Origin of the sequence: Nostoc sp. (genome assembly GCF_036917195.1) — a bacterium.
Taxonomy (GTDB): domain Bacteria; phylum Cyanobacteriota; class Cyanobacteriia; order Cyanobacteriales; family Nostocaceae; genus Nostoc.
In genome coordinates this window covers 1-51299 of record NZ_JBALDG010000096.1, presented here as the reverse complement: position 1 = coordinate 51299, position 51299 = coordinate 1, and the positions used below count along the sequence as shown (strand labels likewise).

Genomic DNA, 51299 nt, shown 5'->3' with positions numbered 1-51299 from the left:
CCGTTACTAGGGTGCTTGTTATTACAGGCATCCCTTTATTTTTTGCACAACAACTACAAGCATGATCGCTCTCTTTTAGTCTAAAGTCCAGTTAAGAAAGGGATCGTCGCAATAGTCCGCACACGCGCTGGTAGCGACTGCAACAACGCCTTTGATAATTCCTGCGCCTGTCCGCGTAATTCTGGTACAGCGATAGTTTCCCACAAGTCGCCCTTGCGGGGAGTTCCCAAGGTATAAAGCAGCGTCGAAACGTTACCGTCTGCTGCATATAAAGCACCGTGGGTATCTGTATCTAATCCTAAACCGATGGCATTGGGACGAATTAATTTCTGCAATCGCAAATTAGTAATCAAAGGATGAGGCGATCGCCGATAATCTGCTGCTACCCCTGTACAATTCACCACCCGGCTGACGTGCAAGATATGATTAGTTTGGGTTTTGCGCCGGTGTATGGTCACTGCTACACCGTCCGGCAAAGCTTGATATTCCCGAATCCGCCCGGCAGAAATGGTGAGTTGACTAGAATCTAGCATTTCAGTGACAACATTTGCTACTTGTGGGGCAATGCGGTGACGATGCACATCCCAATAAGGTGTCAGATGACGCAAAAAACGTTGCTGCTCCTCCGTCGGTAGTTTTTGCCAGATTTTCTGAATCATGGGACGCAGAGAATCAATCACTGATCGCCAGTCGTAGCCTTGAGCAGCAGCAATTTCCACCTCGGCACGCACCCGACGTAACCAGGAGCGCACACTTTTTGGTGAATTTTCTAAGGTCAAGAAGCAGGGATAAGGTTGAGCTGCTTGATGTTTGACGGGAAATAATCCTCGTCGGGACACAGCATAAATTTTGCCGCGATGTTGGCGATCGCTCAGAGATAAAACCATATCCACCATCGTCAGTCCCGTACCAATTAGCAACACAACCGTAGTAACAGCCAAGGATAATAGACTGTTTGTGGAAGGTGTATACCGCTACCGAGTGGGTATTCCGTGGCGGGACTTACCGGAAAGATTTGGGGATTTTCCAGTAGTTCATACCCGGTTCAGTAGGTGGACAAGGCGTGGTGTGTGGCAAAAAATATTTCAGGTGCTCAGCTCGGATGCAGACAATGAATATGCAATGATTGACTCGACAATTATACGTGCCCACCAACACAGCGCTGGAGCAAAAGGGGGGATGGGTTTGATGAAGCCATCGGTCGTAGTAAAGGGGGGCTGAGTAGAAAAATTCATGCCTTGGTAGATGCCTTGGGTAATCCTATTGGCTTTCATTTAACTCAAGGACTCTTGATGTGACTTGGATGGTTCCGATGTGCTGCTCGAAAAACTCCAAGCCGACATACTGATTGCAGATAAAGGATATGATGCTGATCAGCGGGTAATTGAACCGCTTGAAAAACAGGGTAAAACCGTGGTAATTCCCCCCAAACGCAACCGCATTCTCCACCGGGAATATCACAAGCATCTGTATAAAGAAAGACATTTAATTGAGAATTTTTTTGCCCGGCTCAAACAGTATCGAGCGTAGGCGCAGCCCGTCGTCGACATCGCCACACGTTATGATAAGCGAGCAGTCAACTTTCTTTGCGCAATTTATCTTGCTGCAACTATTATCTGTCTTAATTGATGACATCCCCTAGCAAGAACGTCTTCATTCTTAATCACAACCAAGATTAAAAACCAACGAAGAAATCAGGATTTATCGTTTGATTCACATCCTAAGTCTTAATGCGATCGCTAAAATATTTGCAATAAGCAGGGATTAATGAGATTGTTTTTCAATCTATTGAGAATAGACTTGCCTTCTTGACATGATGCGGACGCCCTGAGCTAGTGAGGCATCTGCGAATTTCACATTTTCACACAAAAAAGATTCTCTTTCTTGAATAGCTTGAAGTAGGATTCGGCTCACTTGTTCGACTAATATCAGAGTAATTTTGGCGTTGCTGAACCAAAATATGAATCAAGCGATCGCCTCAAGCTTGCGGGTGCTATGCGCCCGCAGCGCCATTGAGCCATACTTGAGATAATGTATTACTAAATGAATTGAATGTTTAAGCATTTCCTCGGATTTAGAGTCACAAAAAGTTTTCCGATGTAGTCGAGCCAGATAATGCGGAGCCGGAGACGCTCCGCCTTTGGTCTTAAGCGACTATTCTCTCCCTCAACTCAAGTCATATATGTTTGACTAACGATGTGATCTTCATTGCTGATAAAACAAGGATAAACAGGATAACCATCAGTAACGTAAAAATCAGACTGCCAACATCTTATTATCAACCACAAATGTTTAAAAGTTTCCGAACTCCTGTCGCCTAAAACCCAAGCTATAATTCCTGGAATACTGTGATTTACAGCTGTCCACAGCCAATGAGTGTTTTTTTTGAGCCAACAAAAGTTTCTAGTTCATCGATTTGTGTTACTTCCAGTATTTCACTTCTGTAAGGTGTATTTGCTAAAGTGCTAGCCGCTTGCCTCACCCAATTTATAACAGTAGTATGATGTACTTTTTTAACTCTTTCTATCGCCCGGAACCCAGAACCATTGACATACATTTCTAGGCATTCACTTTTAATATCTTCCGTGTATCCTTTGGGATCATAAGATTTGCTCAACTGACGTTTACAGTTGACACATATGTGATGCGTGTTTACCACGTTGACGCCCATTCCTACGAATGTGAGTTGATTCACACCTTGGACATTTCATAGCGATCGCCTTAATTCATATTTCTATTCTGCAACGCCGAAAAAAGAATTCCTAAAGAACTGACTCACCTTGGGTAGAGTTTATCAAACAAACTACAGGGCATTACATTGAGATAGTTTTCAGTCTCATTACTCAGAAGTTCCCTAAATCAATCCATGCAGTGACTATGAAAGGTTTTTTACTGAAGCTAAGAGCTTTTATCTTTGCCTTTACATTAGAGCAGGCATTTTTGTAACTAGCAACTTAGGTTAATTAGCTCGTGAAGTGGAGCATTGCTCCACTTCATATCTCAGTAATTGATTATTATTATCACTCAGCTTCATATATTAAGCGATGGCTCACTTACCAACTACTTTTGACCACACCCGTCACACACAGGTATCTCTGATAAATTTCTCAACGCTAATAAATGACAAATCCCTCTCAAGTTATAGATGTATTCTGTGCTATGATAGAGGATTTTTTGTTTCTACTTCAATATTCTATTTAAATAAAGGAATTATTAGAGAGCATAATTTTTTTGTTCACTATATAATTGTAGTACCTTTTACTTAAAAATTAACAATTTTTAAGGTCATGTTAGTAGCAGAGGAAGATTCTTAAAATCACAATGGTAAACATGGATAACACAAACAAAGAAGTTGATAGTAGTAGTAATAAATTGAGTCAGCAGAAAATAGAAATTGAAACTGATATGGATTCATCATCTAACGAACTGATACAGAAAAATAAAACAATTAATATAGATGGTCAACGTCCAGTCGATCCAAGTAATATTGAAATTAAAGAAACAATTAATATAGATGGTCAGCGCCCGATTGGGAAGAATGAAAACGATTATGATAAAACAATTAATATAGATGGTCAACGTCCGATTGGGAAGAGCGCATTTCAAGAACATGAGATGCTAACTGTAGACGGTAAGCGTCCAATTGATCCTAGTGATTTAGAGATTGAAGCTGTTCAAGACGTAGACGGTCAACGTCCAATCGCTAAAAGTAATTTTCAAGTTCAAGATACTCTAGAGATAGATGGTAGCCGTCCAATAGGTTCAAATAACACTGTTGAAGAGCCAATACTAACAGATTATGTGGATTAAAAGGACGACTTTCCATGACACTGTAAAGTGGTGAAGATAAAGCAAGGGTAGGCAGTAATTTACATTGTCATACTTTCTTGTACTATGCCTTTGCTAGCCGATTTAGTCTATGAAAGCGGATTAATTTGGTCTGGGTCGCAGTGGTTGGGTGCCAGGTCAAATAGTGTCACTTAAACGGGGTGATTTGTTCTCTTTCAGCTTCTGCTGATAGTCCAAAATTTGCGCTTTCCACTTCAGCAACGCCTCAAGGCTCATCACCAGTGCCTCTGCTCTACGTACTGGCGTGGGCGTTACAGATGCAAATAGGTTTAACTGATTTAGTTCCACAGGTAAGTAGCTGGTTGCAATTAAATAGACCTCTTGCAGAATTATTTTATAGTAAGATAGAGGGTTTTTAGCTTGATTAAACTCACTTATGCGATAGGAGCAAACAAAAAAAACTATCAAATCGAGAGTTCAAACGTCTGGTGGGAGTGCAAAGGCTGACATTTGATCAGATGGTGAAAGTCATGGGAGATACTACCGAAACCAAACAAACGCGTGGTTGTCCTCCCAAGCTAGATTTAGAAGACCAAGTTTTAATCTGCTTGACATTTTGGCGAGAATATCGCACTTACTTCCATATTGCTCAAGATTGGCAGGTGTTAGAATCGACTGTTTGCCGTATCGTACACCGAATTGAAAGCACACTGGTCAGCTGCGGTAAGTTTGGTTTAGATGGAAAAAAGTCCTTGTTGATTCCATCACAGAAACCTTTAACAGCAGTGATGGATGTCACACAGAGTCCGATTGAACGTCCTAAATATGGTCAAAAACGCTTCTATAGTGGCAAACAAAAAGAACATACCCTCAAATCTCAATTGGTGATTGACCTTGCAAGCCTTGAAATTTGTTGTGTTGTCAACGGTTCGGGTCGAAGACATGACTACAAGTTGTTCGTTGAAAGAGGAAGAACAGCGCGATCGCTTTCACCTAGAACGCAGTGTGGAAAAAGCGTTTTTTGAAGCAGGTAGAGCGTTGGCAGAATTGCGTGATCGTAGACTGTACCTTTCAACCCATCGCACATTTGAGGAATATTGTCGTGTTCGCCCTTGGCGTTGGCGCAGCTATCGCTTTAGACATAGTCGCCAGAAGTCAAATTATCTGATTCAGCAGCTGATGTTTACGAAAATTTGTGATCCATTTGTTGTCAAAATTTGCCGCCTGAAGATTTGACAACAAATGGATCACAAATTTTGCCTACTACTGAAGGACAAGTCCGACCCATTACAAAGCTAGAACCTCAAGACCTGTATTTAACAGATGTGGAGGAGAAGCTGTTGAGTTTGATAGAGCGAGAATATGGGATTGATAATGCTGCTAGCAGTGTTTAGCGCGGGTAGCAGCGACATGGACTAAAGAACACTCTGAATTAATTAATGAATTATATGCTGCTTTATCAAAAGTATTAGCAGGGCGGCCGCATCATGTCAATAAGACAAGTATATTCTCAATAGACTGAAAAGCAATCTCATTAATCCCTGCTTATTGACAAATATTTAAGCGAGCCCATTGAGTCTTAGGATGTAAATTAAACGATAAATCCTGATTTCTTCGTTGGTTCTTAATCTTGGTTGTGATCAGGAGTAATTTAGATGCGTTCGTCCTGAATGGAACATAAGGCTTCTTGAGAGAAATACGATTCATTCTAACTCTTCAGGGTTCATAGTAATTGCACTTGCCTGAGTATTGTCGGTGTAACTATCTTCCCTCAATTACACCTATATTTGCAAAAGTGAGATGCTCCCTTATTAATCGGCTGCGGCTCCCGCAAATCATAAGGGAGGAAATCCGCGAATTCGGCAAATTTCGGGTTCATGTCTAGAAGCATAACCCGACGCCCTCGTCGAAACCATTCGGCTGCAAGCCGAAGTGTATAAAGGCAACAGGGATTCGCGTATACATCGCGCACACGAGCGTGAGGGAAATCTCTTTTTGGTAAATAGTCTTACTTTGAGCAAGTAAGCAAGATACTGACAGACTTCATCAATAAATAGAATGTCATTGTTAGTTAGATTTAAAAGTTGGGAAAAATGTATTTGGTGAAACTACGCAAGTATAGCCCCTGCCATCCTGGTTAGGACAAGTCTGCTATGGATAGCTGTTAGAGCTGCTCTCTTCGATTTGCTAATTTTCTAAGCTGTCTGACCACTGCTAGAACAGTAATTTACAATATGAGGCTTTAATCCGTATGAGTTCTGATTTTCAACCACCACCTAAGAGTTTGTCCATACTAGCTTCTGTAGGAGGAGTTGTTACCGCTGTAATAGCGATCGCAATTTTAAATTTTTGGTCTAAGCAACTATCTCAGACTGCTCCCATAGCAAAATCTAAAATATCAACTGCCAGTCTTGATGCAAAATCTTTAGTTTTGCAAGGGACACCTATTAGCAAAAGCCAACTAACAGTAGCTAAGACTCCCTATGTTGCTCCTGGAGTCGGATCATTAACCCCAGAGGAAACTGCAACTGGCCGTCAGGCTTGGTTGTACTTTCAGCGTAACTGGAACAATGAAACTGGCTTAGTTAATTCTGTCGATGGTTTTAAGGGTGTGACAATGTGGGATCAAGCAGCAGCGATCGCAGCCTTAGTCAGTGCTAAAGAACTCAATATCGTGCCTGCGGCTGAATTTGAAGCGAAAATGAGTAAAATGTTGAAAACACTGGCATCTATGCCTTTATACAAAGGTGAACTGCCCAACAAGGTCTACAATGCAAAAACCCTTATACCTGTTAATTATGGTCAACTAGAAAAACGCGAAGAAATTGGTTGGTCAGCCATCGATTTAGGAAGGATGGCAATCTGGCTAAAAATTGTCGAAGCAAAGTATCCACAGTTGCGATCGCTTTCCACAGACGTTTGGAAACATTGGCAAGTCAACCGTCTTACCAAAAATGGACAAATGTACGGTACTGCCGTTATTAAAGGCAAAGAACAATATAACCAAGAAGGTCGCTTAGGGTATGAAAATTATGCTGCCTATGGTTTAAAGCTTTGGGGCTTGGATGTTAAGCAAGCCATGGATTATCAGTCCCATACTGCCTTTGTTGATCTTTACGGACAGGGAATTCCTTACGACCAACGGGACTATAAAAGCTCTGGAGCGAATAATTACGTTCTTAGCGAACCCTATATTTTAGATGGTATCGAAACTGGGTTTCAATCTTTGCCTAAAGCTTATGCTGATCGGATTTTGGCCGCTCAAGCAGCACGTTATGAAGCGACAAAACAATTAACTGCCGTTACCGAAGACAACTTGGATCGTCCTCCATACTTTGTTTACAGCAGCTTGTTTGTCAATGGAGAAGCTTGGGCAACCATCACAGATACCCGACAACAGCACAATGATTTGCGATTCCTCAGTGCCAAAGCTGCGATCGGTTGGCATGTGCTTTACAATACTACTTACACCAAACAGTTATTTGATTTTGTCCAAGTTAACCTTAACTCTAAGGACGGCTGGTACAACGGCTTTTATGAATCCCTACGTCAGCCGAATAAGACTCTCACCGCCAACAATAATGGCGTGATTTTAGAAAGCTTGCTGTATAAGCAAGTTGGACAACCACTTACTGTGTGGGCAGGAGTCAGGAGCCAGAAGTCAACCGAAAGGGCTATCACAACACCATAACTTACAGCTAAGATTCTAAAGCAATAAAAAACTGGCGTTGCATAGAAGTATGAATTCGAGCGACGCCAAATAGCCTGTTGTAGACATCGCGGGAGCAATGTCCAAGGTGTGCATCAAATCATAACCACAAAAATAGCAGAAAATATGGTATATAACAAAATCACATATGTGTTAATGTTCCCGTTCACCCGCCGCAAATTACCTTTCGATCCCAACAAGCAACCTTGATACGGTCGGGTGCATAGGCGTTGTTATACAGCTTTTTTAGCGACTATCCTCCGGCAAGTCTAGCTCATCACGCATTAGATGATCAGTGGTCACATCGAAAGTATCCGCCACTTTCAAAATCATCTCAGCGTTGGGAACTTTCCTGCCCTTTTCTAGTTGCGATACGAATGTATTATGAACACCTAACCGATTGCCTAGATATATTAGTGTCCACCTATACCGAGTTCTCAGTTGATATAGTTTCTCTCCAAACCGCTTCATAAAACTTAGTTGACCTAGCAGAATGAATAACGCTAAACTTTCATAGCTACTGCTATGAATCGGCAAAAGAAATCCGTAACGTTAAGAACTATGCCCTTTTCGGTGATGAAACACAAGGCTCTATCCAGTGTGGGTGATACCGAAACCTCTCACAAACTTCTCACCTGTGCAGAGTATTTTGCCGGAATTGGTTTAGTAAGATTGGGGTTAGAGCAAGTAGGCTGGAAAGTTGTCTTCGCAAATGATTGGGCGCATGACAAATTTGAGATGTACTCTGCTCACTTTAAAGATGCAAGTAACCATTATAGGGTTCAAGATATTTTTTCTGTTTGCCTTGCTGACATTCCCAATACATTACTTGCGACAGCTTCATTTCCCTGTATCGATTTATCCTTGGCAGGCAACTTGAAAGGTATTAATGGTCAACACTCTAACGCTTTTTGGGGCTTTACTCAAATTCTAGAGAATCAGGCGAATAAACCTCGCCTTGTGATGCTTGAAAATGTGATGGGTTGGCTTACTTCAAATGGTGGGCAAGACTTCCGAATCACAATTCAGGAGTTGAATCGGTTGGGTTATGCCTGTGATGTCTATAGCATCGATGCAGCCCATTTTGTGCCTCAAAGTAGACCACGAATTTTTGTGATTGGGGTGCATACATCCCATCTAAACCAGAAGATGTTAATTTTTGCAAGACGTTCTTCCTCACTTAAAACTCAGGCACTTGAAAAAGCAATTGCGGCTAATCATGATCTGCGTTGGAATTTTGTAGAAGTTCCACCACTACCTGAAAAAGTGAAAACTGATTTGAGTTGTGTTGTAGAGAATATATCGGATGGTGATGATCGTTGGTGGCTTGATGATCAAGTGCAACGTCATTTAAATATGATGTCGCCTGTCAATCTAGCCTATCTAAAAGAATGTCACGATTTACCATATTACTCCTACTGCACGATGTACAGGCGGGTTCGTGAAGGAAAGCAACGGGCAGAACTTAGAAAAGATGGTATTGCAGGTTGCCTAAGAACTGCTAGAGGTGGCAGTAGTCGGCAAATGTTGGTCAGAGTTGGACAAGGAATTATCAGAATGCGCCTGATGACACCTCGTGAATACGCAAGGCTACAAGGCGTTCCAGATAATTACCCCATTCCATCACAAATCAATCAAGCTTTGACTGGATTCGGTGATGCTGTTTGTGTACCTGTCATTGCTTGGATTGCCGAAAATATCTTGAATTCTCTAGTTAAGGCGCTTCAAGAAAATACGTTAGCTCTCCATCGCTAATTTCTAGAAGCTGAATGCCTTGACTTCTGACAAACCCATAAGTTACTGAGCGCCGGAACCTTTGTCTTTCTGCGGTTTCATAGTTTTGAAGAAGTTCGGGTAGCCATCTGTCAAACGTAGGAACCATCTTGGTGCGCTCGACCAGCCAAACCTCAACATTCGTGTAAGTTTCACTTCTAGCAACAAAAATGTGATCTACATCCCTGTCGTCGGTTAGTTTATTCAGCCCACGATTCCTATGATACTGGTACTCAAAACTGCCTCCAATAACAGCAGATTTAACTTCGTAGTTCACCAAATCTGCTCCATCACCCCTTCTCGCTCTATCGTTCAGTAGAATTGCAGCAAATACCTCCCAATCTTTTGAGCCTACGCTTCCTTGCAAAGAGAAACCATACCGCCCATAAATTTCGGCTTTATCCCGGCTGTATTCAAGGATATATGTTCTGTAAAAATAGTAAGCTTCTTGGATTTGAAGCGTTGGCACACAAATCACCCTCACAAGTGTTGCACATCGAGGATGAGTATACGAAAGAATGCGTCATTCCGCACAATATTGAGTTGTATAACTAGTTATTATACTGACGATTTATGCATATGTAATTGCTTACTATTGCGCTAACTGGAATGTATAGCTCATACTTCATAATATCAGAATCTTTCTATAGCACTACAATATACTAAAAATTCTACGTTTATTTACCCAATTTGTCATAAATATATAGAAACTTTCTCGATAACATCTGTTTTTGGGCAATATACAAACTTTTTCCGTATACAGACCCCGTTTAAGTAAACAATATAGAAAATTTCCGTATAATTCACCCTGATATTCAGAATTTTTACGACTATCATCCTGTAGTCAGATACTATACAGATTTTTTCTGGATATCAAACTATGGAAAAACACCCGAAGAATTTGATGGAACAGGTTCAGGATGTAATTCGCTTTAAACATTATTTATACAATACTGAGAAAACCTATATTCCAAAGCGTGGTGGTCAAGGTGTTCGTAGTCCGCTTGACTCATAAAAAATCGTAAAAGTACTAGAGTTAACTGGAATTTTAGATGGTATTAGAGGTAATGAATTGCGTCGTGAAGTTAGCGGAATTGTTGCAAACGGAACTGACATTTTGTTGCTTGACATGAAAGAAGTAAAGTTTATCGATAGCTCTGGTTTAGGTGCTTTAGTATCAGCAATGCAAATAGTGTGAAATGCTAATGGTAAACTTTTTGTTTGTTCTATTAGCGATCAGGTCAGGATGTTGTTTGAACTGACTAAAATGGATAGGATTTTTCAAACCTTTACTGATCAAGATGAATTCAATCGCCAAGTATTGGCAACACAATAGGCTGCTAAACAATACAAAATTTGAATAGACCTGTCCAGAAATTTATAACCTAGTCTGTACAAGGGTTTTCAAGCCTGCATACATCTCTTCAATCAATATAGGAATAAGGGTTTGGCATAGTTGATAATAGTTTAAAGACAAAAAATAGGATTTTCAAACTTTGAACTTTAACAAGATTTATTATGCTGTATAATACCCAAAATCTATATGAGGCAAGTTTTAGGGTTTATAAAGATAAATTTTATACCCTATTTTTAGGCTTATTTGATTTTCGGACGGGTCTATTGTGCTTATTTGACTATACTAGCTAAAATTAACTTTTACTAAAGATAAGTCATCATCAAGATTATCTTGAGCATTTAAGGTAAGAATTTTCGCTAAAAGTTGATTTAGGTTACACGTATCTTTTAGGCTATATTCGGTTAGTAAGTCAATAAAAGCATCAATACCCCAAATTTTACCATCTGGCTGATTAATTTCATAAGCTCCATCACTAAAGATGTATAATGTGCTGTTTTCTTCGATTTCAAGAATAGCATCCTCAAATTTGACATTAGTTAAAAAGCCAACAGGTAAATCCAAAGAACTTAGCTGTTTAACTTGGATGCTGTTTGTAGAGGTATTAGATAACAGTAAAGCTGGTGGATGTCCGGCGTTGGCATAAATGAGTTGACGTTTAAGGCGGTGATAAACTCCATACCAGATTGTGAAGTATTTATCACTATGCTTTGTCATTTGGAAGGCGTGATTGAGTGCTTTCAATACTTCACTAGGTTGACAAAAGTTAGTGTTTGGTAAAGATTGCGATCGCAATACATTCAGCACAGATACTGATAGGAGGGCTGAACCCACCCCGTGACCTGATACATCCAACAAATAAATTGCCAAATTATCCTCATCAATCCAATGATGGTCGAAGCAATCACCCCCTAACTGCGCTGAAGGAATAAACAGATTTTCTGTAGTTACTGATCCTACAAGCGGTGATGGTAAAAGCGATCGCACATAAGCAACTGCTTCAGACAATTCTGCTTCCAAAATTTGCTTTTGGGTTTGCAAATCATGATTGAGTGTCTCTAAAGCTTGCTTTTGACTTTGTAAATCCTGATTTAACTGGTGTAATCTTAGTCCTGCTCTTACCCGTGCTTTCAATTCATTCATCTCTATTGGTTTAGAGATAAACTCATCTGCTCCAGCGTCAAGTCCCCTAACTCTATCTTCCTCCTCTCCTCGAGCTGCTCCCTTAGCCGTTAATAGAATAAAAAAAGTAGTTGCTAACTCTGGATCTGTTTTAATTCTACGACACACTTCTAGCCCATCTAGCTGGGACATCATCCAGTCACAGATAATTAAAGCAGGATGTAGCAGTTGTGCTTGTGTAATTCCTTCTTCGCCATTGCTGGCTACAGTAGTCTCATAACCCTGGTTTTGGAGTGTTCTTTTTAATACTGTTCGCACTATAGGGTCATCATCAATAACCAGAATTTTAAACATAAATTACAATTTTCTAAGTAAATCGTTGCTTTAATTTAACTTATATGCAATTTAGTTTTTAATGTATAGTAAAAATACTCAAATTAAATAAACTAATTAACGAATATGATGATTTTAAAATATTTTATTGGTTAAAAAGTGAAAAATAAAATTTCTCTAAAAGTAAACACAGACCTGACAGAGTCGCCTCAAGTGCTGTTTTGGTTCGAGCAGATGAATCTACCACCTATTCCTGATAAACAAATTTGGTGGCAATGTCAAACACTGATGATAGAAGGCTTTACTAACATTGTTGAACATGCTCACAAAAATTTACCTATTGAAACTCCTATTGAGATGGAAGCTATACGATTAGATGAATACATAGAAATTCGCATCTGGTCTCAAGGTGAACCCTTTGACTTAGAGCAGCAATTGGGGCAAATATGTGAATTTGAGGAGAATAAGCAAGAGCGTGGCCGTGGTTTAAAAATCATGTCCGCCATTGCTGACAAATTGAGTTATGAGCCGACAATAGATAATCGTTACTGTTTATTTATTAGTAAATATTACCAAAGTTGCAACGGCAGTCAGGAGTTAGAAGTTAAAAGCTAGAAGTCCTGATTAAAAATTCTTGGAGTTTATTTTATCTGGATCCTAAGGTTTTTTGTCACCCCGTCAATTACGCATTACGAATTGGGGTTAAAGCTTCCCTTTCACTATGCACATAACCAAAACGTTTCAATTGAGTCCATACCTTTGTCACACTTTCTGTCATTGTTTCACAATCAGTTTGACATTCTACTTCTGGATTTAGTGGTGGTTCGTAGAAATCGTCAATACCTGTAAAGCCCTTAATTTCTCCTACTCATGCTTTCTTGTATAATCCTTTAACATCCCGTTTCTCACAAACAGACAAAGGGGCGTTAACATAGACTTCCACGAAATCTCTAATTTGCTGTCGTACTTCGTCTCGAATCTCTCGGTATGGTGATATAGCAGAAACAATAACAATCACATCATTACGAGTTAGTAGATTTGCCACAAAACCAATGCGACGGATATTTTCATCACGATTTTCTTTGCTAAAACCCAAATCTTTGCTTAAATTCTGGCGCACTATGTCACCGTCGAGCAGTTCTATTTTATATTTTTGCTTTCGCAGATCCTTCTCTAAGAATTGGGCAATAGTGGTCTTACCTGCACCGCTCAAGCCAGTGAACCAAATTGTCACACCACGCTGTTTTAAAACCATTTAAGCGCCTATGTATATATTAGAACTAATTACTTAGAGGATTTTGACAAATTTCTCAGTTTTGAAAAATTGAGATGTCTCTTGGTGAATTTTATTTTTCTGCACTACTAAGGGGAAAAACTCTTGAAGAATTTTCCCGAATTCCTTTTCACATCCAAAGTATGGATTAATGCTGGTATTTCTCACAAATTTGCGGATGTGAACGTTGTTATAAAGACATTTGGGCTTAACCGTTTCATCCAAATCAAAATCTGCATCATCATAAATGACAATCATCAGCTGAAACGTTACTTTTCTCCTTTCTAGTAATTGGGTAAATCGGTCAACAGAGTTCCAAAAAAAGTTGCTTCCTTCTTTAGTCTCGCGTGTCGATTTTGAAATACATTTATAAAAAATACATTTTTACTTGAGATTAGATTAATAAATCGTTTAGTCCGTCTTTCAAAGGCTAGAATTTGATTCGCTTCGTTACTCTCCAAGCGATCGTGGTAATTACCACTATTCTTGAGAAGGTCGTGATGCGGAAACTTCACATCTGGAAAGTATCTAGAAACCACTATGCCCTTGTGATTATACTCTAGATTAGAGAGAAAATACTTAAAATTAGTATCGATTAATTCCACAGCATAATCGATAGATAGGTATGATGGAGACAGGAGCCAGTCAAACGGTAGAGATTGCGTTCTCAACCCGAACAGCCCTAAATGATAAGCGGGTATACAACTGTGACCTAAAGAAATTGGATAGTAGCTTGTTATATTGTCTTCCATATTTCCAACTCTAGTTAACACTGTTAGCTGGCACAATTAGCGATTCCGTAATCATCTTAGGGCAGTACGTTTCTACATAGCTATTAATATAGTTGGGCAAACTAGCTCTAGCCTGCATAATATTTAAATGCAATTTTTCTAGAATATCAAACGAATAACCAGAATCAGCCCATTTTTCATAAGAAATGCCAAATCCAAGATATTCCCACAAAAGCCCATTGTTATTTTCATAGTCACCATAAGGGGCAAGCCACACCAGTGGAGTTGCCGCAGAAAGGGAGTCAACAAGAGTCCCACCACCGGGTTTGCTAATAATTGCTCGACTTTGCCAAATCAAGTTGTAAACTTCAGGATACGGCTGATTGTTTTGAAACGCAATGTTGCTATTATCTTTAACTTCACCAAATGGTGGAAACTGGTGATGCCTTTGTGCATCTTTTTCCCACGGTTTCCATGTTGGATCGATCAGAAAGTATCGGCTATGCTCTGTTTTATTTTCTATATCTTGCTGTTCGTAAGCAATCACGTCCAGCTTGATTCCTTTATGCATTAATTCTGGAACCTTACTTTTATATGTCCCGACTCCCCACCCTCCACCGTGAATCAGAAAGCGGTCAGATCGCTGATTGTAGGGTATGGGTTCATCGTCTGAAACACAGAAATTGTACGATAAGCACTTGTCCTCCCAGTTAAAGAACCAAATATGGCGAAACGCCGAATGCGTCGCATCGTACATTTTCCACGAAGTAGAAGCAGATGCATCCATGTGACAGAGATCGATGGCGATGTCTAGATAATCAGTTTCCTGAAGATATCGGTTGGCAATAGGCAGCCAAAATCCCGAAAAAATCATAAATCGTTTGCGTCTTTGGTGCTTCCAGGTTGCTAACAGATTAGACGTTAGCTCGAAATCGAGGCTGGGTGTAATGTCCTTGGCTAGTTTCTGAGCCATCAAGGCAAGTGAAAAATTTCGATGAAAGGCGAACTTCGTTTCAGGAACGTTATTTCTCTTGTTCTCAAGCAGGATATTTTCTAGCACAACGACATCAGAAGCAATCTCTCTTTTGCTTAGTTGACGACTAGCAATCAATGCAGGAATGTATGCACCCAATGAAGCACCTGAGCATAGTATTGTTATGGTTTCTTGTCTCATTTCTTTCAACATTGGCTGATATTGCAATGTCATTAATTAAGTTTTTGAATATCAAGGTCAGCAAAAATATTGTCCATTCTGTTGAGAATTTGTTCTCTCTCCTGATCATTATCAGATACTATAGACCCATAAAGTCTACCCTTATAGGTTCTTCTCTGATTAGCACTAGCTTTGTGTAGCTGCCAATTCACATTCAAGGTGTTCGATGCAAGCGGTAGAATACCGCTTGGTCTATCTTTGAGAAATAGAATTTCGGCTTGGTGCATTCCTTGAAGAATCTCGGAAAACGCTACATGACGTGAAAAACCGAGCGAAAAGAACATTAGACTACTCTGGGTGGAAAATTGGGCAAGGAAACGATCAATATAGTGGTTGATAAATCCCATTGACTTCCTGGCGTTAATTTCCACTAAGGGTACGATTTTTCTTGATTGCAAAAGCATTGAATCAAGGCAGACAGGGCCCAAATATCCAACTCGATACAACTGGGCAGCGATCGCCTCAACTTGTTCAAAATATCCCGATCTGTCCAGAAACTCTTGAAATGACGACTCAGCCGTTTGGATACCAGAAAAGGCAAAGCCAGAATTTTTCATTTTTTGAATAGATAAAATTTTGGTTTCGCCTGTGGTATCTATCTCAAGTTGACAAGAAAAATCGGTCTGCTTATTCAGCAACGGTTCTAGCAAAAATCTTGTGTGTTTCCCCTCATGCTCCTGTTTTGAGATATACGTCACAATTCTCTGCAAGATTTGCTTTGAAGAAATTAGCAGATTTCCCTTCCCAGAGACCCCAAATTCATCCTTAATTAGGAATGGAGAGGACTCAAGAAAACGCTGGCCGACTGCATCTAAATCACTAGCACAATAGACAATCTCTCCTACAGTATCTGGAAACAGGTGTTTCGCTAGTTGATGGGAGAATAATTTGGAATTGACCTTCTTGACAATTTCAATATCTAAGCCTAGACATTGAAGACCATAGTGCTGACACAGTTTTTTAGTAAAGGGTTCTATTGAGTAAGGCGAAAGCGTTGATAGAGGAGTTAGTAAGTCTTGGTAGTAACCATCGTTTCCAGCGTCAAGAAGCAGTTCGCAAATACCTTTATGGGATCGCTTCTCTTCACCTGACGTTTTTTCGATTAAAGCAAACTGATTGTGAGAAAAACAAAAGCCTAGTTCCCACAAATAATCTTTATAGGAACCATCCATAGGTAGGCGTGTAATCAGTACATCATCAGTCGAATCACAGAACACAAATTGTAGCTCGTCCATAACACTGACGATTTCATCAGCTTGCGGATCTGCGATCGCCGGTAACGAAGAAATGTTTGCCTCTCTCCAGAATTGCTCTGCATTAAAGCTTCCTAAATATAAACAAGGGCTACCAATTCGCATTTAAGCCTCTTTGCTCAAGCTATTTTTGCTTTGAGAGAAAATCACACAAGCTACCAACGGACATTAGATTAGAAAAGTCCAGGTTATCAAAATCAATCTGAATATCTAACTCTTCTTCAAGCTTTAACATAAACGTGACCATTTGCAGAGAGTCCAGACCAATATCATTGATGATATCCGTATCATCAGATAAGGTCATCACTGCTACGGGAGTGTCCTTAACTTCACTGAGAATTTTCTTAATTGTTTCTTGCATGAATTCGTTTCTTTTTGTTAATTTTTTGTTCAAATCTGCTTGGCTTGCTTTAGCATTTCACTGTCAGATGCTTACGGTCTATAGTAATAAGTATTACGCATTTTAGTATTTACTATGGATTGATATTGTTTAATAGTCAATATTCAATTAAGTAAATTGGCAAGCGAATTCATTCTAGTACACCTTAAACAGGTGTACGGATGAGATGCACATAATGGGTTTTCTTTTGTGACTGCGTTTGCGATCGCAAACTCTTCTAAAACCGTCACCCATGAATCAGAGATAGAACGGTGTTTAGCAATTGCCAGGATAATAGAATATTTAATTAAGTGTTCCCTTTTCAAAACTCTAGCGATTTCTTGATCGGTAACATCATTCTCAAAACATGGGGGCAAACCGAGTTCTAAGACTCGAAAAGTTAGAATGGCTTGGACGCATTTTTCGCAGTGTCCACAGTTACGATCTTTTTGTTCTCCTTCCCAACAGACTCTGAGAGTTTGTAAAGCTTCTGGCCAGTCAATAATTTGCATGAGTTTAGCCGGACGGGAAAACGCTCCACCATCATGGATAATTGAGAAAGTCCTGCTGGACAGTAAGGGATCTGTTAAGGGATTTGAACCCCATCCCCAAGATAAATCGATCGCATGGTAAGGGCTAGAGCTAGGTATTAGCCCCATTGAATAGCTACCTTGCAATAGCATCAAACAGGATGCTACAACTGCTCCATGAGCATCCTCCCAATTTTGATTGAAAATATTACGAAAGTTACTTGCCATAGGGATAAGTTCTAAACCCAGACTGGTGAGAGCCAACTTGGATTTTTGCATTGCTCTATCAAAGAATTCTGGCATAGAAAGGGGAATGTCCAATCCATGAATCATCAACCCTGCTTGTAGAGGACGTTGACTTCTGCCACACTTTCCTTGGCTATGACGAAATGCAGTAAAGCAGCTATCCAACCCACCTGAAAAAGCCGAAATTGCCCGCTCCGGTCTGTTAGCTACGGAGTATTCTTGCTCAATTTCTGCGGTAATTTCAACCTGCTGGTAATGCTTTGGCCGCCAGCATGACCATACTGCCTGAAACTCTTGCAGATTTTGCAATAAACAGGGAGAAACCTCACCATGAACCAGTATGTCAGTGCCTTGGCTCATAGCGGGAAAAATAGTAGCTATAACAAATGGGTCGCAGCTTTTAGTAAGCAGAGAACTATATTCCGCTTGTACCTGATACCACAAAAGATTTCTTTGTCGATCTGGAGTTTCAATTGTGACACCAACTGTGGCTATGCCATTGTTTTCAACGACCTGTTCTTGCCAAAAATGAGTGCGAACCATAACTTAATTGACCTATTTTTTTGATTCGAGAGTGAATTTTATAAACTAAGCGTACAGACAATAAGGGCATTTAATTTGTTCTGCATGTTTTTTATTCAGGAAGGATATGGTGTGAAATAGCCTAAGTTTTAACTTTGGCAATAATTTTCCATTAATTCATAGGTCACAGGCAAGATTGCTGAGGAGCTTTTAACAAATTTACAAAAGGGAACTTGATGAGTCCAGCTTTCATAAAATGACTCATTTTTATGATAAGAATTAGCTAATAAAATATGAGGAATACCCAAAAGTACACATATAATATGACCATGCAAGCGATTGGTAAAAATTATTCTATGTTGCTTAAATTGATATATTCCACAGTGCATCATGCCCAAAGCAATGCGATGCATCTTAGGATTATATAAGCTATTCAGTTTTACTGAGTGTGTATCGAATGTTTGTTGTAGCTGCTCCAATATCCATTGCATGAAATTGGCTGAACTTATTTGCACATCACTAGGTGCAAGTTGTAAATTATTAAGCGTTGATTCGCAGAACTCCCAATAATTAAATTGCAGGGTAATCCAATCATCCGTAATTACTTTGGGTAAAGTAAATATGGGAGCAGATGAAAAATCTTTATTTAGTTCTGCATCACACCGACAGTGATATAAAATAGAAGATTTTCTTTCTATCTCATAACTTTTTAAATATACAGTATTAGCTAAATGAAAAGCTATATCAGTTGTTTTTAATACTTGACAGTTGCTAAAGTATTTTATGGCTATTTCATAACTATTTTGTTCACGAATAAATAAAGTTAAATTAGGATGAGAGTTAAAAATATTAGCAGCACGTTCTAAACTATCTGCGTTAGTAAAATAAACGCTTTGTGGCATAATTATGATAGGTCGATCATGATATTGAGAAATGATATACTCTCGGAATTTTTGATGATCGGTCCACAAATTCCCTAAACTCCATAAATCTCCTAAATTGCCTCCACCATGAAGAAAGATAGGAGCGTTACCAACCTGTTTTTCCATTTCCTCAGCAGAAAAATCTGATATACCACTAGCATACTTAATTTTTGTTTTGCAGATATCAGTCAAGTAAAAGACCTCACCTAACCAAATTAAGTGATCGCCAATGTTGCGTTCTGCTGGATAATCTAGTAAGGCACACTCGTCAAATTGGCCTATTTTGGCTAAATCTTGATGTAAAGTTTGTTTGATATTTTCGGCAACTGAAGTATTTTTCATTTTTTTAACATAGACGCGTTAGCAAAGCGGGGCGCTCTTAGCGCACAGCGGTAGCAACGTACTCCTGCGGAGAAGCAAGCTACGCGTAGCGTCTCCTCTTGGGAGAAGGAGCGTCAGAGACGCAGAGGACATACAGACAGGACTTATATCGTATTTGGTTTCGTTTCTCAACCTCATCTACCCTTATAAAGATAATTGTGTTGCATGAAACAACATCTTTGCCATATATAATTTGTTTGTTAAATTAGCCTCCAGAAACGCTTTCTCTTTTTCTATCAGTGCAAATTTGCTTAGATAAGCTGTATGTAGTTGGCTCAATAATACCTCACAACGATGCATTTCATCTGCTGTTGACAAAATTGCCGTTCTTGCGATTTTAAACATGATATGAGCATCTGTCAAAGAAATAGATTTACTCAAAAGTTCAGACATGGCATCACGAATAATTTGCTTACACGTTTGATTTTGTGCATCTGCAAACTTTTGTGAAACACCTTCTGGATTTCTATACAAATATCCTCTTATATTTGGCAGTATGGCTAATTGTGTAACTCGACTTAATCGATACCACAAATCATAATCTTCGGCATGAATTCTATCGAGTCGATAACCACCCACCTGCAATAATAAATCACGGCGAGCGACAATTGTGTCATGCGAAAAATATGGATAAAAGAGTAATTCCCAAGGAATTAATGTTGATGGCAAAACAAAACAAGGGTATATATTGTTGCTGATTGTTTGCTTATGGTCGTCAATCACAAAAACACGCGTGCCAACTAAACCAATATGGGGGTGCTGCTCCAGATAGCTAACTTGTTCGGCCAGTCGAGTCGGGGTACTATAATTATCCGCATCTTGACGTGCAACCAAGGTTCCCTGGGCAATCTCTAACCCTTTGTTGAGTGTGCGAATCAATCCTATATTTTTCGGGTTATGTACAACAACAATCCGTTGGTCTTGCTGTGCATATGCGGCTAGGATATCAGCAGTTTGATCGGTAGACCCATCGTTAAGAACAATTAACTCAAAGTCTTCAAGTGTTTGAGACAAAATGCTGTCTATTGCTCGGCTGATATACATACCCATATTGAACGTAGGCAGTATGACAGATACTAACGTCTTCAATTTTTAATTTTTATTTGCTGTGTTGATTAACTGTAAAAATCCGATTTGATTTTTGAAAGTTCTTTTTAGAATAAATCGCACTAGACGCAGAGTAGCTTACCGTAGGAGAAACAACAAGCTAGTCAGGGAAAGAGATACACAGAGAGAGAATTTCACAAATTAAATAGGATAGCTATTACAAAACATTAGTAAAAACACAATTCACTTGTCAAGCTTTTTTAATAATTATATTTTCTCAAAAATAAAAATCTAATATTAAGTTTTATTAAAAAAGTAGGAAAAGTAGGAGCAATCTTGAAATTTTACCAAACAATCGAAAGATTTATCTATGCTACACATTAACATTTGGATTACTACGTGTTAAAAAATCTTCCCAACGGTTCGACTATGATTGCTTTGGGTAAGAAAATGTAATCATTTTGTAGTCAATATCTTATACCCTATTTTGTGACCGCACCTGCAGAATGTATGACTTCCTATCGGTGTCACCATACTACGCGCCGATGCTACTGCAAAAGCAGGCACAGAAAAAGCCTAGAGATCGGATTTGCAACTACGATGAGTTGAAAGAGTATTTCCAATACACACTATTTTCAGAATTCTTTAAGTAACCTACAGTTTATCAGTCTATATTACTAAATTCCTCATCTCCCTATGAGCAAGGAGTTTTAATCTTTTATAACTTTCACTCCAATGTGTAATTTGTTGTCTCTGAACGCCTGAAAACACTTATTTGAGCGTAGCTAAAATAGGGATGTTTACGACGAGCTACGGTAATGCTTATTCAATCTGAATCCGTTAAACCTTTTTACAGTCAGCATTTACGTTTTTCAGATAAGTCTGTTGGCTTAGAAAAAACTCATAGTCATATATGTGTTCAATTTGACTTAATTATGAGTAATTTGCTTTTTATTTTTCACCAATAAAAACTTTTGTTAATAAAGCAAGAAACATGAAAGTGTCAAGTCAAAATTAATGTATTCTAAGTTGAAGCGTGGAACTTATAAGTGAAAAAAAATCTGCTCTCAACTCCGCTTAATTTATTGGAGTCTGAGATGTTTTTTCCGTACTAATTCCAACCATAAAATATCCCCTATAACTTACATACAATAATAAAGCAGCTACCAAAATGCATCCTAAGACTGCGGTTAAGTTCGATCGAGAGACATTCAACAGAATGAAGCGAGATATCGAGCTTCTATCTAAGACAAATCGAGGCAGACAGAATTCTCCAAGCTTTGCCACTGAAATTCCAGAAGAGATTGGTATTCAGCTTACCTATCGATGCAATTTAAGATGCGAAACGTGTTTTCAATGGAACGACCAAGGCTTTTTCCATCATCTGAATAAGGCTCAGTTGAAGGGTGAATTGGACGCTTCTATTTTTGAGAAGATCCTCTATGAAACTGAGTCTGCCAAGTCAAACTTATATTTATGGGGTGGTGAGCCACTGGTTCACCATGACTGGTCTGAACTTTGTCGAATGCTAGAGAAAGATCCCCGTTGGACTGTTATTTGTACCAACGGTCTTCTGATTGAGAAAGAGCTAGATTCGCTACTACCAATTTCTTCAAATCTCGTCCTCCTGGTTAGCGTTGATGGATTTCAGGAGGACAACGACGCAATCCGGGGTAAGGGAACTTTTAACCGTGTCTTGCATAACATTGACATTGTTCGCTCCCTACAAAAAAAGGGTGAGTTTAAGGGCAAAATCTCAATTAGCGCTGTGTTGAATGGTGAACTTGCACCGCGACTTTATGATTTCGTTGAATACTGCGAGAGCCTTGAAATTGACAGTCTGTACCTTGTCTACCCCTGGTATATTCCAGAAACTGTTGCCAACAAAATGGACGAGTATTTTAAGACCAACTTTGGTTGGCTAAACACATTACCAGAGCAACCTAAAGCCAGTTGGCACTCTTACACATATCACGTTGATACCGAGAAAGTGGAACTACTACGTCAGCAAATTGAGAAAGTCAATACTCGCACCTGGAATATACGCATTAGGTATCAGCCAGCTCTAGAAGCTGATGAGTTCTCTGCTTTTGTGGGTGGTAGTGATGAACCAGGACAGAGACGTAGCCGATGTCTGTCGATTTCAAACAGAATGGATGTTCTCGCTGATGGCAGCGTTAGCTCGTGTAAACTGTTCCCCGAATTTAATATTGGCAACCTTTATGAGAAAGGTGTTTTAGAAATTTGGCAAAGTGATGCCTTTAAAAGAGTGCGGGAAACTATCCACGGCAGGTTAACTCCGATTTGTTCTAAGTGTGTGCTTCTGTATCGGCACGGACTCTGAGACAATATTTAGCCGCTAAGTTGCGATCGTTGGAGTATATCAATGAAAATTTTAGGATTCATTGGGCGTTCAGATGTTCCCCTAGCCCATGACGGTGCTGCCAGCTTAATCATAAATAATAAAATTAAGTTCGCTCTCGAACAAGAACGCTTGACCCGCACGCGATATGCCGAAGGTCAAGGCTGTTTTGATGCCACGAAAGCGTGTTTAGATAGTGCTAACCTTCGTCTCTCAGATATAGACTATATTGCCTATGGCTGGCTTGAAGACCTCAAGTCAGGTACTCAAGTTTCAGACTACGTGGTTGCATCCAACGAACTTACACCAATACTTTTGCCACCGGAACTGTTTAGGTATACCGAGCCGCCTGATATTCATTTTGTTAAACACCACTATGCCCATGCTGCCGTCACATTTTTTACTAGTGGTTTTGACAGCGCCGCCGTCCTGGTAATGGATGGACAAGGGGAGGGGGTTTCGGTTTCTCTGTTTCACGCCAAGGGCAACACTATTGAGCTAATTGAAACTTATCCTGTGGATACCTCACTGGGAATGTTCTACGGGGCAGCAGGGGCCCGCGCTGGTCTGGGTTGGCACTCTGGCCCAGGTAAGCTGATGGGGTTAGCGCCCTTTGGTCAAGTTAGGGAGTCAATTGATTTTCACTTCGACCCAGACACCGGACGTTTCACGCTACCTACATTCATCCAAAAAGCCATTGATGACTCCCCGACACGCATAACAGCGAATGACATCGGCACGTTTTGGCTTGACTATTTCAAGAACTATCATTATCCCTATCAGGATACGTGGACATCGGATTGGGAATTGGTTAAGGCTTACCATATCGCTCATTATGCTGACTTTGCTGCATCTGTTCAGCACACCCTAGAAACCATTGGTCATAATCTGGTACTTCGGATTAAGAAGTTAACAGGAGAGAAGAATCTAGTTCTCAGCGGTGGTTGTGCATTGAACTGCACTATGAATGAGGCATTGAGTCAGCAGAAGATTTTTGATAATATTTACGTCTTTCCTGCTGCCAATGATGCCGGGTGCAGCATTGGTGCGGCGTTAGCGGTATCTCATCTATTCAATCCACCAACTTCACCGTCAGAGAGATTACCCAGTCCCGCTTTTGGAAGTACGTTTACCAGCGACGCAATCATCGCGGCGATTAAAGACTACGGCTTTATCCCGGAAAAACTGTCTTTAGAAGAACTGATTGAGCGTGTAGCCGAGGATCTAGCCGCAGACAAAATTGTGGCTTGGTTTAGAGGTCAAGACGAATTTGGCCCTCGTGCTTTGGGGCGACGTAGCTTTCTAGCTAATCCCTCACATAGAGAAACTCTAGGGCGGCTTAATAAAATTAAAGGCAGAGAAATGTGGCGACCTTTAGCTCCCAGCGTTCTGAGCGAAAAAGCAGAAATCGTGCTGGAAGGTTCGCTAGATCCGGGGCTACATCGCTATATGCTAGGGACGGCTACCATCCGACCGGAATGGCGAACTAAGATTCCGGCTGTTGTCCACGTTGATTTTACCACCCGCTCTCATCTGGTGGAAAAAGAGCAAGATGGCATTTATTGGTCTTTAATCGATCGCTTCTATCAAAAGACAGGTATTCCTTTAGTCTGCAATACTTCCCTAAACGTGGCGGGTCAACCTCTTGTCCATAAGCCAGAGGAGGTATTAGATATTTACACCACTAAAGATGATGTCCAAACTCTGGTAATTGAAGACTTTTACTTAACGAAGCCTGATATTGGTACAGAATTAGGCGGCGATCGCGTCTAGATTCATTAGTTCCCGTTTGTCTGTCTAAGGTATGTCATGCGGTTCTCTTTAATTGTGCCTACCGTCAACCGAGTCAACGAGTTAGGGCGGCTGTTTCAGTCCTTGGCTACCCAGGATTGCGATGATTTTGAGGTCATTCTTGTTGACCAGAATTTGGACAATCGATTAGAAGAGTTGGTGACTTCCTACAGTCAACAATTTTCCATCTTGCACCTGAAGCAGACAAAACGGGGTTTATCCCGTGCTAGAAACTTAGGAAAGTTATATCTGAAAGGAGATATCATCGCTTTTCCTGACGATGATAGTGTGTACCCTTCAACAGTGTTATCCCAAGTAGCTGATTTTTTTGAGAATGAAGCTGCTTGGGATGGGGTAATTGCCAGAATCTTTGACTTGAATAACGATCAAAATGCCTTTGAGTTTTGCGGGGGCGACGATGAATCAGGATGTGTTGATTACTGGAAAGGATATACGGTCGGCATATCTCATGCCATGTTCTTTCGCGCTTCTGTTGTGAAAAATCTGGATTTTGATGAAGCGATGGGTGTAGGTTCAGGGACACCCTGGGGCGCTGGGGAAGATGTTGATTATCTATTTCAATGTCTTAATGCAGGCTATCAGTTTTACTATGATTCTAAGTTATATGTTAGACATCCAACCCCACTTAAAAAAAATAACTTTCGCCAACAAATTCAACGAGAATATTTCTATGGATTGGGTAATGGCTATTTGCTAGGTAAGCATAATTTACCTGAGCCATTAATCCATTCTGCTACAAATTCATCGTACCAACATGTAATTTTGGAAGTTATTCAAGGGAACTTAAAACGTGCCGCCTATTTCTTTGCCTATGGTCTGGGAACCTCAATTGGATATTTCCAGAGTATTAAGAAATACCAAATGGTTCATCTACCGACCAACCAGCTAATTTAGGATAAATAAGATATTATGCGATTTTCTCTAATTTTAGCAACTAAAAACAGAGTTACAGAAGTTGAGCGTTTTTTGCGATCGCTCATAACTCAAAGCTATACAGATTTTGAAGTGATTGTTGTCGATCAAAATCGAGACGATCGCCTAGTTGAATTAATAGAATTCTATAGTCAAAAGTTTTCTATCTTACACCTTAAACAACTAGAACCTGGATTGTCGCGTGCCAGAAATCTGGGGCGATCGCATATCAAAGGTGATTTGGTTGCTTTTCCAGATGATGACTGCTTATATCCACCTGATTTGTTAGCTCAAGTTGTACGTTATTTTGAAAATAGCCAGACAGAGGTTGTCATTGCCAGAGCTTTTGATATAGATGAAGATAAAAACGCATTTTTATATTGTGGTGACGATAACTCAGGTGTAGTGGATCTAGAAAAAGCATTTCGGATTGGAATCACATTTTTGATGTTCTTTCATGCCCATATCGTCAAAGAGATTGCCTTTGATGAAACCCTCGGCCCAGGTTCAGGTACGCCCTGGGGATGCGGAGAAGATATGGATTATTTGTTCAAATGTGTTAAGGCAGGATACAAGATTTACTACAATGCCAAACTAATTGTTCGCCATCCAAATCCATTCAAAATTTATAACTTCCGTCAACTTTTGTGGCGTGAATATAGCTATGGTCGGGGAAATGGATACTTAATGGGTAATAATTTTCCTGCTTCCTTTGTTAAGGCTGAGATTTTGCCTAATTTTCCCTATGTAATTACATATATGTTTCAAGGTCGGTTCGACTATTCTGCATATGTTGCTGCGGCAATTATTGGGATGTCGCTAGGGTATTGGGATAGTGTAAAACAACCTAAAAGTATTCAGACCATGCAAAAATCAACAGTGGGTTCGATATCATGAAATTCTCACTAATCGTAGCCACTAAAAATAGAGTGAATCAGGTCGATCGCTTTTTGCGATCGCTAACAACTCAAGGGGACGAAAACTTTGAGGTTATTATTGTTGACCAAAACTTAGACAACCGATTGAGTGATGTGGTGAGTCGCTACACTCAACAATTTCCGATTACACACATTAAGCTGGAAACGCCTGGTACGTCACGCGCTCGCAACCGGGGACTTGTGTTAGCTAAGGGTGATATCATTGCGTTCCCCGATGATGATTGTGTATATCCTCCTGGTTTTTTAACAAAAGTCTCTCATTTTTTTGCAGATTCAACCTGGGATGGTTTGACCGTCAGGGTGATGGAATTAGAAGGCGATCGCGATGCCTTCGACTACTGCTTGCAAGAGTCTGGTAAAGTTGACTATGTAACAGGTGTAAGCGTCGGCATCGGGCCGTCGATGTTCTTCCGATCCCACTCGGCTAAGAAAGTTGCTTTTGATGAAGACATGGGGCCAGGGATGACATGGGTGGGCGGAGAAGATACAGATTACCTCCTGCGCTGTCTTGATTGTGATGCGGCTATTTACTATAACTTTGACTTATTTGTCAGACATCCAAGACCGAATGATATTTATAGTATTCGTCAACTCATCCGCAGAGAGTTTACCTATGGGCGCGGATATGGGTATTTGATGAGAAAGCGTAACGCGCCGTGGACTTACGTAACTTGGGAGTTACTAATCCCATTTTGGCTAGCGGTGAAATATGTACTAATAGGAAAGTTTCGTGATGCGCTAACCTGTCCAGGCATGGGGATAGCTCGAATAATAGGCTATTGGGAGGGTATACAGAAATTTAAAGGGGGAAATTATCATGAGTTTGAAGTACGTTCAAATTGAAACAACCAGTGTTTGCAATCATCGCTGCTTCTTTTGTCCTGTGTCTATGGATAAACGGGAAAAAAGCGAGCTATCTCTGCAAAAGATAGAGAAGATTATTGAGGGACTCCATGATTATCCCATTGAGGCGATCGCTCTCAGCGGTTTTATGGAAGCAACCTATGATAAAGAGCTAGTTGAGAAGATTACTGTTATTCGGAATGCAGGTTATAAAGTTTCGCTCTACAGCAATGGATCGGGGCTGAAGCCAGAATTAACCGACCAACTGCTCAATTTAGGAGTAAGCAGTTTTACATTCAACCTCTCAACGTTGGATGAAGCCCAATATCGCCAAACTCGTGGATCGCGAGATTTACCCAAAGTTTTATCTAATCTTGACTATCTGTTAGCTCAAGCACCTGTTCGAGCGCGAAAGGTGAAAGTAGATTTAGTAGTAGTTGGGGCTTTGGATCGGCAACATGCAGCAAGCTTTAAAATAATTCAAGACAGATTTGCAAATACAGCGGTTTCTAGTATTTTGATTATTCCGATGGTTGAATTTGCTGGAAAAGCAAACCAGGGATTATTACCTATTAAACCCAATCATCAAAAATTACAAGGTTGCCTCTGGAATCGTGACAAACAGTGGCTACATTTTGATGCCAACGGTGAAGCTATTTTATGCTGCCACGATTACTTCTCTAAATATAAAATGGGCAACATCAGTAATGCTAGTGTGAGCGAGATTTATCAAGGAAATCCGATCCAGCAATGGCGACGTTGGGTTAGCGGAGAAGAAGAAGCGCCAGCAGATTTTATCTGCCGTAGCTGTGCTTATGCGATCGCAGATAATCACGTTGAAAATTTACGTAAATCGTTCTGCGTTCGCTGTGAGTTACCCGACATATTAGGAGTAGATAATTCTTGCAAAAAATGTGGCGATGTTGGGCTTGTCATTGATGCCATTGAGAAACATCCTCAACTCTTGTCTCCAGCATAATTAGGAAATTTAAAGATGCGGTTTTCTCTGATTTTATCAACCAAACATAGGGTACAAGAGTTAAAGCGTTTTCTCGAATCACTTGCAGCCCAAACCTGCGCTGATTTTGAGTTAATCCTAATTGACCAAAATGCCGATGACCGATTGGCAGAACTCGTAAAGTTTTACAGTCAGAAATTTCCAATTATTCACATAAAACAACCATCACCTGGACTATCTCGCGCCCGTAATCAAGGCTTGCAGCATGTCAAGGGTGAGTTATTTGGCTTTCCTGACGATGACTGTATTTACCCTCCCGATTTTTTGGCGAAGGTGTCCCAGTTTTTTAATCGTGATTTAGCTTGGGGCGGATTAATCATCAACGTTCTAGATTTAGAGTCAGATAAAGAGGCGATGCTCCATAGTCCTGAAAGTGCTGGAGTGGTTGATTATGACAAGGGATGGATCGTTGGCATGACTGCTGCCTTATTTTATCGTGGTGAGTTTGCCAAGGTTCAATTTGACGAAAATATGGGGCCTGGTACGCCTTGGGCGGGAGCTGAGGATGTTGATTACTTATATAGCTGTCTTGATGCAGGAGCCAAGACTTACTTCGATCCAGAAATTGTTATTCGACATCCTACCCCGACTAAACTTTATTCTATTTCTCAATCAATTAAAAGAGAGTATAACCACGGTCGTGGTGCTGGATTCTTGATGAGGAAATGCAAGTTTCCATTGTCAAAGGTGCTTTGGCTAATGACTAATCCATTAATCTATACGCCTATTTTTATTTTTCAAGGTAGAGTCCGTGCGGCAATTTGTTTTCCTGGCATATCTCTAGGTAGGGCGCAGGGATATTTTGGGAGTTGGAAAATGCCTCAAAAAGCATTGCTACAAGTACTCAAACATAATTAATTACACATTTTGTTTCCCTGTTCCCTCTGTACACGAATGAATTTAATTTTGTGCAACTACTTAAAGTAAACAATAAGGGGTAAATCAATGAATTTGTTAACCGACATTGCCCTTCCTAAATGGGTTGTCATTCAGCTCGAAGAAAGATGCAATCTTCGATGCAAGATGTGCTATGAATGGGGTGAAAATGGTTCCTATTTTGGGAAGGAAAAGTTGGTTTCCCTTGATTACCCTGTAATTGAGAGAGCAGTTAAAGCGCTGCTGCCGGGTAAGCCTTTTTTCGGATTGTTTGGTGGTGAGCCGCTTTTGTATCCTCATATAGAAAAACTCATTAAGTTAATTAAAGATGGCGGCTGCAAAGTTGATATGCCGACCAACGGAACTCTGATTGAGAAAAAAGCAGAAATGCTCGTCGAAGCCAAGCCCGATCGCCTGTGGATTTCGCTAGATGGGCCACCAGAAATTAATGATAGCCAGCGAGGTCAAGGGGTTTTCGAGAAAGTTATGCGGGGTATTGATCGTCTCCATGAAGTGCGAGCTGCAAAAGGAAGTGCTTTTCCTAAAATTGGTGTGACGTTTATTGTTACCCCAATCACCCACCGCTATATTGAAGAATTTTTCCTCTCTTGGCTCGATCTGTCTAAAATTGAGCATTTGAGTATTGAATTTCAGACCTATTCCACTTCTGAGCAATATCTGAAGTATGCCGAGATTTTGAAAACTAAATTTGGCATCGATCAAGCTCCTGTGGCTGCGGGTGTAGTTCAAGATCCAGCTAGCTTTGCTGATATGGATTTTGAGTATATTGTCGAGCAAATGCTGAAAGTGAAGGCGGTTTGTGAACAGAGGGGAATCTATTTCGTTGCCTATCCTAAAACCATCGAACACAGTAATGTCCGCAACTTCTTCACGGCTAACTGGCAAGACATGGTTGATAAGCGGACGTTCTGCGCGTTTCCTTGGCTATATAACGAAATTTCTGCTAGAGGAGATGTAACTGTATGCCATACGTTTTACGATCTTCCCGTGGGGAATATTCATCAAGAAGATATTTTAGATATTTGGAAGGGAGAGCGAATTAAGCAAGTGCGAAATCATTTACGTAAAAATCTATTTCCTATCTGCACGGCTTGCGCTCGATATTATGCAGATCCAACTAAGCATTAATTCATTTGACTATCGGCTTAAAGAAACATGGAAAAGCCTCTATGCATTGGTATTCTTGGAGCTGCAAATATTGCAAAGCGGGCTATTATCGAACCAGTTAAAAAGTTAAAGGGGGTTGAAGTTTTTGGTGTTGCCGCTAGAGACATCGCCAAAGCTGAGAAGTTTGCCCAAGATTATGGTATTCAAGAGGTATTTCCTAGTTATGATGCTTTGGTGCAGAGCGACCGCATTGACGCGGTTTACATTCCTCTTGCTAATCACCTTCATACCCCCTGGATACTTAAGACCGCCCAGGCTAAGAAGCCGATTTTAGTTGAAAAGCCTATCTGTTTGAGCATTGAAGAGTTTGATGCCATAGAAACAGCTGTTGCAACTTATGGAGTTCCCATGTTGGAGGCTGTTATGGTTCAGCACCATCCCTGGCAAAAAAAGCTGCGGGAGATTGTGGAGTCAGGGATCTATGGAAACGTTAAATCTATCCGAACTAGCTTGACGTTGCAATTTTCTGAGGCAGAGAATCCAGGCAATTATCGATTTTCTTCAAAGCTTGGCGGCGGAGCCTTCTTTGATTTAGGAACATATTGGATTCAGCTTGTGCAAATTTGTCTAGGATTGCAGCCAGACATGATCGCCGCCCAAGCCGTATTTAACAAACCCGACGGCGTTGATTTGGCATTCAAAGCTAGTTTGGCTTTTACAAATGGTGCGATCACTGAGTTTGACTGCTCTTTTGAACGCCCTTTTGAAGCTAATCACTGGCTGGAACTAGAAAAAGCGCAGATTAAAATAAGAAATTTTTTTCGTCCACTATTTGGCATCCAGGCAATGAGCTTTGATGTGCATCACCTAGACACTGGCGAAACGGAAAAAATCAAGTTTCCGGTGCAGAATTACTATGTCAATCAACTTGAATTTTTCTTACGAGTTCTTGAGGGAAGTGAAAAAAATTTCCCTCTAAGTCAAACCCGTGAACGAGTCAAAATTATGGCAGAGATATATCGCGTGGCAATGGATTTATAAGCATGGCTGGAGGTTTCCGTGGTAGATCGCTCTGAGCAAAATAAAAAAGCGCGTTGGAAAGCCGTTCAAGCCCTCTTGACGACCTATCGCAAGGGTTTGCCCTTGCAAGCGATCGCTCGCTCGGAGAACCAATCGCTTTCCTTTGGTCAAGAGCGGCTGTGGTTGCTTAACCAGTTCGGTGGGGATAATACGGTTTATAATATGCCGTTTGCCTTTTGGATAAATGGCTCTCTGGATCTGTATGCACTGGAGAAAAGTATCCAGGAAATTGTTCGTCGTCACGACATTCTCAGAACTACTTTTTTGTCAGTCGGCGCACAAGCTGTCCCAGTCATTGCCCCAAAGAGCGATCTGAGGCTGTCAGTGACCGATTTACGACAGCTACCTCCAGCAGAGCAAGAAGCGCGGTATCAGTGCATTAGCCAGGATGAAATTAGCAAGCCGTTTGATTTAGCCCAAGGTTCGCTCTGGCGGTTTCAATTACTCCAGTTTACCGAAGAGAAATACGTACTATTGATGACTATTCATCACATTATCTATGATGGATGGTCTCAAAGTGTGTTTACCAAAGAACTCTCAATTCTTTACAAAGACTTTTCTAGCGGTCAGTCCTCATCATTACCCGACTTGCCAATCCAGTATGCTGACTTTGCTCACTGGCAACGGCAATGGCTAACCGGTGAAATTTTACAATCCCAGAGATCCTATTGGCAACAGCAGCTAGCGGGCGATTTACCAACCCTGCACCTACCGTTTGAGCTACCTCAAGCTGTGCAGACATCTAGCACAACGTACAAGGGTGAGCGTCAGCCTGTAGAATTCTCCCCCCATCTCACAGTAGCCCTCAAACAACTAGGCGATCGCCAAGGGGTGACGTTATTTGTGGTTCTGTTAGCGGCATTGAATGTACTGCTATATCAATATACGCAACAACAGGATATTATTGTTTGTTCTACCCAGGCGGGTCGCAATATAGGTAAAGTTCAGGGATTGATTGGGTTTTTCAATACAGTTGTTCCAGTACGAACCGATTTATCTGGGAATCCAAGCTTTTTAGATTTAGTGGACAGAATCCATCAGGTTGTTTTAGATGGATACCAACACCAGGATATGCCGCTACAACTGTTGGCAGACACTTCATATTTTGCCCATAAGCGGCTGTATCAGGTGATGTTAGTGTTGCAAAATACACCCAGTGAACTTCTGACGCTTCCAGGAGTACAGGTTGAATCTCAGTACCTCTCAAATGGCACCGCTAATTTTGACTTATTTTTATCCCTCATTTCCCTAGAGAAACCTGTCGATCAACTCACAGGATATTTAGAATATAAAACTGAGCTATTTACGCCCTCGGCAATTGCGAAATTATTAGAAAATTTTCAAGAGTTATTGGCAAATCTGGTTGAGAATCCCCATCAGCAACTCTCAGATTTGCCGCTGTTCATGACGGACGAACAGCAATTATCGTTATTGGCAGACCTTTCAAAGGAATCTACCAAGCCATTTGTTGGTCCCCGCACCCCAATCGAGCGGCAGTTGGCTCAGATTTGGTCAGACGTATTGGGGCGAGAGCAGATTAGTATTTATGACAATTTCTTTGGACTGGGGGGACATTCTCTGCTAGCAACCCAGGTAATTTCCCGTGTAAATACAGCCTTCGGTGCAGAGTTACCGATTCTGCCAATTTTTCAACATCCAACCATTGCAGCGCTGGCAGAGGCGATCGCGGCTTGTTTGCAACAGGAGCTTGGCATAACATCGCTCAAGATTGAGCTTGTACGAAGAGAAAATAAGCTCCCTCTGTCTTTTTCCCAGCAACAACTGTGGTTTCTAGATCGGTTTGGCAGCAGTGTTGCCTACAATCTGCCGATGGCTTTAGTGTTTACTGGTGCGCTCAAGGTCACAGCACTACACCAAACATTACAGGAAATTGTTGATCGCCATGAGAGTCTACGGACTACATTTAGCGCAGATGACGGTACTCCCTATCAGATGATTCACTCCCAGATGGCGATCGCTCTGCCTGTGGTTGACTTGAGTTCCTGGGAACCAGAAGAAGTTAGGCTGGAAGTGAAGCGTCTCCTTGTTGCTGAAGCAAACTGTCCGTTTAACCTCAGCCAAGACCCGATGCTGCGAGCCACTTTGCTGCATCTGGGTCAATCTCCTTTCTGTGTTGATGCTACAAGTTGCGATCGCCTCAATCCTTCAGAAAACCATCATATTCTCCTGCTCACCATCCACCACATTGCTGCTGATGGTTGGTCGCTCAATATCTTGCTAAAGGAATTAACAGCTCTGTACTCTGCCTTCAGCCAGGATCTACCTTCTCCTCTAACCGATTTATCAATTCAGTATGCAGATTTTGCAATCTGGCAGCGTCAATGGCTGCAAAAAGAGGTACTAGAAGAACAGTTAAGCTATTGGAAGCAGCAACTAGCTGATAGTTCGGTTTTAAATTTGCCGACTGACTACCCGCGTCCGGTAATACAGACATTTAACGGCAAAAAAGAGGTGTTGGAACTTCCTAAATTTTTGCTTGACGAACTGAAGGCACTGGCGCAACGTGAAGGTGTGACGCTGTTTATGACACTACTGGCGGCGTTTCAAGTACTGTTGCATCGCTACAGCCAGCAAGATGATATCGTTGTTGGTTCTCCCATTGCTAGCCGCAACCGTCAAGAATGGGAACCATTAATTGGTATGTTTGTCAATACCCTCGTGCTGCGTACTGATTTGGGTGGCAATCCCAGTTTTAACGAACTGCTGCAACGAGTACGCGAAGTGGCAATATCCGCTTACGCTCATCAAGATTTGCCTTTTGAGAAACTGGTGGAGGAAGTGCGATCGCAACGCGACGCCAGCCGCAACCCAATGTTTCAGGTGATGTTCGCTTTGGAAAATGCCTCAACTGCGGCGCTAGAACTGCCAGAGTTAAAGTTGGAATTAATGACAGTAGAAACCAAAACTTCAATGTTTGATTTAACGCTGAGTTTAGAGGAAACAGCAAGCGGCATCACTGGCAGCTTTGAATATAACACTGACTTATTTGATACTAGCACTATCAAGCGGATGGCGGGACATTTTCAGGTTTTATTAGAAGGTATTATTGCTAGCCCGGAACAGAGGTTGTCCAACTTGCCGTTGCTAACACCAGCCGAAGAAAATCAAATACTGGTGCAGTGGAATTGCACTCAGAGCGAGTATCATCAGGATAGATGTCTGCATCAATTGTTTGAGATGCAAGTCAAGCGCACACCCGATCAGGTGGCTGTGGTATTTGGCTTTTCAAAACTGACATATCAGCAGTTGAACACTCAAGCTAATCAGTTAGCGCATTATTTGCGCTCTTTAGGTGTAGGAGCTAATGTACTAGTCGGCGTGTGTGTAGAACGTTCTTTAGAGATGCTGGTAGGACTGCTTGGTATTCTCAAGGCAGGTGGGGCTTATGTACCGTTAGACCCGGACTATCCCAAAGAACGCTTGAGCTTTATGTTGAGTGATTCACAAGTGTCAGTACTGTTGACTCAAAATAAGTTAGTAAATCAATTGCCCGAACATAGAGCTTATGTAATCTGCTTAGATACAGACTGGGAAAAAATTTCTTACGAAAGCGAGCAAAATCCGGTTAGCGAGACAGTAGCCGAGAACCTGGCTTATGTCATCTACACTTCGGGTTCTACTGGTAGGCCAAAGGGAGTGATGGTCACTCATCGAAATTTGGTTAACGCATATATGGCTTGGGAAGATGCCTATCAACTCCGCTCTTGTACCAGTCATTTACAAATGGCAAGCTTCTCTTTTGATGTTTTTTCTGGAGATATGATTCGTGCGCTTTGTTCTGGAGCAAAACTAGTCATCTGTCCGCGAGAGTGGCTTTTAGAACCAGAAAAGCTATATAAATTGATGCAAAAACAAAAGGTTGATTGTGCAGAGTTTGTGCCACCTGTTTTGCGGAATTTAATTCAGTATCTGGAGAAAACACAGCAGAACCTGACCTTCATGAAGTTGTTAATAGTTGGCTCAGATAGTTGGTATGTACAAGAGTATCGGCAATTTCAACATTTTTTAGGTGCAGAGACTCGTTTGATTCATGGTTATGGGGTAACTGAAGCTACCATTGATAGTTTATATTTTGAAAATACTTCAATTAATTTGTTTGTTGATGGGCTAGTACCGATTGGACGGCCGTTTGCTAATACAAAAATTTACGTTTTAGACCGAAATCTCCAGCCAGTTCCTATCGGTGTTCCAGGCGAACTCTATATTAGTGGTATGGGTCTGGCTCGCGGATATCTCAATCAACCAGAGTTGACCGAGCAGAAATTCATCCGTAATCATTTCAGTCTCAGCAATGAATTAGGCACCCGTCTTTACAAAACAGGGGATCTGGCTCGCTACTTGAGCGATGGCAATATTGAGTTATTAGGACGCCTTGATTATCAGGTCAAAATTCGTGGCTTCCGCATTGAGTTGGGAGAAATTGAATCAGTGCTAGGTCAATATCCTAATGTCCAGAACGTCATGGTGGTAGCACGGCCAGAAGAGAATGGTAGCTCGGGATTGGTCGCTTACTTGACACCCCAATTTGCCGATTGTCAAATCTGGGATTTGCGTAACTACTTAAAACAAAGACTTCCGGGGTATATGATTCCCAGTGCTTTTGTCACGCTAGAACAATTTCCACAAACCCCCAATGGCAAGGTTGATCGAAAAGCATTACCTGTCCCCACGATTCTCTCATCTGCCGTATATGCCCCTCCCTACAATCAAGCAGAAGAAAAAATTGCCGCTGCTTGGCGACAGGTTTTAAATCGTGAAAAACTCAGCATCCACGATAACTTTTTTGAAGTTGGCGGTCATTCACTCTTAGTAGTGCAGGTTCATCACTTGTTGTCTTCAGATTATCCTTCCCTGAAGATTGTGGATTTATTCACGTACCCTAGCATTCATAGTATGGCAAACTATTTGTTACACCCCCTTGGTTTCCCTATTTCAACTGCAAAGCTCAATTCTCATGTCACTATTCAGCAAACAGCAAAAGGACGAGGAGTATTTGCTACAAAAAAATTTGTTCAAGGGGAAACCGTTGTCGTGGGTATCCCAATTGAAGAAGTTCTAGAACGAACAATTTATTCCTTTCAGATGGATTTTAATTTGCATGTAAACCTAGATGAGCCTGCTGTAATCATTAACCATTCTTGCGATCCAAATACTGGGGTCAGAAACAATCAATTTGGAGGATATAACTTCATTGCTTTAGAGGATATCGAAGCAGGTAAAGAGATTACCTGGAACTACGAAACCACTGAGTATGAATCAATTGCTGTGCTTGGGTGCTTGTGCGGATCTCTATCTTGTCGAGGGAAAACATTAGGATTCAAATTCCGAGAACAAATATTGCGTGATACTTACGGAGAATATATTGCAGCTTATCTTAAAATCTCAAGCAAATGATATTTATTGATGTATTTGTCTATAAACTTTTTTGAAGTTGGCGGTCATTCACTCTTAGTCGTGCAGGTTCATCACTTATTATCTTTAGATTATCCTTTCCTAAAGATTGTAGATATATTCACTTACCATAGCATTCATAGTCTGGCAAACTATTTAGTCGTCCCTGAAAAATAGATGAAAGCCAGTATTAAGAGGGAGTTCCGAGAGAGAAACTATGTGTAAGATTGCCAGAAAATCTTCCAAAGCTTGAAAAAGCAGGTGAACATGAGTGGTAATTTTGGGGAAAATAGGACACCAGTAGAAGGAATTAAACAACCTTTATTGAAGAGTCAACTAAATCTACAACATCCGTTAGTAAAAGTGGCTCTGGCTTTGGATTGGCAGTATTTTGAGTAAGAATTTAGGACAGCAACCACAACATATCTAGGCCGCCCAACATTGTCGAGTCGGTTGTTAGTGGGGCTGCATTACTTAAAAGCACTGTTTTAGCTGCTTTGCGATCGCACCCAAGCTTGGAAAACTGAAGTCCTTACTACAAGCGAATCTCTCTATTTACATTAAGGGGGGGTGAACGGAGCGCCAATCCCATATTAAACTTGCATTCTAGCTGCATAAGCTACATTTCTCTCTTGCTTCTCCTGTACTCATTAGATGAGCAATAATTATTTTTCCAAGAAGTACCTTAAAGGGTACCATCTCCTTTGGGCTGATTTAACTATAATTAGGACAAAATACTAGCTTGAGTACAAAAAACATAAATTTTGTAGTTCTTATTAGTTAAAGGTAAGCACATAACTATTAGACACCTCATTTAGAGTAAATTACTTAGTAAAACTGCTTTGAATATAGTTAGTGAAATTAAGATTTTGTCCTGTGATTTTTGAGACTGATAGTGGTGTGTTCAGTGAAAAATAGGATTAATCTTGCTTACGATCAAATTAGAGGATAGAAGTTATGGCTCTCATTGATGAAGTTAAAGAGGTTTGCTCTCGCCTAGCCTCTGTTGGCTGGCGAGACTTACTACTCCAGCAAGGGTTAGATATTACAGCAATAAACCTCCAGCAGGAATTAACTAGGGAATTACCTGCTATCAATCGTCAAATTGCAGGATTTGAAGATTTTGCCTTTGAAGGAAAACGAGCAATAGAAGCAGGAAATCCGTCTCGAAGCTTATTGTTTCATGCCTTGGCTTCACCCAATATCGTGAGTGCCAATCTAAGCGCATATCCAACGCTAGCAGAACTCGAAATCATTGAAAATTATGTTTACGGCGTGCAGCCTCCTTCTTTGCAAGATTTGCAAGTTATAGCTCAAAGACAACCATTAGCGATCGCTGTGTTTGCCTTTGAGTATCGTCCGGCATCGGAAACTGTTCACCGCCAGCACGCTGATATTTGTTTTTCGCGCACAGGTGTAGCGCGAGTTGGAACCGCTCAAGCGCTATATAATGACAAATTACGCGGATTTCTACCTGCTGTTGAAGGAGATTTAAAAGAAACTTTTCGCGTCTTACCAGCACGTTATTCTGCCTATATTGCAGTTCAACGCAACGGAAATCGAGATACCTTTGGACCGTTACGTTTTCAAGATGGAGATGATACTAAACTATTCTGGGTTCCCGTTCACAAGCTATTCAACGGCACAGAATGCATTCGTGGCTTTGACTTACAAGTAGCTTTAAATGCTCATCATGTCAATCAAAAACTACGGCGGATTCATTTAGTGTTACAAAACACAGGGTGGGATGAGCCAGACATTAGCAACCCACCATTTATTTTTACAGAAGGGATTGCTGAATTCACAACAGCGTCTGACTTTGGCACAGGGCTTTTAGTTCCAGTTGTTCACCCAAATCTGATTGAAGCAGCTACTTATCAAGGAAAGCTGCTCACCTTTAAAGTTCCACCGGATAGTCCAACCCTATCTTCTAGCCTAGCAATACCTGCGGATGAAACGACAGGAGCAAGACATGCTCCAGAATATGTTCATGTCCGCCATAAAATATTCCCTAATGGTCAAGAAGAAAATCTTAACGACCAGAAAGATGTGGAAGCGGTTGTGAAAGCAGGTGATTACGATGCTCAACATTACCTTGACTTTACAGGCGATGGGTGGATTGAAGCAATATGTCCAGAATTGGCGGTGGCAATTCCTCGCAACGTACCTGCCTATTCTTTAGTAACCGCTCCAGATTTTTTCCCTTGGTTGAAATCGAAGAAACTGTGACTTTGTTTGTTACACCAGTCAATATTCTGTTGAAACGCGGTAATGGAAGTTGGTCTAGAAGACGTGTCTAATTTTGATGTGCTTGTAGTTGGAGCTGGCCCAGCTGGTTGTGCTACCGCTATTAGGTGCACCCAACTCGGCTTAAAAGTTGTCCTGATTGAGTCAAAGCCATTTCCTCGTACACATCCTGGTGAAACATTACACCCTGGTGTAGAACCACTACTTAAACAGTTAGGAGTACTTGAGCGAGTATTAGAAGCTGGCTTTCTTCGTCACACTGGAAATTGGGTGCAGTGGTCAGGCGCAAGGGAGTTTGTCCGCTTTGGCGAAGACGATTCGGGAGTATGGCTGGGATTTCAAGCTTGGAGAGCCGATTTTGATGCGATTTTGCTTAATCAAGCCAGAGCCATCGGTGTCAAAGTTATACAACCTTGCTATGCTTCCCACTTACTAATGGATGGGTGCAGAGTAATTGGTGTTGAGACATCCCTTGGAACTTTTCGGGCAGCTAAAATCATTGATGCTGGCGGAGGTAATCATTGGCTTGCTCAAGAATTAGGGTTAGAAATCCAATATCACTCTCCGCGTCTGATTGCCTATTATGGTTATGTAACAGGGGAATGTTCAGCTAGAGATATTGCTCCAGCGATCGTTGCTGATTCCTACGGTTGGACGTGGACTGCGAAAGTGCGATGTCTACGACGGGCTACGCCTACGCAACTTTATCAATGGACGCGTTTATCATTTGGAACACAGAAAATCCCAAAAGACTGGCTCCCCAATGAATTCCTTGGATTGAAAATTTTCCAACGAATGCGAGCATCTGATGTCAGTTGGCGAATTGTTTCACAATTGGCTGGAAGCGGTTACTTTATCGTTGGGGATGCAGCAATGATACTTGATCCGACATCAAGTCATGGTGTTCTCAAAGCAATTATGTCTGGGATTTGGGTTAGCCATTCGATAGCGTCGGAATTCTTAGGTAATCTAACTGAGCTACAAGCTATTGAGCAGTACTGTTTATGGATTCATAACTGGTTTCAACACGATGTGAAAAATCTAACTAAGCTTTATGCTAACCTGCCTAATCCTCCCTTTTGGATTTGATCGAATAGCACAGCTTCTAAAGCAGCAAGAAAAATACGCTAATCATTGAGCGTCTGGGGTCTTCCCAAATGAAGCATCTGGCGTGTGGAGTGCAATGACTGTGGGAATCATAACTAATTACGCGGACTTGATATCAAGCGAAGTTTAAAAACCATTTAAACCTGAACTTACGCACACTCTACGATTCTTCTCTACGAGAGGCTTTGCCAACACCAACGCAAAGCCTCTCGTAGAAATATTGGTAGCCTGCGCCACTACGTATTTACGATAAATTAAGCTTTTCGGCAAATTTTGCGTAAGTCCTATATACTAAAAGTCACTTTTATCTTTCTTTAAAGTTCTGAATTCAAACTAAACAATCGCTAGTTAACCCAAAAATTAGTTTTATGTTTTAAAGTAGAAAGTAGTTCGATTGAAAGTGTTTATTACTACCAATGAAAGTTTTAGGTTTACTCCTGCCAGTCCTATTGGTACTAAGCACGCCTGTTATAGCCGTTGAGTTTAAAGGGCAAAATATTGATGGTAAAAAGCTGCCTGCTAAGGCTTACTATTATGCAACAGGTGGTGTCTACAAAGTTCAGGTAAGCTTTCACAACAAACGAGCGACAATTTATTTTGGTGACGGAAACCAAACAACCATAAAGTTGAACCAGCAGGTAATCACTGACTCAAACACTATTGAAGGTTTTGGAAAACTAGGGCAATATCCTGTAAATAATATATTCAGTGTTGGGTTGCTATATGGCAATGATTGGTCTGACAGCATTAATGGTCAATTGCAACTGTCCAATCCGCAAGACGGGTTATGGAGAATTAGTTTGGAGTGAATACCAATGTTAACTAATTTTCTGCCATCACAAGTTAATCAACCCAAAGATCCAAAGCGATCGCTTTCGGACAAAGTATGTAGAGAATTGCCCTTGCTACTTCCCTGAGTCAACACTCAATTCTCACAACTGAAATCAGCTTTCAAGAAGAATTACTCAAAAGTGGCTTGGTTAAAACAGGTAGATCACAGGTAAAATGCCGGAATCATCTGGCTTTTGAAAAAGCCCAGAAGATAGCAAAGGCATCAAAGGCTGGGGTATAGAAGTAGTCCAAATAAAAGTTGTCTTGAAACTGTCGCCAGTGCATGATGTTAGTTGTTTCTCTGCCTGTTTGAATTACTCAAGGGAGCTATTATTCTCAATCAGGTTGGTAATCAAACAACCATTTAAATTGCAAGTCAGCTAACCAGGTGGGAGTAAGCTTGTAAATCCAGTCGCGGAGCATACATCCCATTGCAGAGGTAGTTTGTCCAAGCTGACCAACCTAGTGAGAAGTAGTAAATACACGAGTAACTCGTTTGCTACGACTTTGCTCAAATTGACGCAACAGTCACACTACTTGGTTGCCGTTAGTAAGATTTGTAACCTAACTTCACAAGTTCAAACGCATCTTCTATTGTCATACAACCCCCTTGTCCAAGATTTGGTTGGACAGGATGTGCTGCATCTCCGATTAAGGTGACTCGACCATTTCCTCAAGAACTAGCTATTGGTTGGCGATCAAAAATATCATCTCGATAAATGCTTTCATTTTCCAAAACTTTGAGGATGGAAGGTACAGGTTCAGCATAATCTGAAAATATCAACTTTAAACCATTCAAGGAACCTCCAACTGAGTCGTCATTTTCACCTTTAGCGCTGTTGTTAAAAGCATAAAAAGAGAATTGCCCTCCTCCAATATCATGATTTCTTCATAGTTAATTTTAGATATTCTAGGATTAAATTGTACTTATATTTTCCATTTTTAGATTGTAGACTGACATGAAACACAAAATTTTTAGAGTCAAGAATAATTCATTTATTTGACTTAGGTAAGCAAATAGTGAAACAAGTTCTACCTGGCTGCGACTCAAATGAGAGTGTACCGTGATGGCGATTTTCTACAATCCGGCGAACGGTTTCCAAACCGAGTCCTGAACCATGCCCCACTGATTTAGTAGTGAAGAAAGGTTCAAAAATGCGGGTTTTAATTTCAGGTGGAATTCCACTACCAGAATCGATGATGTCAATATGGGCAAAGCGATCGCAATGGTGTGTTATAATTTCCAGCAGTCCCTTACCATCCATTGCATCTATGGCGTTGTCAATTAAGTTCGTCCATACCTGATTCAGTTCGCTGCCATAAGCAAGGATTTTAGGAAGATGTTGATCGTAATTGCGTTGTACTTGGATGCCACATTTGAGTTGATGAGCAAATAATCGCAATGTATCTTCTAAACCTTGATGCACATTCACTTCTTGCTGAACACCTTGATCTAAGTAAGTATAAGACTTCATCGCTTGCACAAGTTCGGAAATTCTCTCGGCTCCTCGCAAACCATGTTTAATCATTGACATGACTTCAAACGAGAGCGATAACCAGTGCAATCCCATTTCTCGCAATTCAGTGTCGTCGTTGCGCCAACGTTCCATGAGATCATCTAAGGTTTCTACCTCAACACCGCCTTCTGCTAAAGGTTCTGCTAATTTCCATGCCTGGTTTACACCATAATTTTCTAACCATTCCAGCAACACGGTTTCGCGATCACTTAATGTTACCGGATCTAGGCGATTATTCAAAATCGCATCATAGCCCTGATCGCGTATTCTCAACCAGTGTTGAGTATGCGCTTCCTCAACATTGCGTTGCCCATAAACTAAGTTCATTCGTTGTAACTCTAAGATGGCGGCTGGCATTTCCCCTAAAGTCCGAACGAGGGCTGCGGCTGGGTTGTTGAGTTCGTGAGCTAGACCAGCAGCAAGTGTCCCTAAAGCTGCCATCTTTTCTCGCCCACGAATGAAAGACTCTAGCCCCCGGACACGACGTTGCATAATACGGAAAATCATTCGTTCAAAATCACGATATTCATGCAGCAGTTTGCAAAAGTCTTCTCCTTTTACTTCATAAAGACTGCAATTTGTCAATGCCCGCATTGTCACAGGTACAGGTTCATCTGTGAGGACTGGAATTTCACCAAAAAAGGATGGGGCTTGATGTTGCCCGATGGGAATTTCAACTCCTTGACTGCGGCGGGTAAGATTAATTTTACCTTTGATTAGGATAAATAAGCCGTGTGCAGGATCTCCCTCATGTGCCAACACTTCTCCAGCATGGAGTTCAACCGTTTGAGCGCGATCGCAAACCCACTCCAATTGCTCTTTAGGAAGCTGTTGAAATGGGTCTAGGTTGATCAATTCTTCAATACACAACATCAATTAACCTCCTTAGTTTTTTCCGCTTCAACTAAACATTGCTCAGGTAGCGGTGAACGAATTGAATGGCGATCGAACCTTCACCCACACTGGATGCAACCCGCTTAATTGACCCGGATCGCACATCTCCGGCTGCAAAGATGCCAGGAACGCTGGCTTCTAGTAAAAAAGGTGAGCGTTCCAAACGCCAACTTGGAGGAGATTTGCCATTATGCATCAAGTCGGGGCCTGTGATGATAAACCCCTGAGCATCGCGTCGAATAACACCATCAAGCCAATCAGTTTTAGGGCTAGCACCGATGAAGATAAAAAGCGATCGCGCTGGCACAGTTTCAGTTTGTCCAGTCTTGGCATGGGCAATCACAATTTCTTCTAGATGTTCATTTCCCTTCACTTCTACAACGCTGCAACTGGTGCATACTTTGATATTTGCAGTAGCCGCAATTTGGTCAATCAGATATTGGGACATACTTGATGAGAGTGACTCACCCCGCACTAATATGATCACTTTGCTGGCATACTTAGAAAAGTGCATAGCTGCCTGTCCAGCAGAGTTTGCCCCGCCTATGAGATAAACCTCCTCATTGCTACAGGTGATCGCCTCAGTCATCGCAGCACCATAATAAATTCCTGCCCCTGTCAGCTTCTCGGCTCCTGGGACATTTAGCCAACGGTAGGAAACGCCAGTTGCAACTAAAAGTGCATGACAACTAATCTCGCTGCCATCCGCCAATTGCAAAACCCGATAAGGATCTTGCAGCCTAACTCCAGTTACTACTTGAGGAGTAAGAATCTCTACCCCAAATCGTCGCGCCTGAGTAACTCCCCGCCTTGCCAAATCACTGCCGCTCAAGCCAACAGGAAACCCCAGATAGTTCTCAATGCGTGAACTCGTGCCTGCTTGTCCGCCCGGTGCTTCACGCTCAATTAAGACCGTACTCAGTCCTTCAGAAGCGCCATAGACAGCGGCTGCTAATCCGGCAGGGCCACCACCGACGATCGCCAAGTCATAAAAGGGACGTTCTGCCTGGGTTTGTAGTCCAATTTTAGCGGCAATCTCTAAATTAGATGGTTGGATTAATCGGGAACCATCGGGAAACAGCACTAAGGGCAATTGTTGTCTGCCATCAGCTTCTGCGTATTCCACTAATTTTACTGCATCTGGCTCCAGTTCAATATCTAACCATTTATAAGGAATCTGGTTACGCGCCAGGAAGTCTTTCGCCTGATGCGAGATAGGCGACCAACGATTACCAATTACTCGAATCCCTTCAAAGGGGGGGTGGAATCCAGCTAGCCAGTCATCTAGCAAATCATCCAAAACCGGATATAGCCGTTCTTCTGGTGGATTCCAGGGCTTGAGTAAGTAATAATCAAGTCTGGCACTATTAATTGACTTAATAGCAGCATCCGTATCTGCATAGGCCGTCAGCAAAGCACGTTTCGCATCAGGAAAAATGCCTTTTGCCTGTTCAAGGAACTCCACACCTCCCATTTGGGGCATTCTTTGATCCACCAAAAATAGAGCAACTGCTTCATTCCGTAATTTGAGTTGCTGCACCGCGTCCAGAGCAGTAATACCAGAATTTGCCCGCACAATGCGGAAGCGATCGCCATACTGATGCCGCAAGTCTCGTGACACTGCTTGCAACACTTCTGGATCATCATCGACGGTTAAAATTGCAGGTTTCGCCATAACTACTGTTACTTAACGATTACAGTACCAAGCTGTTATCTTTAAAAATCTGTCGTTAAAATATCTACTGTTTAACCAGTTGCTTTAAACGAAGGTATGCCTCTTCTGGTGTCAGCGCTTCTGATTGATTTTCATTAGGTATATAAAATACCCAAGTATCTGGAAAGTAATGCACCACAAAGCTTGGAATTATACCCAAACTGATTGCTTGCTTTCCAAGTTTCTCAGCTTGTTCCTCTAAACTCAGTTGGTCATGAAATGGTTGTTTAGCCATACTTTTCATCTCCCTGTACTTTTTTTAACCCTGGAAGAACCTTCACGTTCAATATTCGGATTCCACGAATCACTTTTAAGTAATTCACCATATTCCAGAATGAGCTTGAGAATATTTTGGTATACTGCCAAAATAATTTCAAATATGCTTTTGTAGAAAATCATAAAACTATTTTGGTCATTCAGGTTAATCTGAAATTGGATTTGATAAGGGAGCAGGGCATTTCTTCTCTTGAAGTACTGGAAATCATCTCTGCTTACTGTCAAGTTGGTAGTTGGCTAAAAGCCATGATCAGGGGCGATCGCCGTCTCTAACATCTGCGATCAAAGACAAGCCTCTAGATAACGCCCCTTTGCTGAATAATTATCTACACAAGTAATACCACTAGTTAATTCTTTAATCCCTTTAGAAATAGTATTTCTATCCCATCCTAATTCCTGTTGAGCCAGTAGTTGCCCTCCATAGCCCAATCCGATGACGGTTTGTGCTTGAAAACGCCGTCTGGCAGCGATTTATACCGGATTTATGATAGCATCCCCAAGTGTAAATATTTGAATGCTTCAAAATGCCTCACATCTTCAGATAACGGCTACAGTGTTGGCAATAGTTATCTATGAATGCCACTGTGCTTACTGCTTGTCTGCGCGGCGTAACCATCACTCTTACTTACTGTTTTCGCTTTTCTCCCTGATTATACTTTCCCCGTAGTAACAAAAGAGGGATCACCAGAGTGCGTTGATAGTCCTGCTGGCTGTATGCCTTGACAACTCCTTTCAGATTGAGCAAACGGGTAATTTTATATTCCTGTCTGTAACGGGTCAGTTCTTGAGGTGAGGGATAATCTTGCTTGAGCATTTTTACGATGATCCCTACTCCATCGTCTGTAGTGCCCCGATAGACTAAAGAATTAGAACTTTCGGCGTTGCTGAATCAAAATATGAATTAGGCGATCGCTGCATCAGAAAAGAGCAGGACATCTTGAGTGTCACTGAACCATAGTTCAGATAATGTATTACTAAGCGAATAAAAAGCCTAAGCATTTCTTCTGATTTAAAATAAAAAACAGTTCTACGATGCAGTCGAGCCAGATAATGCCTAAAACGACTATTTTCTCCTTCTCCCAAAGGGAGACGCTACGCGAACAACTCTTGGCAGAAGAAAAAGGAATATAGAAAGGCTACACAAGAATATCTGGATAAATTAATAGAAACTGTACAAAAAGAACCAAGTGATTTAGGATATTAATTTGGCAAATGGACAGGAGAAAGATTAGCTACATATTTAGAAGAAAAAACGGGAATTAAATTAACAGCTTCTCAAGTGAGGAAGATATTACAGCGAAAAAAGTATGTCTATCTTTAGACAAAGTATAGTCTAGAAGCCAGAAAACTTATTGTGACAAGTTTCTCAGCCTTTTGAATTGTTTTATACTGGTTGTTGACAAAACCTCAAAAACCTTAACTTGTGGCGAATCGAACGTACCTTTGATTGGGTAATCGGCTGTCGGCGATTGGTCAGCAGACGTTGAGTTATTGCCGGAAACATCGGAGACGTTTATCTACCTTGCCATAATCCGGATCATGGTAAGACGATTAGCATAGAATTTGACCCTTCAAAACTTTTCAAACACCCTCTAAAACTTGTCTTTGACCTTAGATGCAAAAATTACTTGGGCTAACCAGACAGTCTACGCTCAGACCGTGCGTAAACGTTCAACATTTCTGATTGGTGGCGCACCGAACATTCGGGAATATTCGCGGCTAAACTGTGAGGGGCTTTCATAACCCACCTGATAGGCAGCATTGACGGCATCAGAGTTTTCGGCAAGCATTAAGCGACGTGCTTCTAATAGTCTTAGTTGCTTTTGATACTGAAGTGGACTCATTGATGTCACTAACTTGAAATGGTGATAGAAAGATGAAGGAGACATACCGGCCTGCCCAGCCAGTTCCTCAACCCGCATCGGCTTAGTGAAATCAGCCTTGATCAATTTTATTACTTCAGCGATGCGCTGCATATTGCTGCCAGATGTGGCAATCTGGCGGACAGCTTCCCCTTGTTCACCCATTAAAAGGCGATAGTAAATTTCGCCAATAATCAGTGGTGCAAGAATCGGAATATCCTGTGGCGTATCCAAAAGCCGCGTCAGTCTGAGAGCGCAATCGAGCAATGGTGTATCAACCGTGCTGACAAATAAGCCTCTAACAGAGTTCTTCTTTTTATCCTCAATCGCACTGGTTTGAGCAGTAATAATATCGCAGAGTTGACGTGGATCTAAATTCAGTTTGAATCCTAAATACGGTTGGTCTGGGGTTGCCTCAATAATAAATGCGCTCAATGGCAAATCAACTGAGACGACCAGATATTGAGCCGCGCCATAACGATAGGTTTCTTCACCCAACAACGCTTCCTTTTTCCCCTGAACAAGGATGGCGAGAATAGGTTCGCAGATACCCTGTAGTGCAGCAAAAACAGAAGATTCTCGCTGAAATTCCAGCTGCTCAATAGCTGTTTTATGAAAACCGTTCCCTTTGCCATCAGTGTGACGAGTGACTAGTGCTGCCAATTCTTTACATTGATGAGCGATCGCACTTCGGTTTTTGACTTGGTTGATGATTTCGCTCGTCACAATGTTTTTCGATTAATTTAATCATCCTCTTTTAAGCATTGTAGAACATCGATATCTATCCATAAAACTTTAATTTGGAGAATTAGGCAATAAAGCGCGAGGTCTGTGTATTCCAAACCTTTGCACTTACTCATACGATGAACACATCCAAAATTCAAATCAACCTCAATATAAGGGAAAATAACCATGTTTCATGTAGAAAATAAAGTCATTGCCATTACTGGAGCCAGTAGTGGCATCGGTGATGACACCTCATCCTTCACTCCGTCCTTTTTTGGACGCCTGATAATTTTCTCTATTCCCTTTTTCTGTCTCGTCATTTTTCTCTATCTTGAGCTTTATTAGTAGAGACAAAACACTTCCATAGACCTTTTTGTTTCAGTTAAAGGAGAAATCCCATGAGTCTCACTGCCTTTCGCACCCTTGGTCGCTCCGGCTTAATCGTCAGCCCGCTTGCCCTCGGCACTATGACCTTCGGTACTCCGCGATGGGGTGCGCCCGACGATGTTTGTGCGTCTATCTTCCATACCTATGTTGAGGCAGGCGGCAACTTCATCGATACTGCTGACGTATATGCAAAGGGTAGCAGCGAAGAACTAATCGGTGGCTATATTGCCGATCGCAGCCTGCGCGACCAACTGGTGCTTGCAACCAAATTTACCTTTCACAACGGCGAACCGGGCAACCCGAATGCGGGCGGCAACGGACGTAAGAACATGTACCGGGCAATCGAGGGATCGCTACGTCGGCTACGCACCGATTACATTGACCTCTATTGGATGCACGCCTGGGATCTAGTCACGCCTGTCGAAGAGGTGCTACAGTCGTTCGGTGATCTGGTGCGTGCTGGCAAGATCCGCTATTTCGGATTCTCAGATGTGCCCGCCTGGTATACTGCCAAGGCAGCCGCACTTGCTACAGTGCAGGGTGTTCCCGCACCGATTGCCTTGCAGCTGGAATACTCTCTCACCGAACGCAGCATCGAGCGTGAACATTTGCCCGCTGCCCGTGACTGTGGACTCGGCATCTGTCCCTGGAGTCCGCTTGCTGGCGGCTTTCTTGCTGGCAAGTACCAGCGCCAAGGCGAAGGAGCTAGCGGACAGGGACGGCTCAGTGGCAGTAATCCCTTCGGTAATCAGAAGTTTACTGATCGTAACTGGCGTGTCCTCGACACGCTTCGGACAGTTGCCACACAAGTCGAACGCCCACTGGCGCAGGTCGCCCTCGCCTGGGTTTCGGCGCAGTCTGGCATTACCTCGCCCATTCTGGGTGCTAGCAAGCTCGAACAACTGCACGACAATCTGGACTCGCTGGATATCCGCCTCACCCCGGAACAGTTCCAGGTGCTAAACCAGAGCAGTATGCTTGATCCCGCCTTCCCCTACGGCATCTTCACGAGTGAGGTGAACCGAGGGATCTTCGGTGGTACGACTGTTCAGGGATGGGGGTAACTGCTTCGGTTCATCAACAGCATAACAGACATTAGGCAATACCGACACCACCTGTTATGCCATAAACCTCTCCTGTGATGTAGCTTGCCTCCTGTGAAGCAAGCAGTACGTATACAGGAGCGATCTCTACAGGCTGTCCGGGCCGTCCCAATGGAACTGTGGAGCCAAATTTCTCAATCTTTTCCTGGGTCTGACCGCCACTGGGCTGTAGCGGAGTCCAGAAAGGGCCGGGCGCTACAACGTTGACGCGCACACCCTTCTCAATCATTTGTTTAGAGAGTGCTTTGCTGAAATTAACAATGCCTGCTTTGGTGAGCGCATAGTCAATAAGTCCCTCTGAAGGTTCATACGCCTGAATAGAAGCTGTATTAATGATGGCTGCGCCCGGTTTTAGGTGCGGCACTGCCGACTGTGTAATCCAAAATAGGGCGTAGAGATTAGTCTTAAGCACCTTATCGAACTGCTCGGAGGTGATATCGCCAAGGGAGGGACTAATACTCTGTGCGGCGGCATTGTTGACGAGAATGTCTAAACCGCCCAGAGATTCTACTGCATCCGTCACAAGTTTTCGGCAAAAATTCTCATCCGTGATATCACCAGCAAGAGCAACAGCTTTGCGTCCCGCCTGTTCGATCAGTTCTATCACCTCTTGTGCATCTGCTTCCTCACTTGAGAGATAGGAGATTGCCACATCAGCCCCTTCACGCGCAAAGGCGATCGCGATGGCACGCCCGATACCAGAATCTCCTCCAGTAATCAACGCTTTTCGATTTCCAAGCTTTCCACATCCTGTATAACTCTCCTCTCCATGATCTGGCTGAGGGTTCATCTTTTGAGCCAGTCCTGGTGTAGGCTGCGGCTGACGAGGGAAGGGTGGCCCCGGATATTGCTGACGTGGATCTTGCATCTTCAATCGCTCGTTTGTCATCTGTTGCTCCTATGAATCTGATCTGTTCAATTGTAAAATCGCTTTTTCATCGCCACAACGCCACTTGGTACAACAAAGGTGTTGTAATTAGTAACAGTTTTAAGACTCTGGCGCACTGTTTGACTCTACCTTTTAGCAGATGCTTAACAAAGCGAACTCATAAATAGCAAAACATTTAGGAGATTATTCGTTGCAATAGTAAATATCTACATTAAGTGGCGTTGCATAAATGCGGGATGAATTAGCGGTTGAAATCATTGAAAATTCCTTCTAAATTGGGCAAAATCATCCCATAATTCAGCAACGCCCATTAAGTAAGTCGATGCTAATATTTCAAGCTATATTAAAAGATTAGGACTTATGCACAAGCAACGGAAAATCGAACCACAGAGGACGCAGAGGACGCAAAGGAATAAGAGTTTGAGAGGTTTTTTTACGTAAGTTATAAAAATTTAAATCGTTGGTGCGTTGTCGCGTAGGGTAACGCACTAACGATTCAAGGCGCGACTTACTTAGTCAGAAAAACCAAGTAATTCTCCAAAAAGTTAGACAACCACATTTATAAAACTTACGCATTGACAGAAAAATCAAAATAGGGGATATGGTTTTCAGCGCTTAGAGCTTGGTTTTTTCTTCCCTGTTAAGCGATCGCAACCAAGAAAGGATGATTTCTAAAAGCTTAAAACAACCTCTAATACCAAGTTGCAATAGATAGTATTATTTAAGGGAAGTAAAATCGGTGTACAGCGATGCCTCGTACTCGGATTAAGATCATTCCTCACCTGGA

General features: G+C 41.6%; 46 protein-coding genes and 8 pseudogenes. 28 read left to right on the top strand and 26 right to left on the bottom strand.

Features of this window, described 5'->3' with window-relative positions; translation table 11 throughout:
• Positions 1–80 precede the first annotated feature (80 nt).
• Positions 81–941 (bottom strand): hypothetical protein, encoded by an 861-nt coding sequence (locus V7K40_RS32550; RefSeq protein WP_334967005.1) that lies wholly within the window; start codon positions 939–941, stop codon positions 81–83.
• On the opposite strand from V7K40_RS32550, the pseudogene V7K40_RS32545 reads away from it, so the two are divergent.
• Positions 934–1629: pseudogene (locus tag V7K40_RS32545) on the top strand (IS5 family transposase); the annotation flags it as partial. The gene V7K40_RS32550 and the pseudogene V7K40_RS32545 sit on opposite strands and share 8 nt — an antisense overlap.
• A gap of 336 nt (positions 1630–1965) precedes the next feature.
• Here V7K40_RS32545 and V7K40_RS32540 read toward each other — a convergent pair.
• Positions 1966–2711, bottom strand: a pseudogene (locus V7K40_RS32540) (IS1 family transposase).
• Positions 2712–3330: 619 nt separating this feature from the next.
• On the opposite strand from V7K40_RS32540, the gene V7K40_RS32535 reads away from it, so the two are divergent.
• Positions 3331–3810, top strand: coding sequence for a hypothetical protein (locus V7K40_RS32535; protein WP_334967001.1), 480 nt, complete (start codon positions 3331–3333; stop codon positions 3808–3810).
• Between the two features lie 156 nt (positions 3811–3966).
• Here the strand turns inward: V7K40_RS32535 and V7K40_RS32530 are convergent, their stop codons facing one another.
• Positions 3967–4137, bottom strand: a complete 171-nt coding sequence (locus V7K40_RS32530) for a hypothetical protein (RefSeq protein ID WP_334967000.1) — start codon at positions 4135–4137, stop codon at positions 3967–3969.
• Between the two features lie 146 nt (positions 4138–4283).
• On the opposite strand from V7K40_RS32530, the gene V7K40_RS32525 reads away from it, so the two are divergent.
• From V7K40_RS32525 to V7K40_RS32510, 4 genes are all read left to right on the top strand, one after another.
• Positions 4284–4814, top strand: coding sequence for a transposase family protein (locus V7K40_RS32525; protein ID WP_334966999.1), 531 nt, complete (start codon positions 4284–4286; stop codon positions 4812–4814).
• Positions 4732–5025: a hypothetical protein gene (locus tag V7K40_RS32520; protein ID WP_334967004.1), complete on the top strand. Its 294-nt coding sequence runs from the start codon at positions 4732–4734 to the stop codon at positions 5023–5025. Before V7K40_RS32525 ends, V7K40_RS32520 begins: the two co-directional genes overlap by 83 nt.
• Positions 5022–5183 carry a hypothetical protein gene (locus V7K40_RS32515; protein ID WP_334966998.1) on the top strand — a complete coding sequence of 54 codons (162 nt, stop codon included), beginning with the start codon at positions 5022–5024 and terminating at the stop codon, positions 5181–5183. The genes V7K40_RS32520 and V7K40_RS32515 overlap by 4 nt, the downstream gene beginning before the upstream one ends.
• An 857-nt stretch (positions 5184–6040) precedes the next feature.
• Positions 6041–7480, top strand: a complete 1440-nt coding sequence (locus V7K40_RS32510; protein WP_334966997.1) for a DUF3131 domain-containing protein — start codon at positions 6041–6043, stop codon at positions 7478–7480.
• 264 nt (positions 7481–7744) lie between these two features.
• On the opposite strand, the gene V7K40_RS32505 is transcribed toward V7K40_RS32510, so the two are convergent.
• The gene (locus V7K40_RS32505) at positions 7745–7969 is read right to left on the bottom strand and encodes a helix-turn-helix transcriptional regulator (protein ID WP_334966996.1); all 225 of its coding nucleotides are present in this window, start codon (positions 7967–7969) and stop codon (positions 7745–7747) included.
• Between the two features lie 54 nt (positions 7970–8023).
• On the opposite strand from V7K40_RS32505, the gene dcm reads away from it, so the two are divergent.
• Entirely contained in the window at positions 8024–9253 is a 1230-nt protein-coding gene (dcm, locus tag V7K40_RS32500) for a DNA (cytosine-5-)-methyltransferase (protein ID WP_334966995.1), read from the top strand.
• Here dcm and V7K40_RS32495 read toward each other — a convergent pair.
• A complete protein-coding gene (locus V7K40_RS32495) occupies positions 9213–9740 on the bottom strand; it encodes a hypothetical protein (RefSeq protein WP_334966994.1) in 528 nt (175 codons plus the stop codon). The genes dcm and V7K40_RS32495 overlap by 41 nt on opposite strands.
• A gap of 411 nt (positions 9741–10151) precedes the next feature.
• Here V7K40_RS32495 and V7K40_RS32490 point away from each other — a divergent pair, with 411 nt between their 5' ends.
• Together V7K40_RS32490 and V7K40_RS32485 are read left to right on the top strand one after the other, a co-directional pair.
• Positions 10152–10286, top strand: a complete 135-nt coding sequence (locus V7K40_RS32490) for a hypothetical protein (RefSeq protein WP_334966993.1) — start codon at positions 10152–10154, stop codon at positions 10284–10286.
• Between the two features lie 3 nt (positions 10287–10289).
• A pseudogene (locus V7K40_RS32485) lies at positions 10290–10607 on the top strand (STAS domain-containing protein).
• Between the two features lie 303 nt (positions 10608–10910).
• Here the strand turns inward: V7K40_RS32485 and V7K40_RS32480 are convergent.
• Positions 10911–12101 carry a SpoIIE family protein phosphatase gene (locus V7K40_RS32480; protein ID WP_334966992.1) on the bottom strand — a complete coding sequence of 397 codons (1191 nt, stop codon included), beginning with the start codon at positions 12099–12101 and terminating at the stop codon, positions 10911–10913.
• Between the two features lie 138 nt (positions 12102–12239).
• Between V7K40_RS32480 and V7K40_RS32475 the strand changes: the two genes are divergently transcribed.
• Positions 12240–12695, top strand: coding sequence for an anti-sigma regulatory factor (locus V7K40_RS32475; protein WP_334966991.1), 456 nt, complete (start codon positions 12240–12242; stop codon positions 12693–12695).
• Positions 12696–12762: 67 nt separating this feature from the next.
• Here V7K40_RS32475 and cysC read toward each other — a convergent pair.
• The 9 genes and pseudogenes from cysC to V7K40_RS32430 all read right to left on the bottom strand — a co-directional run bounded on the left by cysC (position 12763) and on the right by V7K40_RS32430 (position 20620).
• A pseudogene (gene cysC / locus V7K40_RS32470) lies at positions 12763–13335 on the bottom strand (adenylyl-sulfate kinase).
• Between the two features lie 33 nt (positions 13336–13368).
• On the bottom strand, positions 13369–13611 hold the full coding sequence (locus V7K40_RS32465) for a hypothetical protein (RefSeq protein WP_334966990.1): 243 nt from the start codon (positions 13609–13611) through the stop codon (positions 13369–13371).
• A 26-nt stretch (positions 13612–13637) separates the two neighbouring features.
• On the bottom strand, positions 13638–14105 hold the full coding sequence (locus V7K40_RS32460) for a DUF1796 family putative cysteine peptidase (RefSeq protein WP_334966989.1): 468 nt from the start codon (positions 14103–14105) through the stop codon (positions 13638–13640).
• A 10-nt stretch (positions 14106–14115) separates the two neighbouring features.
• Positions 14116–15291 carry a hypothetical protein gene (locus tag V7K40_RS32455; protein WP_334966988.1) on the bottom strand — a complete coding sequence of 392 codons (1176 nt, stop codon included), beginning with the start codon at positions 15289–15291 and terminating at the stop codon, positions 14116–14118.
• Positions 15291–16655: a hypothetical protein gene (locus V7K40_RS32450; protein ID WP_334966987.1), complete on the bottom strand. Its 1365-nt coding sequence runs from the start codon at positions 16653–16655 to the stop codon at positions 15291–15293. The genes V7K40_RS32455 and V7K40_RS32450 overlap by 1 nt, the downstream gene beginning before the upstream one ends.
• A 19-nt stretch (positions 16656–16674) precedes the next feature.
• The gene (locus tag V7K40_RS32445; RefSeq protein ID WP_334966986.1) at positions 16675–16911 is read right to left on the bottom strand and encodes a phosphopantetheine-binding protein; all 237 of its coding nucleotides are present in this window, start codon (positions 16909–16911) and stop codon (positions 16675–16677) included.
• 143 nt (positions 16912–17054) lie between these two features.
• Entirely contained in the window at positions 17055–18248 is a 1194-nt protein-coding gene (locus tag V7K40_RS32440; RefSeq protein ID WP_334966985.1) for a hypothetical protein, read from the bottom strand.
• 128 nt (positions 18249–18376) lie between these two features.
• Positions 18377–19492 carry a polysaccharide pyruvyl transferase family protein gene (locus tag V7K40_RS32435; RefSeq protein WP_334966984.1) on the bottom strand — a complete coding sequence of 372 codons (1116 nt, stop codon included), beginning with the start codon at positions 19490–19492 and terminating at the stop codon, positions 18377–18379.
• 183 nt (positions 19493–19675) lie between these two features.
• The gene (locus V7K40_RS32430; protein WP_334966983.1) at positions 19676–20620 is read right to left on the bottom strand and encodes a glycosyltransferase family 2 protein; all 945 of its coding nucleotides are present in this window, start codon (positions 20618–20620) and stop codon (positions 19676–19678) included.
• 1129 nt (positions 20621–21749) lie between these two features.
• On the opposite strand from V7K40_RS32430, the gene V7K40_RS32425 reads away from it, so the two are divergent.
• From V7K40_RS32425 to V7K40_RS32360, 14 genes are all read left to right on the top strand, one after another.
• Positions 21750–22922 (top strand): radical SAM protein, encoded by a 1173-nt coding sequence (locus tag V7K40_RS32425; protein WP_334966982.1) that lies wholly within the window; start codon positions 21750–21752, stop codon positions 22920–22922.
• Positions 22923–22964: 42 nt separating this feature from the next.
• On the top strand, positions 22965–24713 hold the full coding sequence (locus tag V7K40_RS32420) for a carbamoyltransferase C-terminal domain-containing protein (RefSeq protein ID WP_334966981.1): 1749 nt from the start codon (positions 22965–22967) through the stop codon (positions 24711–24713).
• Between the two features lie 36 nt (positions 24714–24749).
• A complete protein-coding gene (locus tag V7K40_RS32415) occupies positions 24750–25646 on the top strand; it encodes a glycosyltransferase (RefSeq protein ID WP_334966980.1) in 897 nt (298 codons plus the stop codon).
• A 15-nt stretch (positions 25647–25661) separates the two neighbouring features.
• Positions 25662–26561: a glycosyltransferase family A protein gene (locus tag V7K40_RS32410; RefSeq protein WP_334966979.1), complete on the top strand. Its 900-nt coding sequence runs from the start codon at positions 25662–25664 to the stop codon at positions 26559–26561.
• Positions 26558–27445: a glycosyltransferase gene (locus V7K40_RS32405; RefSeq protein WP_334966978.1), complete on the top strand. Its 888-nt coding sequence runs from the start codon at positions 26558–26560 to the stop codon at positions 27443–27445. Before V7K40_RS32410 ends, V7K40_RS32405 begins: the two co-directional genes overlap by 4 nt.
• Positions 27420–28424, top strand: a complete 1005-nt coding sequence (locus V7K40_RS32400; RefSeq protein ID WP_334966977.1) for a radical SAM/SPASM domain-containing protein — start codon at positions 27420–27422, stop codon at positions 28422–28424. Before V7K40_RS32405 ends, V7K40_RS32400 begins: the two co-directional genes overlap by 26 nt.
• 15 nt (positions 28425–28439) lie before the next feature.
• A complete protein-coding gene (locus V7K40_RS32395; protein ID WP_334966976.1) occupies positions 28440–29321 on the top strand; it encodes a glycosyltransferase in 882 nt (293 codons plus the stop codon).
• A gap of 87 nt (positions 29322–29408) precedes the next feature.
• A complete protein-coding gene (locus V7K40_RS32390; RefSeq protein WP_334966975.1) occupies positions 29409–30488 on the top strand; it encodes a radical SAM protein in 1080 nt (359 codons plus the stop codon).
• Positions 30489–30515: 27 nt separating this feature from the next.
• Positions 30516–31508, top strand: coding sequence for a Gfo/Idh/MocA family oxidoreductase (locus V7K40_RS32385; RefSeq protein ID WP_334966974.1), 993 nt, complete (start codon positions 30516–30518; stop codon positions 31506–31508).
• A gap of 18 nt (positions 31509–31526) precedes the next feature.
• Positions 31527–36962 carry an amino acid adenylation domain-containing protein gene (locus V7K40_RS32380; RefSeq protein ID WP_334966973.1) on the top strand — a complete coding sequence of 1812 codons (5436 nt, stop codon included), beginning with the start codon at positions 31527–31529 and terminating at the stop codon, positions 36960–36962.
• Positions 36963–37226: 264 nt separating this feature from the next.
• Positions 37227–37358: a hypothetical protein gene (locus V7K40_RS32375; RefSeq protein WP_334966972.1), complete on the top strand. Its 132-nt coding sequence runs from the start codon at positions 37227–37229 to the stop codon at positions 37356–37358.
• A 558-nt stretch (positions 37359–37916) separates the two neighbouring features.
• Positions 37917–39188, top strand: a complete 1272-nt coding sequence (locus V7K40_RS32370; protein WP_334966971.1) for a hypothetical protein — start codon at positions 37917–37919, stop codon at positions 39186–39188.
• Positions 39189–39230: 42 nt separating this feature from the next.
• Positions 39231–40295, top strand: a complete 1065-nt coding sequence (locus V7K40_RS32365; protein WP_334966970.1) for an NAD(P)/FAD-dependent oxidoreductase — start codon at positions 39231–39233, stop codon at positions 40293–40295.
• 434 nt (positions 40296–40729) lie between these two features.
• The gene (locus V7K40_RS32360; protein WP_334966969.1) at positions 40730–41122 is read left to right on the top strand and encodes a hypothetical protein; all 393 of its coding nucleotides are present in this window, start codon (positions 40730–40732) and stop codon (positions 41120–41122) included.
• A gap of 569 nt (positions 41123–41691) precedes the next feature.
• Here the strand turns inward: V7K40_RS32360 and V7K40_RS32355 are convergent.
• The 5 genes from V7K40_RS32355 to V7K40_RS32335 all read right to left on the bottom strand — a co-directional run bounded on the left by V7K40_RS32355 (position 41692) and on the right by V7K40_RS32335 (position 45504).
• Complete coding sequence (locus V7K40_RS32355) at positions 41692–41796, bottom strand: hypothetical protein (protein ID WP_334967003.1); 105 nt, start codon at positions 41794–41796, stop codon at positions 41692–41694.
• Positions 41797–41817: 21 nt separating this feature from the next.
• On the bottom strand, positions 41818–41943 hold the full coding sequence (locus V7K40_RS32350) for a hypothetical protein (protein WP_334966968.1): 126 nt from the start codon (positions 41941–41943) through the stop codon (positions 41818–41820).
• Between the two features lie 193 nt (positions 41944–42136).
• Positions 42137–43534, bottom strand: a complete 1398-nt coding sequence (locus V7K40_RS32345) for an ATP-binding protein (protein ID WP_334966967.1) — start codon at positions 43532–43534, stop codon at positions 42137–42139.
• A 31-nt stretch (positions 43535–43565) separates the two neighbouring features.
• The gene (locus V7K40_RS32340; RefSeq protein WP_334966966.1) at positions 43566–45230 is read right to left on the bottom strand and encodes an FAD-dependent oxidoreductase; all 1665 of its coding nucleotides are present in this window, start codon (positions 45228–45230) and stop codon (positions 43566–43568) included.
• Positions 45231–45294: 64 nt separating this feature from the next.
• Positions 45295–45504 carry a hypothetical protein gene (locus V7K40_RS32335; protein WP_334966965.1) on the bottom strand — a complete coding sequence of 70 codons (210 nt, stop codon included), beginning with the start codon at positions 45502–45504 and terminating at the stop codon, positions 45295–45297.
• Between the two features lie 116 nt (positions 45505–45620).
• On the opposite strand from V7K40_RS32335, the gene V7K40_RS32330 reads away from it, so the two are divergent.
• Positions 45621–45818, top strand: a complete 198-nt coding sequence (locus V7K40_RS32330; protein WP_334966964.1) for a hypothetical protein — start codon at positions 45621–45623, stop codon at positions 45816–45818.
• A 30-nt stretch (positions 45819–45848) separates the two neighbouring features.
• Here the strand turns inward: V7K40_RS32330 and V7K40_RS32325 are convergent.
• From V7K40_RS32325 to V7K40_RS32310, 4 genes and pseudogenes are all read right to left on the bottom strand, one after another.
• Positions 45849–46016 (bottom strand): annotated as a pseudogene (locus V7K40_RS32325) (ISAzo13 family transposase); the annotation flags it as partial.
• Between the two features lie 14 nt (positions 46017–46030).
• A pseudogene (locus V7K40_RS32320) lies at positions 46031–46164 on the bottom strand (IS701 family transposase); the annotation flags it as partial.
• A gap of 6 nt (positions 46165–46170) precedes the next feature.
• Positions 46171–46359, bottom strand: coding sequence for a hypothetical protein (locus V7K40_RS32315; RefSeq protein ID WP_334966963.1), 189 nt, complete (start codon positions 46357–46359; stop codon positions 46171–46173).
• A gap of 44 nt (positions 46360–46403) precedes the next feature.
• Positions 46404–46622 (bottom strand): annotated as a pseudogene (locus tag V7K40_RS32310) (hypothetical protein); the annotation flags it as partial.
• A 139-nt stretch (positions 46623–46761) separates the two neighbouring features.
• Here V7K40_RS32310 and V7K40_RS32305 point away from each other — a divergent pair.
• Positions 46762–46866 (top strand): annotated as a pseudogene (locus tag V7K40_RS32305) (winged helix-turn-helix domain-containing protein); the annotation flags it as partial.
• 331 nt (positions 46867–47197) lie between these two features.
• Here the strand turns inward: V7K40_RS32305 and V7K40_RS32300 are convergent.
• A complete protein-coding gene (locus V7K40_RS32300) occupies positions 47198–48136 on the bottom strand; it encodes an AraC family transcriptional regulator (RefSeq protein WP_334967002.1) in 939 nt (312 codons plus the stop codon).
• A gap of 183 nt (positions 48137–48319) precedes the next feature.
• Between V7K40_RS32300 and V7K40_RS32295 the strand changes: the two genes are divergently transcribed.
• Both V7K40_RS32295 and V7K40_RS32290 read left to right on the top strand, forming a co-directional pair.
• Positions 48320–48478, top strand: a complete 159-nt coding sequence (locus V7K40_RS32295; protein WP_334966962.1) for a hypothetical protein — start codon at positions 48320–48322, stop codon at positions 48476–48478.
• A gap of 53 nt (positions 48479–48531) precedes the next feature.
• Complete coding sequence (locus tag V7K40_RS32290) at positions 48532–49584, top strand: aldo/keto reductase (RefSeq protein WP_334966961.1); 1053 nt, start codon at positions 48532–48534, stop codon at positions 49582–49584.
• A 31-nt stretch (positions 49585–49615) separates the two neighbouring features.
• On the opposite strand, the gene V7K40_RS32285 is transcribed toward V7K40_RS32290, so the two are convergent.
• Positions 49616–50512, bottom strand: a complete 897-nt coding sequence (locus tag V7K40_RS32285) for an SDR family oxidoreductase (protein ID WP_334966960.1) — start codon at positions 50510–50512, stop codon at positions 49616–49618.
• Positions 50513–51299 lie beyond the last annotated feature (787 nt).

Coding starts and splice junctions, on each gene's coding strand:
- V7K40_RS32390 (WP_334966975.1), top strand. CDS start 29,409: ATGAATTTGTTAACCGACATTGCCCTTCCTAAATGGGTTGTCATTCAG.
- V7K40_RS32345 (WP_334966967.1), bottom strand. CDS start 43,534: ATGTTGTGTATTGAAGAATTGATCAACCTAGACCCATTTCAACAGCTT.
- V7K40_RS32340 (WP_334966966.1), bottom strand. CDS start 45,230: ATGGCGAAACCTGCAATTTTAACCGTCGATGATGATCCAGAAGTGTTG.
- dcm (WP_334966995.1), top strand. CDS start 8,024: ATGAATCGGCAAAAGAAATCCGTAACGTTAAGAACTATGCCCTTTTCG.
- V7K40_RS32510 (WP_334966997.1), top strand. CDS start 6,041: ATGAGTTCTGATTTTCAACCACCACCTAAGAGTTTGTCCATACTAGCT.
- V7K40_RS32415 (WP_334966980.1), top strand. CDS start 24,750: ATGCGGTTCTCTTTAATTGTGCCTACCGTCAACCGAGTCAACGAGTTA.
- V7K40_RS32335 (WP_334966965.1), bottom strand. CDS start 45,504: ATGGCTAAACAACCATTTCATGACCAACTGAGTTTAGAGGAACAAGCT.
- V7K40_RS32425 (WP_334966982.1), top strand. CDS start 21,750: ATGCATCCTAAGACTGCGGTTAAGTTCGATCGAGAGACATTCAACAGA.
- V7K40_RS32395 (WP_334966976.1), top strand. CDS start 28,440: ATGCGGTTTTCTCTGATTTTATCAACCAAACATAGGGTACAAGAGTTA.
- V7K40_RS32435 (WP_334966984.1), bottom strand. CDS start 19,492: ATGAAAAATACTTCAGTTGCCGAAAATATCAAACAAACTTTACATCAA.
- V7K40_RS32490 (WP_334966993.1), top strand. CDS start 10,152: ATGGAAAAACACCCGAAGAATTTGATGGAACAGGTTCAGGATGTAATT.
- V7K40_RS32400 (WP_334966977.1), top strand. CDS start 27,420: ATGAGTTTGAAGTACGTTCAAATTGAAACAACCAGTGTTTGCAATCAT.
- V7K40_RS32410 (WP_334966979.1), top strand. CDS start 25,662: ATGCGATTTTCTCTAATTTTAGCAACTAAAAACAGAGTTACAGAAGTT.
- V7K40_RS32450 (WP_334966987.1), bottom strand. CDS start 16,655: ATGCGAATTGGTAGCCCTTGTTTATATTTAGGAAGCTTTAATGCAGAG.
- V7K40_RS32520 (WP_334967004.1), top strand. CDS start 4,732: ATGACTACAAGTTGTTCGTTGAAAGAGGAAGAACAGCGCGATCGCTTT.
- V7K40_RS32405 (WP_334966978.1), top strand. CDS start 26,558: ATGAAATTCTCACTAATCGTAGCCACTAAAAATAGAGTGAATCAGGTC.
- V7K40_RS32440 (WP_334966985.1), bottom strand. CDS start 18,248: ATGGTTCGCACTCATTTTTGGCAAGAACAGGTCGTTGAAAACAATGGC.
- V7K40_RS32385 (WP_334966974.1), top strand. CDS start 30,516: ATGGAAAAGCCTCTATGCATTGGTATTCTTGGAGCTGCAAATATTGCA.
- V7K40_RS32375 (WP_334966972.1), top strand. CDS start 37,227: ATGAGTGGTAATTTTGGGGAAAATAGGACACCAGTAGAAGGAATTAAA.
- V7K40_RS32295 (WP_334966962.1), top strand. CDS start 48,320: ATGTTTCATGTAGAAAATAAAGTCATTGCCATTACTGGAGCCAGTAGT.
- V7K40_RS32505 (WP_334966996.1), bottom strand. CDS start 7,969: ATGAAGCGGTTTGGAGAGAAACTATATCAACTGAGAACTCGGTATAGG.
- V7K40_RS32460 (WP_334966989.1), bottom strand. CDS start 14,105: ATGGAAGACAATATAACAAGCTACTATCCAATTTCTTTAGGTCACAGT.
- V7K40_RS32455 (WP_334966988.1), bottom strand. CDS start 15,291: ATGACATTGCAATATCAGCCAATGTTGAAAGAAATGAGACAAGAAACC.
- V7K40_RS32420 (WP_334966981.1), top strand. CDS start 22,965: ATGAAAATTTTAGGATTCATTGGGCGTTCAGATGTTCCCCTAGCCCAT.
- V7K40_RS32285 (WP_334966960.1), bottom strand. CDS start 50,512: ATGACAAACGAGCGATTGAAGATGCAAGATCCACGTCAGCAATATCCG.
- V7K40_RS32365 (WP_334966970.1), top strand. CDS start 39,231: ATGGAAGTTGGTCTAGAAGACGTGTCTAATTTTGATGTGCTTGTAGTT.
- V7K40_RS32465 (WP_334966990.1), bottom strand. CDS start 13,611: ATGATTGTCATTTATGATGATGCAGATTTTGATTTGGATGAAACGGTT.
- V7K40_RS32290 (WP_334966961.1), top strand. CDS start 48,532: ATGAGTCTCACTGCCTTTCGCACCCTTGGTCGCTCCGGCTTAATCGTC.
- V7K40_RS32315 (WP_334966963.1), bottom strand. CDS start 46,359: ATGCTCAAGCAAGATTATCCCTCACCTCAAGAACTGACCCGTTACAGA.
- V7K40_RS32370 (WP_334966971.1), top strand. CDS start 37,917: ATGGCTCTCATTGATGAAGTTAAAGAGGTTTGCTCTCGCCTAGCCTCT.
- V7K40_RS32445 (WP_334966986.1), bottom strand. CDS start 16,911: ATGCAAGAAACAATTAAGAAAATTCTCAGTGAAGTTAAGGACACTCCC.
- V7K40_RS32360 (WP_334966969.1), top strand. CDS start 40,730: ATGAAAGTTTTAGGTTTACTCCTGCCAGTCCTATTGGTACTAAGCACG.
- V7K40_RS32535 (WP_334967001.1), top strand. CDS start 3,331: ATGGATAACACAAACAAAGAAGTTGATAGTAGTAGTAATAAATTGAGT.
- V7K40_RS32480 (WP_334966992.1), bottom strand. CDS start 12,101: ATGTTTAAAATTCTGGTTATTGATGATGACCCTATAGTGCGAACAGTA.